This window comes from Paenibacillus sp. FSL H7-0940, assembly GCF_037979415.1.
Lineage (GTDB): Bacteria > Bacillota > Bacilli > Paenibacillales > Paenibacillaceae > Paenibacillus > Paenibacillus amylolyticus.
The window spans coordinates 5,709,188-5,766,858 of record NZ_CP150280.1 but is presented as its reverse complement, the minus strand read 5'-3'; the positions used below and the strand labels follow the sequence as shown (position 1 = coordinate 5,766,858).

The following is a 57,671-nucleotide window of genomic DNA, read 5'->3' as shown; positions in this document are numbered from 1 at the left end:
GCGCTGATAGGATCATCTCCTTGAACCCATGCTCGGATAACACCTTTCTAAGCTGATAGACAATCGTATTCAAGTACACTTCCGCCTGCTTGAGAGGCCTCCCTGGGAAGAGATCCTCCAGGATTCGGGATTTGGCTACACTTCGACCCTGATGAACAAGCAGATAGGCAAATAGCTCCATGCTTTTTTTGGATTTCCATTTTACTGCACCCGCTTGTTTGCTGCTAGCCTCGAAGCAACTCAGTCCATAAACCGTCAGCCGATTAGGCGCAATGTCGTCAGCAAGATTAGAAGAAGATCTGCGTCTGCTGGCCGCCCTAGTGAGCGTCTGAGCCAGTCGCATTCTGGAAATCGGCTTAACCATGTAGTCCAACGGATAAACATCGTAAGCGTGAATCGCATATTCTGCATGCGAAGTGGTAAACACAATGTCAAGATCATTACAAACTGAGATCAAGCTGCGTGCAAGCTCTAATCCATTGTCCGTAGCAATCTGGATGTCCAGGAATGCGAGATCCACTTCCCTGTTCTTAACGAAATCGAGTGCCTCTGCCGCATTCTGAAAGCTTCCGACAATCTCCACATCTTGCATACTCGACAGCATCCGCTTCATTGCCAACAGCATGGCAGGCTCATCATCAACGATGAGTACTTTCATCTCTCTGTTCCGCCTCTCAAAGTGAAGTGAAATACGCTTCCTTGTTGCACCGTGCTTTCTGCCCACATATCTCCACCACTTAGTTGTACGAACTGCCGACTTACGAGCAGTCCAAGCCCTGCCCCTTTTTCACCTAATGTACCCGCCATGGAGTTGAGTTGCTTCTCGTTAAATAGCTGACGAACTCGCCCCTCTTCCATACCTACTCCGTTATCACGAACGGACACGATCACCATGTCTCCTGACAACTGAGCGTACACTTCGATTAAACCACCCAATTCGGAAAATTTGATGGCGTTGGTTAATAAGTTACGAATAATTAAACCAACTGTTTCCCGGTCTGCATATACATGGGTGCCTATAGCAATCTTATTCATCACGCTGATATGTTTACTCTCACTTTTAATGTGTAACATATGACAACAGTCCTCAACAACCTCCGAAAGCTCCAGTAACTCTGGACGAAGTGTCATGTCTTCAACCTGACTGCGAAACCACTCCAACAAGTTATTAGCCATTCCAAGTGTATTACGAATCTGGTCACCCAGCTGCTCAATGATCTCCTGATGATCCGCAGCGAAGGATTGCCTGTCCGCCTCCAGTAACTCCACGAGTTGAAACTGCAGCGCTAGCGGACTGCGAATATCATGCGATATAATTGTAAACAGTTGATCCTTCAACTGGTTCAACTGTGCCATCTGCTCCAGATGCCGTTGTTTCTCTGTAATATCAAAAATAAGAGAAATATTACCCTGTGCCTTACCCAGTGTATATAATGGATATACGTTTACACTATATATTTTTCTTTCTCCATCCAGCCACTTATCAATCTCTACACTGCCCGGTTGCATAGACTTGCTCAGCTTATACCATTCTGGCCAGGAAGCTAGGATTTCCGATATATTCCGACCCGAAATATTGGTATAGCCCAACTCTGAGAACCATTGTGAAGCTCGATTATTGTTATCGATGACCTTTCCCGAACCATTCACAATCACAATACTCTCCTGCAACGTATCGAGCACAATATTCCTGGCAATCGGAACGGTAGAGAAGAACTTAATCCTCAGAATAATCACCAGCATAATTGTCCCTGTAGATCCGCAGTAAACTGTTAATGGAAGTAACCATGATGACCACTCAGGCTTCACAAATTTGATAATCTCCAGGACAAACGGTAATGTAGCCAGAAGGAGAACCCACATTCCCGGCTTACGATAATCACTCCTAATATTCCTTACATACTGAAATAAATAGTAGAGGCATATAACCACTGCACTATAGCAAATGAGGCTGAATGCTCTAGAATAGAGGGTTTTTGTTGTGACTAGGTGGCCATTATAAAGCTCAATCGTCAGATATATAATATGAAAGTTTGGGTCAAGCCACATAAGCAACGACCACGATACAAATACGGCAAACAATAGGATCTTCCATTGGTTCTTCAGCAGCTTGTCTCGACCGACTAAGTGATAAACGAATAAGATCAAGAAAGGGACCATTACATTTTGGGTCGTATTCTGAATATTGCGAAAAATTAATTTAGTCATAAATACATCGCTATGTCTCTCCAGAATGATACTGCTTGAGTACATCATTCGGCATACGATCAAACCTACGAGGTAGATTACTCCGCGCTCTCGTCTAAACCCGTACACAGTGAGTAAGATGATACCCGTCATGATCAATGAAACAATCATCAGGATAAGTTCTACAGTGGAATTCATACATCAGGTCCCTTTATATTTAAATTAAGAAAATAGACACCTTATGCCTTTTCTATCCATAATAGTAGAGGGAATTATGGATTACAAGCATATCTCCTATCAGGCTTCAACAAAAACTGACCCCTGTTGTCATCTAATGACATCAGGGGTCAGTCCTTTATTGCTTAATGTATAGATTTCCAAAGTCGCAAGAGTACAACCGCTGCTTCGGCTCTTGTTGTTCGTCCCTCCGGAACAAATCGATTACCCGCTTGCCCTTTCAGAAGTCCGTGCTCCTGAGCAGCTTCGACATATGCCTTGGCCCATGTTGGAATGCTTGTATTATCAGAGAAATAAGAGTTAGCCGTACGATCAGCATTCCACTTCATGGCCTTGGAGACCATCGTAGCCATCTCTGCACGGCTTACCGTTTTCTTCGGCCGTAATGTTCCATCGGGATATCCTTGCATAATTCCCTCGGCTACGGCTGTCTGGATCGTCAGGTGTGCCCATGCCGGGATGCTCTCTGCATCGCTGAAAGACACCTCACTTGATTCGTTACGTATCGGGATCTGAATTGTCCGCATCAGCATAACGGCGAACTCCGTTCTTGTTACGTTGCCTCTTGGTACAAAGGTGTAGGCATCTATCCCCTCCACAATACCCAATTCTGCTGCCTCGCAAATTTCGGATGTTGCCCAGTGATTCTCGATATCCGTGAGCCGGCATACCGGAGCTGATGACGCATTATCCTCATCATCGGTAATACGGGTAACCGTTACGGTATACGTGTTGATCGTTCCATCCTCGGCTTGAACCGTAAGTGTCAGCACATTGGCACCCATCGCCAAAGGAACGGTCGCCATCTCACTTATGCGTTCTCCCCTTAGCTTAACAACCGCCTTGGAATGGACTGAAGTTACTTCCAACTCCACCTGCTCAGCATCTGTCTCTACTGTATAATCCATAGTCCTGGATGTAAAATTAGGAGATAATTCCAAAGCCTTTCCGGAATTATAAACATTTATTTTAGCTAAAGCTGCCTGGTTAGATGGAGATGAGGTTACTGCAGGCGGAGCAGACGAATTACCCCCTTGATCTATTGGATTCGGTGCTGGTACCGGCATTGTGTTATCCAGTAGAAAAGGATTGGAAATCGCATCCTTAACATTCCCTACGTTGTCTGTTGCGCGAATGTGTAAGTACCAGTTGCCATTTCCGCTAGTCTGACTCAAGTTATCACTGTTGCTGAAGGGCAACCAGCCACCTGTCGGAACGACGGTACTTTGCGTCCACACATATTGCAGTGAAGCAGTATCTATTCCGCTTTGTATGTCGCTGACCTTCACTTGGCTTACTGCGGTTTTCGCCGCGGCAACACGACCATTCGTACCGAACTGCACTTCTGGAGACGTTGAATCGATTGCTACAGTAATGGTATACGTTTGACCCGGAAGCAAATAGGGCTTCACGTGAACAGGAATGACCGTATCCGTGGTTGCTCCCGAGATATCTATCGTCTTGGTGTTGCCGTCCGGCAGCAGCTCATTGTTTACGTACATAACTGTCTGGTCCGTGCTTGCCATTGTCGGCGTTACATCTACACTGGACAGCGATTGACCGTCGTAATAATACGTGTAGTCCATGACTGCAGGATCAAAGGATTCCGTGAAATTCCCTTCCTCTAGCTTAAGATCTCTCAGATTGGCATTCCCAGGTACATTCATTTGTCCATCCTGATTATATCCCCAAGTAACTAGGGTACCATCTGACTTTAAGGCAAGCGAATGTAAATGACCTGCAGCGACCGCCACTACTCCTTCTAAGTCGGTTGGTACATCGGTTTCACCACTAATATTTTCCCCCCAGGCGACCACCGTGCCATCTGACTTTAGCGCTAGTGAATGAGCTTCTCCTGCAGCGATCGCCACTACTCCTTCTAAGCCTACGGGCACATTGGTTTGACCACCATTATTACCTCCCCAGGCAACCACCGTGCCATCTGACTTTAGCGCTAGTGAGTGAGATGCTCCTGCAGCAACCGCCACTACTCCGTCTAGGCCTACAGGCACATTAGTTTGACCAACATTATCGCCTCCCAAGGCGACCACCGTGCCATCTGACTTCAGTGCAAGCGAATGGAGGTTACCAGCAGCAATCGCCACTACTCCGTCTACAACCACGGGTACATTGGTTTGACCGTTGGCATTGTTCCCCCAGCCGATCAACGTGTTGTCTGACTTCAGTGCAAGTGAATGGTTGCTTCCTGTGGCGATAGCCACCACATCATTCAAGCCCGCTGGCACGTTTAGTTGACCAACGCTATTGTTACCCCAGCCGACAACAGTACCGTCCGATTTCAATGCAAGTGTATGGAAATACCCAACATCGATTGCTACAACTTCACTTAAACCTAAGGGAACGTTTAGTTGACCAAAGTCGTTTCTCCCCCAGGCCACCAACGTCCCATCTGACTTTAACGCCATTGAAGCAAGACCGCCTGCGTCTATTTTCTCTACTTTAACAGGTGAAGCAGGACCTGCAGCATAAGCCGATCGAACATCAAATGGAACGATTGTGCTGAACAACAATACGAAGCATATAACAAGATAATCCATCTTTCTCCAATTAAACGATAACAATATGTATTCTCTCCTTCATCCCTTTGATTCAGGCAACGCCAGAGCATACTTTTTGATCAGATCCGAGAGTCATCACCCTCTATGGATATTAACAGAGCGCTATGAAAGAATAATGAAAGAAATAGAGTGGTGTTCTTACTGTTTTTTATATTAGACTAATACTTAACATATAGAGGATGTGATTGTTTGACAGGTATCATAGGTGTTTTAGTCTTATTAACAGGATTAATTATGGCAATTTGGCCTTACTTTGCTTGGTATATTCGACTGGGATGGAAGTTTAAAGATGCGGAGCCAAGTGATTTAGCACTAAGTACTGGACGGATCTCAGGCATTGTCTTGGTGATTGTCGGTTTTATACTGATCGTTTCAAGTTGCTCCACGGGAAGCGGAGCGGACAGCAAATGGGCAGAACAATTTAAAGAGAAACTTGATGCAGGGCAAGTAAAAGAAATCAGTATCGGCATGATTAATCCCGAAATATTAAGCGAAGAAGAAAAAAATACGGTTATCCAAATGATAAAAGATGCAGAACTTAGACCTTTTGATGCAGGTGATGCTTTTGGATCGAACAATGCTGGAAAAATTACATTTACAGATGAAACGAGCCTGGACATCGTTATTTTCGGACCATCTGGAGGAATCGAATTGCATCCAAAGACTACCGAGACGGAATTTGAGATAATGAGCGAAGAGTTAAAAAATTGGTTTCACACCAATTATAGTGATTAGTAGTGTCATAAAACTTTTAAAATTGCCCTCCAAGCAAAAAAGGATCTGGAAGCTTACTTCCAGATCCTTTTTCCATATTAAGGCTTCCAGTTCTTATTTCGTTTGTTAACTTCAATTGCAATGAACTCTGGCAAATAATTAGGAGTACAGCCCTTTGATACCATTTCATCTTTATAAAGACCTGTATTCTCACCAAGTTTTATACAACGTGCACGATACTTTTGATCATAAATGCCTATCCAGCCTGCAATGAAATTCATAGCCCACTGAACTGCCGGCTCTTCCTGCGTAATATTAGCTTCAATTGCAGATAGTAAGTCCTCGGTGTTATCAGGAGGCGTTTGTCCGGTCCATCTCAATCGCGCTTGATAATACCAAAAAGCTCGCCTTTGAAGAGCAGAAGGGCTTTTTTCCCATGACTCCATCAATGCAATGGTCTTCTTGTCTTTGGTGAGCTGATTAGCCATTAACCAATCCATTAAGTTATTTCGCTCATCAAAAGTGTGAGTCTGCATATCCTTATCAAACTTATTAAGCACTTCTTGTGAAAGAAGTTTTTTGTCCATAATTAAAATAGCTAATAGTCTGGGCAAAAACGCTTCGGTCGACCAAAGTTCCATAGCTAGTTCGTGATCTTTTTTAATATCCTTTGCGATTTTTCGTAATTCGCCTAGCTTAGTTTTACTATTGATCTGCTGTAGAATGTCCCCTGCTTTTGAAGAGTATTTCATTTCTATACTTTTATCCTTATTCATTTGATACCACAGCTCCTTTATGGTGAAAATCTTTGAAGAGCGAAAGGCTATTTCCCATGACTCCATCAACCGCAGTAAGATAAGCTTATTTTCATATATTGACAAATAAATGTGTTAGACTACTAAAAGAAGAATTGCCGATCTATACTAAAGAATGCTACACAACTGGATACGGGTAGTTCTTACGATAAACGTAGTTAGAAAGGAAACCCCATGAATAGTTCCTTGAAGCAACGAATGAAATCATTATTAGCACCAGTGTTTCCCGGTGGAATCATAACCATTCTGATATTTTCACTTGATTACTTCCAATTCGAACTTGTTGAAAAATTTCTGCTTTTTGCGGCTTTTGTCATTGTACCTCTTGTGATTTTACTTTTGAACCATGATGAAAAGAATAAACATCAACAAATGATTTATGTTGCTATGAAATGGCTTCAATTTCCCGCTGCGCTTCTTACCCTGGCCTCGGTAATGAGTAATAAGATGTGGGTGTTAGAAAGTACGGAAATCCCAGGGATTCTGTCTCTTGGATGGCTACTGTTCACACTGCTGCTTGGCATCTATGGCTTGACCACGATTGTAATCTCTAAAGGAAAAGCAGCTGAAATAGCGATTGGTGCAGGGCTCGTTTATTTTTTTATCGGGGGCATTTGGTTTACCTTATATCAATATCAATTGAACCTGTTCCAAGCTAATCCTTCAACGCACGCGTTAAGCTCGCTCCACTTCCATTTCTCATCTGCGATCGTTCCGATTTTTATTGGTGCACTGGGACGCATCATGACGAAGAAAAGCTGGTATCCTTGGATCGTTGCCCTCGATATCATCGGACCAATCTTGATTGCTATTGGTATGATTTTCTCCAAGCCAATTGAATACGTCGGTGTCACTTTGTTCGCCTGTAATATTGTGGTTTACACCGCTTATCTCCTTACTTACTTGAGGAAAAATGCTTTGGATAATAAGGCAGCCTTCTTTTTAGGCCTTTCTTGTCTAGCCTTTTACACGGTTGTTGTCATTTCCATCTTCTATCCGTTACTGAAAAATATGTACTCCTTAACCATACTCAATTTTATTCCCATTTATGGATCTTTGCATGCGTTTGGTTTTGTTTTATGCGGACTGATTGGTTGGGTGTATATGGTGGACTTCATTAAGGAAAAGGCTAACCAATCGGCTTCATAGGAGTAGTTTAGTCAGGTTCGTGCTATAATAGTGATCACATAAATAACATTCATCATTCTGCCGAGATGGCGATGATTAAGGAGATTGAATTTTGACGAACAACCATGATATTGGAGCAGTTAACGAACTACCGGAGAACTTTGAAGAGCTCAAACGAGCGGCTAACCGGACGTCAAGCTGGAGAGAAAGACTGAATGCGGTGAACGAATTGGGGAACTGGAATACAGCCCCTACCATTAAATTGCTGCAGCATGTTTTGAAAAATGATCAAGTGTTTCAAGTGCGCGAAGCCGCATATCACAAGCTCAAGCAGTTGGATGAAGATGTACAAATGCCTGCCAAAAACAAAGGTGAGCTGTTTAAAGGTACTAACAAAATTTTGCTGCGGATTAAAAAAAGCCTTCCTGAAGGTCACACGTTCGAGCAATTCAAGGAAAAATTGCAAAAGACACGTCTGGATATCTATGATACTTACGAGGGCGACAAAGATGCTGATTTCGATTCCTGGCTCCATGGAATTTGGGAGACACTAGGTAGAAAATAGCCGCCGTTCACCGTATAATAGCTGAGTATCAAGCCACTCCATCAATGGAGTGGCTTCTTTATTTTTTCAGCGTCACCTCCATCAGATGTGGGGGTATTTTCTCTCTAAAAAAGTCACCACTGTCAAACTGATCTGACAAAAAAACGCCCTGTCTACTGATTCTTAAAAATCAGTAAACAAAGCGCAAAGTTAGAGCCTTTTTGTACAACCTCTATAAGATTTATTCGGGTATATAAGGAAGATCCAGTGTCTTTGGAACGTTGATGACATGCTTTTCTGTATACGTGCGGATACCTTCCACGCCGTATTCACGGCCAATACCAGATTGCTTAACCCCACCGAAAGGGAACCGAACATCGAGCCCCTGCACAGCAGCTGTATTGATCATAGTCGTTCCAGCTTCGAGTTGACGTGCAACGGAGATGGCATCCTCTTCTTTCCCCCACACAGAACTCGTCAATCCATATACACTTTCATTGTGTAGATGAATAACCTGCTCTTCATCGTCAAATGGAAGAATCGGAACCGTAGGACCAAACTGTTCCTCCACTACAATCGGATCATGAACATCGCAACCCAAGACAAGCGTAGGTTGTAGGTAGTAACCTTGTTCAAACAGCTTCTGATCAAGAATTTGACCGAGAGGGATGATCTTAGCCCCACGCTTTTGCGCATCTTCAACCAAACCAAGCACATAATTTTTCTGCTTCAGGTTATTAACCGGACCTACTGTCGTATTTGAATCAAATGGGTCACCAATTCGAATCCAGCGATTAGCCGCCTCTATATATTTTTCCACAAACTCATCATATATAGAACGGTGCACATACACACGTTTGGCGATCATACAGATCTGACCTGCTGTCAAGAAATTAGAAATGACAATCCGGCGCATTGCTCGCTCATCATGAACATCAAAGCTTTCCAAGAAGATAGCCGCATCATTACCACCAAGCTCAAGCGTCATATCCTTAATCGTTTCCGAAGCCGCTTTAATAATATGCTTAGCTGTTGCGGTTCCACCTGTAAAGGCGATTTTAGTAACAAGAGGATTACTAGTCAGTTCAACGCCCACATCCGCATCACCATGAACGACATTGATTACCCCAGCCGGGAACTCACTCGCAATAATCTCTGCCACTTTCGCTGCCGCCAGTGGCGCATATGGACTTGGTTTAAGCACAATGGTGTTACCCGCAAGTAAGGCAGGGGCGATCTTAATCGTAGATAACGCAATGGGATAGTTCCATGGACTAATCGCAGCCACCACACCAATTGGATCATAGGAAAGAATCGTTTTACCATTCTCATGCTCTTTGATCTCTTCCTGTAGAGCCGATTTAGCTTCATTACAAGCAAACTCCATCCACATTAACGAAACATAAATTTCACCGTGTGCATCATACAGGGGCTTGCCATGCTCTCTAGACAGCAAATGTACAATTTCATTCTCAGCTGCTCTAATCTTCTCGATCGCCTTGCGCATCATCATAATGCGTTCATCAATGGAGGTATGCTTCCATGTTTTAAAAGCTCCTGCCGCTGCTTCAATCGCTTCAACCGCTTGTTCTTTCGTAGTGACAGGGAAATAACCTACGATCTCAGTTGGGTTTGTCGGATTCTCTTTTGCTACCTGCGAAAGGGATTTTACATTTTGACCATTAATGAACGCTTCAACTATAATTGTCTCTTGGTCTGCTTGGATCGTCATTTTGGATCCCCTCCGTTATTTAGATGGATTAATTCCAAACTTCTTCTGCAATTTCCTTCACATAACGAAGTTTACGCCATTGTTGTTCTTCCGTTAAAATATTGCCTTCTTCTGTAGACGAAAAACCACATTGTGGGCTCAAACAAAGTTGCTCAAGTGGTACATAGGTTGCCGCCTCTGCAATCCGAGCTTTAATGTGTTCTTTATCCTCTAACTCGCCTGTTTTTGATGTGAGTAAACCAAGCACGATTTTCAAATCTTTTCGATTCACATATTTTAATGGCTCGAAACCACCTGAACGCTCATCATCAAATTCTAAGAATAATCCGTCTACGTTTAAGCCTCCAAAGATAACTTCAGAAGCGTAGTCATAACCACCCGTTGAGAAATAGTTCGATTTATAGTTACCACGACAAATATGCATCGTCACAACTAAATCTGCCGGTTTATGAGCCAAAGTTTCGTTAATCATTCGCTGCATCGTTTTCAACTCTTCTGCCGGTTCCAGACCTTTAGCACGTAACTTATCGTGACCAGCGTCTGAGAATAGGTCTGCCCAAGCTGTATCATCTAATTGCAGGTATCGACATCCTGCATCATAGAAGGCTTGAATGGCTTTTTGATACGCCGCAATCGTATCCTGAAGGAATTGCTCCCGGTCCGTATATATATTGGCGTCATTCTCCAATCGATATAGAAGCATGTTTGGACTTGGAATGGTCTGTTTCGCCACTGTGTCACCTGCATGCTTTTTCAAAAACTCAAAATCCTGAACAAATGGATGACTCGAGAAATCAACTTTACCAACAACACGAATCCCACCCTTACGCGTTTGCATATTATGGAATTTTGGTCCGTCTATTTGCTCATACAACTCTACGCCATCCAAGCCGCCCAGAAAATCAAAATGCCACCAGCTTCTGCGGAATTCACCATCCGTAACTGCCAATACGCCATTTTCCTTTTGCTTTTCAATAATTCGAATAATCTCTTTATCCTCCACAGCTCTTAATTCCTCATATGTGATGTTGCCTGATTTATATTGTTCACGTGCCTGACTTAAATCTGCAGGACGTAGAAAGCTACCTACATGATCATTACGAAATGGTATCATAACTATTTCTCCTTCTAACTTTTTAGTCTAATGAGTATAGCATGATGGAAAGGGATGCTTGTTATATGAAAAAAGCATGGCTAGTCATAGCTTTTAACAATAGCTAGAAGACTTTAATACGCAAAAATCCACAACTTCATAGGGTAGTGGATGTGGTTTAGCTTTTATCAATATCAATTCAGGCTAACATACACCTTCCTATCTCTGCCATTATAATTATTTTCTAGTATAATAACGGGATACAACAAACATTTTAAAATAGAAGGAGAGTTGTTATGGAATATCATGTATCCATACATGGGAATGATCAAGGAAAAGGAACAGCGGATCAACCCCTTCGTACCATATCACGCGCTGCCGCTCATGCCATGGCCGGTGATACAGTTATTGTTCATGCGGGAGTATACAGAGAGTGGGTTAACCCGGCTAATGGGGGAACAGCGGAGCATAGAATCGTATATCGATCCGCAGGAGACGGAGAAGTAGTGATTACAGGAGCTGAGCGGATTACCAACTGGAATTCTGAAGGAGACCATGTTTGGAGCACAGAAGTGCTCAATTCCCTCTTTTCCATTCGCAATCCCTATGAGGTAGAGCTCAGTGGAGACTGGTTGTTTGACGGGCCTTTCCCGGTTCATCTCGGCGATGTCTATTTGGATGGCAAATCATTATATGAGTGCAATAGTGTTGAAAGCGTTCACAACCCTGAAGTTTGGCCCGAAGCCAAGTATCCCAAGAATTCATTGTTAAAATGGTATGCCGAGGTTGGTTCTACGACAACCAAAATCTGGGCCAACTTTGGTGGAAAAGATCCTCGTAAGGAAAATGTAGAAATTAATGTACGTCCTTATTGCTTCTGGCCTGAGAAACCGGGAATTAACTACATCACCGTAAGCGGTTTTACTCTTCGTCAGGCCTCCCCCCAATGGGCACCACCTACAGAATACCAGGAAGGTTTGATTGGACCTCACTGGAGCAAGGGCTGGATTATTGAAAACAATATAATCAGCGAATCCAAATGCGTTGGTATTAGCCTGGGTACCGAAATCGGCACAGGGCACACCAAGTCTTTGGAGAAGCATAGTAAAGGTGGTACTCAACGCGAGCAGGAGGTTATTTTACATGCATTACGCTCCGGCTGGCATAAAGATAACATCGGCAGTCACATTGTTCGAGGTAATGTAATTCATGACTGTGAACAGGCAGGTATTGTGGGTCATATGGGAGCAGCCTTCAGCCGCATATATCAGAACCGTATTTATAATATTCACCACAAACGACTCAGACATGGTGCCGAAGTTGCGGGAATTAAGCTTCATGCTTCCCTGGATACTCAAATTAGCGAAAATATAATGTACAGCTGTTACCGTGCGCTTTGGCTGGACTGGCAGGCACAGGGCACTCGCATCAGCCGTAATGTATTTTTTGACAATCTTTCGGAGGACCTCTTCGTTGAGGTTTGCCATGGTCCATATATGGTCGATCATAACCTATTTCTCTCTCCAATGAATTTCAGAAATATGGCCCAGGGCGGGGCATTTGCTCATAATTTGTTTGCAGGCCGATTTGTGGTTCGTTCCGAAATTACTCGTATTACGCCATATCACTTCCCTCACGAAACGGCTATGGCCGGATACTCTAATATCACTGGAGGCGATGACAGGTACTACAACAATATCTTTATAGGTGACAATGATCCTAATAAGGAGCCTGTGCCCATCACCTTTTTTGAGCATCTTCCGCTTAAACCAAGAGATGAAGTTGGAGAGGACGGGAAGACGGTCATGGATGGTGTTCCGGACAATTCCATATGTTATCTGCATGCTGTGGGACTTGGCGGCTACGATCAACATCCTGATGTGAAAGATAAAAAATGGTGGGAATACACTAAAGAGGAGCTTCTTGAGCTTGGCGATGCGGCGAAGGATATCTTTATAGGCAATGCCGTTCTTCCGGTGGCTATGGGTGGAAATTTATATCTTAACGATGCGGTTCCAAGTCGTCACGAATCGGATGCGAAGATCTATTCACAGAAGGGTATAAACGTTGAAATTGATCCTGCGCAAGGTAAAGTGCACATTCAGATCCATGATCCCGAATTGCTTCGGAGAACCTCTGCAATGTTAGTTACCACGGATCTGCTTGGAAAGACTTATCACGCCAACATGAAGTTTGAGGAGCCGGACAGCAGTCCATATCATTTTGACTCCGATTTCTTCGGAACAAAGAGACTCGATGCAGATGTTACACCTGGGCCGTTTGAGTTAACCGAAAAGGGTACTCTTGATTTTGAAATTTAAGTTTATGATTGAGGGTCCAGTCATTTTAGGTGATTGGATCAAAATATAAACAAAGCCATTCCGGACTAAAGTGTACCCTTTGTAAAGGACATTTTGAAAAAAACTAGGCAACTTGTTGAAGCTGCTGTCTGTATTTTACAGGCGGCAGCTTTTTCAAATTCCATTGCCCTCGATAATGATTGTAGTACGTCATATAACTCTTAATTTCTCGTTTTACTTCTTCTAATGTTTCGCATTCTTTGATATTCGTTTCATTCTTAAAATGCCCAAAGAACGATTCTTGGGGAGCATTATCCCAACAATTGCCTCGACGTGACATGGATTGTCTTAATCCCATTTTCTTCACTACGGATTGGAATTGTGGATTCGTATAATGAAAGCCTTGATCGGAATGGATCAAGGCTTCTTTGGTTAAATGGCGATGCTTCTGTAATTTACGAAGCGTGTTTAGCGCAATTCCTATACTTAACGAAGAAGAAACTTCATACGCCAAAATTTCATTCGTCTGTGCGTCTTTAATCGTCGATAAATACGCACGTTTATTGCCTTTGTACGTTAAATATGTGATATCGGTTAATAACACCTTTCCCGCCTCGCCTGGCTTAAAATTGCGCTGTAATTCGTTTGGACATGTGCGATGTTCTTTCGTTGCTTTTGCCATTCTACGGGCTGGATTAGCCTTTCGAATGGGACAGATGATCTCAAATTTCTTCATAATACGGCGAATCCGTTTCAAGTTGTACGCCATTTTGTACTGATTTTCTAACGTCATTTTGATTTGGCGTGCTCCTTTTTTTCGTCCACGAAAATGATACGCCTTTAAAATAATTCCCTTTACAATCTCATCTGTTTTGGCTTTAGCTACACACTTCTGCATTGATTTTTCAGAGAAGTAATTGTAGTATCCAGAACGTGATACTTCCATAACATCGCATAGATAGCTGATTAACCGTTTCATTTTATACGTTCTGATCGTCCGATAAATGAGTTCAAACTTCAGCTCTGGTGCCACTTTTATTTCTTTTTCAACATCTGCCTTTCGAGTAGATCGAGCTTTTTTAGCAGTTCATTTTCTGCTCGTAACAATTGATTTTTTGCTTCTAATCGTTCAATCTTTTGTTCTAATGTTAATTCACGTTCCGATGGGCGACCTGAATTTGTTTTACGTGTATCCTGTAAGCCTTCTACACCCGCTTCACGATACGAAGCACGCCAACGTTTTCCGGAAGAACGAACACGCTCCAAACCAATACATTCAACATCTAAGCCTGCTTCTTCAAAAATGTCTCGTGGCAGTTTCCCCATTTCATTTTGTGCAATGAAATGGCGCTTAAATTCATCGGTGTACGTAATCGCCTTTTCGCTAACAGCGATTACATTTGGATTCCGTTTTAGCAGTTCTTGTTCTTTCTTTGTCAGTAATCTTTTCGTCATAACAATTCCGCTCCAACCTCTTTTTTTTCATTATAAACAAAACACCCTATAAGATGGGCTTTTTTCAAAGTGTCCATCTTATAGGGTGCATTTTACATACCGAATAGGGCTTCATGTAATCTATTTATGGTTTAATAGATTCAAATTATAGTACTGGCGATGCTCAGATTGTATAGGCAAGTATCTATTGCTTAATAAATCGTAGTGTATGTCATTCCTCTAAATCACTTGGACCTTCTAGAAAAAGGTCCATGTTCGGGCATAATTCAAAACCATCTCTCCCTATTCCTAATATGCGATCAAATGTTACCTGTGATATCGCCGTTTGGGGTAAATCATAGTTACGTTTGAATGAATTTATTGTCCAGTTAGACGATACCGAACGTTCACCCATTCTTTGCAAGCTTGAAATGACAATATTTGCAGCATGTTGTTTGGTGATTTTATTTTCCTGAAAATAACGCGTCGCATCCCCAACAGCACGATAAATTAAACTTTGAACTTGTCCGGTTGAGAAATGGTTTAACAAATCATCCAACACCGCCGTTGTCTTCTCTCCAATGGTAAAAGGAAACCCAACTTTCTCTAGACGATATAATAAATATTGCTTAATTTCCTCAAGCGAAATCCCCCTCCAGATTGCATAACAAAACTCGGTATCTTGTTTGAAAGATGAAGGGGTAGGATTCATCAGTGATTCAATTGCAGCATCAACATTCACGTAATAATAGACTTTATAAACATAATAAACGTTAGGAAAATCAGAATCGTCCTTAAATGCTGAAATGGGTGACTTCGGATGGACACAAATGATGTTTTTATTTGCTAAGCTGAGCACTATTTCTTTGGTCAAATCCAGTGTTGGAGACAATTGATCCAAATAAGAATCCACAGGAAGTATTATTGATAAATTTTCATCAACTCCAGCACGAAGTAGCGCGGCTAAGTATACTTGGTCGCGGAGAGATATTTCCCCAAGTAACTTAGGCTTCTGTCGGTCTAATTTGTAGTATTGATTTATCTTGTCTCGTTTTTCTTGCTCTTGTTGAAGTTTGGTCAGCGATCTCCTTTTCGCACAGTTGTTACAATTACAATCAACTTTATCTTGATGTCCACAATTCGGACATTTTGAAGCTGTTTTTAGATATGAAGACCTAGATTGCCATACAGTTATAAGTGGGACTTGGCAATAAAAACAAATTGTCTTTTCTTGCTGTGGTGGAAATAATTTATATAGCTCATTAGGTCTAGCATTAATTTCATATTCATTAATTAACAATGTAGTTTTTTCGCCTTCATAATAACGAGTAATTAATCGTTGAATTTGTTTTTCGTTTAAATGTGAGAGCATGTAGGGTCGCTCCTTCAAACTTTTATATTAAATGTACCCCTCTTCAACGAATTTCGTCAATAAATTACAATGCTTTACTTTTGTAGTGGAGAATTTCACAATATACACTAAGTCGATTGAAGATTCGAAAATAAAGAAAAAATATTACTCAAGCAATCGCCTAGTCACTTCAGCCCTGTCATCTTCCCAATTCGCATCACACTCGTGAATTGACCATTTGTTTATGAATCTCAGCTAAATATGGATAGCTGAACTCTAAATGCATAAGCCCAATTTAATTAGTTCTCAACTAGTTCCCTCTCTGCGTCACCACCCTCACCATTCTAATGTACACTACGACTGTTCTAGAATCCGTGCATAAACCTCTCGCAAACTTTCCAATAAATCTTTCTATTTAAATTCAATGCGCATTATTTATGCTCTTTTTATCGACCAATAAAATTGACACGCACTTTTTATGCGCATTATAATGTTAGTAATAAAATATACGATATAAGGAAAGTGATTCTATGAAAAAGCAAAATATTTGTACTTTCTGGGGCATTGTCAGCATGAATTCCGTTAATTTTCCTGACCTTCCTAACTGTGAAATCAGCTTCCCTGACGTGGGGGATCTAACTCCGGTTGTTCAACATGCTTTATCAGAAAGATTGCTTGAAATTGAATTAAATGGAGAACAAATACCACCCGCAACAGATTTCAAAGTGTTGCTAGATCAATATCCGGGCTCATCCCTGGTATCTTTCACTGTTTATTTAGCTACTCTGCGGGATGCAAAAGAACATAAGTCGATCCGGAAAAATGTTACCATAGACAAATGGTTGGCTGATGCTGCTGACGAACAAGGAATAAACTTTTCGCAAGTACTTCAGGAAGGAATTCGTCGTGTACTTGGCTTAGAGGAGTCTCAGCCTTTTAAAGTACTAGACCTCGGGAACATGCGTAGGAAAACTGGTAAAACAGTAAACGAGGTTTCGCTCGAAACAGGAATTCCCGTTAGACAACTAGAAGGACTAGAAGATGGACGCCGTCGAATAAACGAAAAGGAAATTGCGCTAATTGCAAAGGCATTTGGTTGCTCGGAGAGTGAGTTGATCGGCGCTCCATCTCCATATCATCCTCTTGATGTGGAGTCTATGACGGATGCAATTCGAAAACACGGTTCTTTTGACGGGGCTTACGGAAGTTCGAATTTCCGATTGGAGGTCTTTATCTCTTTAATGAATGACATTTGGAAATGGTTTTGCCAAAGCGAAGAAGGAAAGCATTACTTAGGACATGGAAAATCACTAGATCCACAAGAGTATGTCACTCGTTTTAAAAAGCACATGCTTCGTTCGATCATGTATGATATTAGACATGGTGCATGGTATAATACGAATAATTTTCCCTTTACTATTTTTGGTTTCAATTCCCCTTCCACTTGTTGGGTAGAACTGTACGATCAGGACGAGGTAACAGATGATCTGTTTACGGTTGTACTTGAGAACGTATCCGGCACTAGCGTTACAAATGCTTGTGAGTATTACATTCCAGCTATCGTAAAGCAAATTTTGGAACATAAACAAATTAGCGTATTGGAACAGGATAAGGGAAAAAGAGGGTTTAAATATCCAAACATCAGGTTTTTAGAGCGAAATTGGAATTTTGGGAAAGAGGAATATACTCAAATACGCATTCGGAAGGACGGAAGTCCAGAATGGTCTTCAGGTTCACTGCCACTAGCTGAGATTAGAAGTCGTGAAGAGTCTCGGTCTTATCGGCGGCTTATAAAGGCACAGGACCTTCCTAAGCCATTTAGTAAGGGCAAGGGTGATGATCGCTGTCAAAATGATAAAACAGGAAGTTGTTCTATTGTTGATAATGTCGTTCCAGACTATATAAATGGATGCAAAAAATGTAGAGATATTGCTTGTACCTGGAAGGCTCGGGAATGGTTACTAACCAAATTATCGGATAACGAAATAGGGAAGATGGTTCCACACAATTTTGCAAAAGAGTACCCAGATCTGTATCGATATATAAAACAAAATTTTGCTGAAGATAACGAGGAACAGGCAGAGGGTTTAGTTTATTGGATTCAAGAATATGGAGCCTATCGATCACGCCAAGCTTCCCCTATTCATGTTTCCGAGGAAGGCTATCAAGATGGACGACATCGAACAAAAATTGCTCAAATTTTGGATATAACTATACCAGTTATCTGGCATACCACTGATCAGATGAATTTAGAATTGATTGAGTAGATTTATCAACGGAAAATCATATGAAAAGGACACTCAATCGCAGTGTCCTTTTCATAAACCAAATTATTTTCTTCTCACACTCAAACCTGAGTTTGGCTTCGGTATCGCCTTAAACTTGCTTTCTGGATCTCTGAGAGTTGAAAGAAGTTTCGCGGCATCTACAGGTTGTCCCAGCAATGCTTGTGATTCTGGCCTAGGATCGTTAACTTCTTTAGCACGATAAATCTCTAATTGACCTTCTTTTTCTTCAATCACACGTGCACAAAGACCTCTAATATAGTATGTGTTAAACTCGCCTTCAGCCAGGGTCTCATTCGCCGAGTGAGGAACATCCTTTTCAATATATCCTACTCCACGTGGCTTCTTTGCTAATTCTTTTGCAGCCATGTACTCTTTTAACTTCCGAGCGAAATCCTCATCATCTCCGTTTTGAGCATATTCCTTTAATAATTCTGGATAAACTGTCTTACCTGTTTCTGTAAGCCTTCCACTAAGATATAATTCACCTTTTTGCAAGTCATAATCAATTTCCTTTATCATGTACTCTCTTGTAATTGGGTCTAAATTCTCAAGGTATAATGCCATGGTATCCTCTCCTTCAATTAATAACTAACCTAGAACACTCACCACAACAAATCTTCTAGCACTGACAATTATCCTGTTGAACGAGGAAAATCAGTACACTTTGTAGGAGAAATGTCTAACCGAGAAGCAATACCATCCAACAAAGAGGATACTTTGGACTCAATCTCTATTGTCATACGCAACCCATCTCTCTATGATTTTTTTGAAAATAAGAAGGATATCCGTCATTCATGATGTATACATAGGTATAGCCACCACAGCTTTACATATGAGGTATGGAAATACTCCATACTGATATCTTCTTCATGCTCAGAAAAACTCCAAGCATACTTCATTCTGAATTGAAGAACACCAACCCTTAAAGACAAACCAAGTGTACCACCACTTAGGTTTGTCTTTTTATTTCCCTCTCAATACGCATCAACTCACCTTAAGAAATTAGCACTCATAATAAAAGAGTGCTAATTTCTTCTATTATACTTCATTCTTAGATTTATCCACAAGTATTATAGGAGCATAAGTTCCCCTAAAATCGAGAACATGGATTGTATTATTTCGAGTCGGAAGACTAAATTTCATGAATTGATTAATGCCTTCAGTTTTACCCTGGATGTAGATCATCATTTGTATCAAAAAAAGCTTGTAGAAGCCTGTTACATATCGTTACGACTATAAGTGGGGCATCCCCTATCATATAGTCGTAATAATGGTGTAATTACAGGCTCCTACGAGCTCTTATCAAGAAATTCAGGTTTTTGAAGTATCTTATCCTGTTAATGTCCAATTTTGTAGCAGTATCTTATTTGCTAACATCTTTAACTCATTGAGATGGTGGAGGAGATGATCCCTGACTAATCCAGTTAGTTGGAATGACTCACAAAATCCTGATGTTTACACACTGCTCCGACTGTACGATAGCTAACGATAATCTGCATAAAGTAGTCTGAGAATAATACATAAATCCAAAAAAATTTTCTTAGGACTTTTAATTAGAACTAATAAATTCAACAAATCTCTTGTATTTGCTTTTTTTGTTCAGATTAAATTCAATTCCCATGTGTCTGAGTTCATTCATTATATAATCACATTCTCTCTCAGTATTAACACCTTCCACTTCAATTTCAAATGATTCATTTCCACCTGGAAAAAGAGAATGATCTAGCTCAATAGTATATTCATTAAATAGCTTTATTTTCTTACGTTCATTTCGAATAGAACCTAAAAGAGATATTTCTTCTGCATTAATAATACTATTTATGTTTACTGGGTTTTCAGTAATTCCCTCTAATATTTCAGATGGGTTTTCCTTATAGTATTCAAAATCCCTCTCGGAGATAGATCTTTCAATTTCTGTGGATGAAACAAACTGGCTTTCAGTGTTAGATTTTGTTTTCATACATAGCAGCCAATTTTTTTCCTCATTTCTTATTCGTAATGTAATACCTGCCTTCTCTAGTTTAAAATCACAAGTATCAAAATAATAATTAGTCTGTCGTATTACATCGGGTTGTTGATTTACTCGATTGAGTATTTTTTTGTAAGAATCTTGTTCTAGCAAAAGTTTTAGTTCCTTCTCTACAGTTGCCACGATATCATCTCCTTAGTTTATTACGACCAGATTTTAAAAATTCATTCAAGTATCTAATATAATTATATCTAAATCTAGTTCTCACTGTTCTTTATTTTTGTTAAAATGGGTAAAACATTCAGTGCAGCGTATTCCTTAAATTCCCCTGCATTCTCTCTATCTAAGCTGTATACTCTTAAAATTCGCAGTCCGTTATTTAAAGATTTAATTATTTGTGAACCTTCTTTGATTTTTTGAGAAGAGACAACATAAAATCCCTTGCTGGATTTTTCCAACAACTGAGCACCAGAATCCACGTCTTTTAGTGGGAATCTTTCATCCCTATACTCCTTAAATTTAGGTTCACCGAATTTTCTCTTCATTTCTTCAAAACTTTTAGAGAATTGTTCGCTTAGAGAAGTGACTTTATTTTTCTCATCGATAAATTCTTCGAATTCATATACTCTTTTCCATAGATTTCTATCTTTAATATCTTGAAGAGCAGTTTTTCTTTCTTCTCCTAGTTCTCCAAGTAAGTGGTTAACAAACTGTTCGTCACTTAGTGATATATATAGATCTTCAAAATCTCGAGACGTTAGCTCCCTTTTAGACCAAGTTTTATAATTCAAGTCTTTTTCCTCAGTTACAAAATTAAGCATAGCTCGGCATGCTTCATTGGTTTTATGACCGTAGACTTGTATATACATTTCATATCTTGCTTGCAAAAAATTTTCAATTGCATGTAGTCCACTTTGTTTGAGTCCCATCCTTATCTTCCCTTGACTATTTGCATAAGCTAGCATAGATTTTAACACTCTTGACTCTGAGTAATCACCGTAAGGAACTCCTGCAAAATAACTATCACGTTTAAGATAATCCATACGATCACAATCAATTGGTGCACTCGCTACAATGTCATTTAATAAAGGAAGGACATCAAATTCTTTATCAAAAATAGTAATTAACCGCTCTCCTAATTGTAACTCTGGCTTGAGTATAGTAAGAATATTGTAAATTTGATTTTTTGTAATTCCCTCAATTGTATTCAATACCTTATATGTAAAGTAAGACGATACATGCTCATGTTCAATTCTAATATCAGTTTTTCCTTTTTCACTCTGCTTTTTATAATATTCGCCCAATAGAATCTCAATCCGGTTAACAAAATCCTCATCAATACCAATACACTCATCGCTACGTAGAATTATCATAAACTCATCTACATTTGGAGCAAAAGCATCAAATAAGTGCGATAAAGGGCCATGTCCAATATCATGTAAAAGTGCAGCTAAACGTAATTCTATAAAAGTTTGTTTTAATGAATCCTCGCTTTCAAGAAGTAGGTTACATAAATCAATCCCAACCCCGATTTCAAGAGTTTCGTCAAAATTTTCTTGACTCTTCACGATATCCGAACGATATTGTGCAATATATCCATTTTCCAGTATTGAAACTAGCATCTTATGAGCATAGTTCATTACTCCAATAGAATGCTCAAATCTTGTATGTTTAGCTGAGGGAAATACCTTATATAAAAATGAATTTTGTCTAATATGATGCAACCTTTTAAATAATGGGTTCTCAATCACCCTCATCTCATTCATAGTTAAACGTATCACTCCATGTATTGGATCGTTTATACTCCTTACCAAATCAAGTTCTCTAAAAATCTCCATATAAATAACCTCCCATTCAAGATAAACTATTGTAAACATTACAATATTTACAATGGTTATTATTATTCTATTACATCTTTGAGTTCTTTTAAATCTATATTTGTCCGATTATCTATTCAGTTAAAATATTGAATTGATTTAGTTTCCCATATCGCATACCTTGTAGTACAAATAAACTCGCAGAAGCCTGTTTACACATCATTCCGACCGGAGTGTAACCTACCCTGCTCCTACGGTCGACATGCTGTTAATACAGGCTCCTGCGAGTTATTCCTCAAAAAACTTGCCCCTACTTATGATATGGTTCCCCCCGATTTATCTTAACCGCACGATAAATCTGCTCCACCAGCACCAGCCGCATAAGCTGATGCGGCAGGGTCATGCGCCCGAAGCTCAAGCGTTGCTTCGCGCGGCGCAATACCTCATCTGAGAGCCCATGGCTTCCTCCGATGACAAACACGACATGGCTCGTCCCATACGTGCCGAGCTTGTCGATCTCCAATGCCAGCTCCTCGGAACTCCAGAGCTGGCCATCCAACGCGAGCGCGACAACATGCGCCTCGCTCTTCACATGCGCGAGGATGCGTTCGCCCTCGCGCTCTTTTACCGCCCGAACCTCAGCTTCGCTCAGGGTATCGGGCGCCTTTTCGTCTGCGACCTCGATCATCTGAAACTTGATGTACGGGGAGAGCCGCTTGGCATATTCCTGAATGCCCAGCGTCAAATATTTTTCCTTTAATTTGCCTACGCCAATAATCTGAATAAACATGAAAACTCATTCCTCCTGAATTGTCTTGCGAGATATTCTATAAGTAAGATGCTTCATTGCATCGTTCGTTCCAACTGTATTATACCTATACTACACATTTCTCCAAATTCTAACGAACCCCTCACACCTTAATCAGCCACATTTCGGCTCCTTTAAAATCTAACGAATCTGAAACACGCTATCTCAGTCAAAACGAGCGTTCTCCACCTCTTTCGAGGCCTTTTCAGTAATGTAACGTGTCTACGATTCGTTAGATTTCAACCAGGCGGTGTTTGCCTCAAATAAGGCGTCTCCGGTTCGTTAGAGCTACTCGGCCCAACCAAACCTCCATCCTTAACCACATCGCTGTCACCCAAATTTACTTTCCCCACGCCCCAGCGGCTTCCATTTCTATTACCACAACTTGCACCTTTACTACAACTGAGCTCCCTCCCAAATCGGAACTCGGCACCTACACCTACCTTAATCTTCCCCTACCCTCGCCTACTCCCACGTTAACCCCTACGTCCCCACCCAGCTCCACGCTGCCTAACAACCACCACCAATCTCCCCCAAAAAGACAAAAAGAGCGCTCATCACGCTCTCCTTGGCTTCTTGCTGTGATGTTCATACCGGATGGAAAGTCAGCCCGAAGCGCAACCTTAAGTCACGCCTCCGGCCATCTAAGTCCTACAGTACGCTAAACGACGAGAAATTCCGCATGCTGTTCGCACTCGGCGCATTTCGCAGGCGGGTCCCAGTCGGCAAATTCCGTCTCCTTCAGATCAACGATATCTGGAGCGTCCTCATACTCATCGACAAACATGTCGATGGCAATGTCCACGTGTTCTTTGCATACAACGTACATCCGTTAAGCATCCTTTCTGTAACCAGCTATGTTCCCGATTCACAACCGCGTATCCCATTACAGGATAGCCACTTCTCAGTTCTATCACACCTGCCACCGAAAAGAAACCCCTAGCCCTAATTTATCGTGCCCAACCTCCACAAACCTCTCCATACGCCGTAAAAGAACACAAAAAGCATCCTTCCCGATACCTCTACGGTACCTGAAAAGAATGCTCCTGTAACAGTAACAATCCCATTTCACATAGCAAATGAATCTTGCCCCTGCGCATGAATTACGAAAACGGAGTTACTTATTCCCTGTTCCATTCCATGAATTGTCTCTAATCCACGTTCTTTAATTCAATCCCGACTGCGCCTTCGTCAACAGCTTCCCGCCTTGAAAAGCAATAACAGCATTGGCACCATTGCCGGCTGTGCCTTTATAGTTGTAAACCACCATATTCTCCGCTTCACTCAGCGCTTCACCTTCGCCGCCAAGGATCTCGATGACATCTCCCACCGACATGCCAACCTCAAGCTTCTCATACTGGGCAAAGGTAATCAGCACCCCATCGCCTTTCCCCGCCGATCCGTTGTTTCCCGATGTTACAGGCGTTTGGCCACCAGCCTCACCTACCGCAATCACATTTGTACTCAACTCATTCAACTTGGTCTCAAGTGCTGCGATCTTTTGCTCCTGCTCAACGCTCTTGGCTCCTTGCTCCACCAGTTTCTTCTCAAGCCCTGTAATCTTCTCTTGCAGAGCACTCGTATCTACAGATGCTCCTGTCGTAGCTACCTCAGACCCACAGGCGGACAACATAAATAGGGACAGAGCCAAACTCGTTCCCCCAAGCATCTTTTTCTTCAAATGTTTCATCAAAAATACCCCTTCCATTCTGAAATAAAAATATGATCGACAAACAGATGTTATTGCATCAGCGACCGTCTCCAACATATTGACAACAGTTTACCACAGCACAAGTATTATGTATCTGCTCCTTTGGCTCCGGGTCTAACTGATCATGAGAATATAAAAATGGTTGATCTACTCATTTACTGTCGAACGAGCACATCCACCCATAATAACTAAAAAAGAGTGGTCAGTTGATCTGATCACTCTTCTAGCTTTCCCTATTTCAATCAACGCAACAGTATAGGTTTCGTTGAACTTCCCTTACTCCGGTTTATCCGTCAGCTTCACTGATACTTTCTCCGCTTTGCCATCCCGGTAGAAGGTCACTTCAATGGTATCTCCAATCTTCTTCTCATCGTACAGATACTTCCGTAGATCCAGCGTGGAGGTGATTTTTTGCCCGTCAAATTCCGTAATGACATCATTCAGCTTCATACCTGCTTCAGATGCCGGACCGGATGCTTCCAATACAACCACGCCGCTGTCCACATGAGATGGCAGCTTCAGATCCTTACGCTGCTCGTCATCCAGTGGTGCATAAGGGTTGCTCAGGTCGACCGTGTACACGCCGAGGTATGGACGAGATACTTTACCGTTCAGTAGCAGGGAATCTACCGTTTTCATCACTTCGTTCATCGGAATTGCGAAGCCAAGACCTTCAACGCCCGTATCCGAGATCTTCATCGTGTTGATGCCGACCACTTTGCCGTTCAAATCGACCAATGCACCGCCGCTATTACCTTCATTAATCGCCGCATCCGTCTGGATTACGTTTTGCTCCCAGTCGTACACTCCGTCCTGATTAATCGATACAGGTAGAATACGATCCGTGTAACTGACAATTCCGGATGTCAGCGTGCCGCCCAGACCGAGCGGGTTCCCGATCGCCAGCACCGTTTGACCGCGTTGAAGTTTGCTGGAATCACCGATCTCCGCGACTGCACCCAGCCCTTTATCTTCTGCGGATAATACAGCAATGTCACTTACACGGTCTTTACCGACCAGCTTCGCTTTATGTGTCTCCCCATCTACGGTCACAATCTCCAGATCACTCGCACCCTCCACGACATGGTGGTTGGTCATAATGTAGGCCTTGCCATCTTCCTTCTTGAAAATGACCCCTGAGCCCAGCGCCGAATCTTCCATCGATAGACTGCTACCCGTTTTATGGTTCACAATGCTCACCACGGAAGGACGAACATGGGCTGCTGCCTGGATAATCCGGTCGTATGGATCAGCTGCCTGCGCTGTCTGTGCACTGCCTCCACCACCATTACCTGTAGCATTAGCCAGCGGTAACGATGTGGGCTGTGTGATGAAGCTAAACAGCATGACGGTCACGATGGAGCTGATCACCGAGCTAATCACAGCTACCTTCACTGTGGAACTGATTCCCGTACGCGATCTGCGCGGATTGCTCCAGCGGTCACGTCCACGTGCTCTGCCTCCAGGGCGGATGATCTGAAGTTTGCCTTTCTGTTCAGGTTCGGCGCGTCTTGATACTTTGGTTGAATAAAAATCGTCTCCAAACAATCCCATCGTGATCCTCTCCCCTTCGTTGTCACGCATCAAGACCCTGACTGCCGCCTAAGTTGTCGCATGGATCAACGATGGAGTTCTCACATACACCACTCCGCCAACAGACGAACCTTCCGATCGCTGTTACTCACAAATTTTTTTGATCCCCTCTTCCAAGGTGAAAATTTGTTCCTAAAGGCGAACACTCTGTTTCTTCAGGTTTCTTCTGTCGTCTTCGTTACGTGAAGACTCCAACGGTTTCCCATGCTTTTTTGCAATTTTATAAAATGGTCTTGCATATCGCCGCATCCCGGCATCAAATCAAGATACAGCGTCTATGTACAACAGAACGGACACGCCATTCTGTCAGTGACTCTATCAATCATGCTCTCGCATTCTATGACATGCCATTTCACACGCAAAACAGCCAAAATCACAATGCTCCTCATATACTAAACACGTCAAATCACAAAAAGTTGCATATTTACGAAAATTAAAGCAAATTTCCGCTATAACGCGCTTAACAATAAAGGTCCATAGTATCTATCACCACAAAATCCGGTCCGCTAAGCGCCATTTTGGCAAATTTGAAGAACTTTTTCACCCCTGCATAGTCACAGGTTCAGCATACACGTCTCATCACATAAATGTTAGCGGCAAAAAGAGGAATGTTTTCCATCAAGCCTGACTACAATAATAGTAAAAGACAATTCGAAGCTTCATAGAGGAGGATATATATGGATCGCACGCGTACACTCACAGCCATGGATGAAGTTCATATGGCGGCCAAGCTGGCCGATCTCAAGGAAGAACACTATCGCAATACCCTTGCACTCAGCACCATCATTGAACTGCTTATTGATAAAGGCATCCTAACCCGTGAGGAAGTCGAGCGCAAAGCCGCCGAACTGGACAGCTTTATGGCTCACCCACCCTATCCCATGGCGTAGGACGGTCGTAATACGTATCACAGAGTTTGAACTCATGGTCCCGATAAAAGCATCCACGGCTCTCCATCGCGTCGCGCACCGACATTTTTGCCAAGTCCATCATATTATGATCTCGGCTAAGATGTGCCAAATACGTGCGCTTGATGCGTCCGTTCATCAGTTCACTAAGCGCTGCCCCTGCCGCTTCGTTCGACAAATGCCCAATGTCGCTCAAAATCCGGCGCTTGGTGTTCCATGGATAACGCCCCATACGCAGCAATTCGACATCATGATTCGCCTCCAGCACCAGCACGTCAGAATCAGAGATGGCATCGCGAGCCTTGTCGCTCATGTACCCAAGATCGGTTGCAACAGACAGCTTCTCCGTACCATCATCGAATGTGTACCCTACCGGCTCAGCCGCATCATGCGAGATCCCGAAGGATTCCACGCGCAGTGACCCAAAATCATGCTTTTCACCCGTCTCAAATACCCTCCGGTTTTCCTCTGGAATCGCCCCAACCGACTTCTCCAGTGCCGCCCACGTATTCAGATTCGCGTAGATTGGTAAATTATATTTCCGAGACATCGCGCCTAGTCCTTTAATGTGATCGGAATGTTCATGTGTAACCAGAATCCCGTCCAATTCTGCCCCAGAAATCTCCCTTTCCTGAAACAGTGCATCCAATCGCTTCGCACTAAGACCCGCGTCAATCATGAGAGAGGTACCCCCATGTTGTATGACTGTGGCATTACCTGTCGAACCGCTGGATAACACGGTAAAATATATCCCCATAACGCATTACTCCCCTGGTTTGTCTGTCTTGGGACTGAATACATCCCCACTGATGCCCTGCACGTACAACACTTCGCCACTTTCCAGCACGAACCGCCATGCCGGCATCGCTACCTGTATATCTGAATTGAACAACTGGCCGTAATAGCCCAGCTGAATATCTTTGACAATTGCATCATTTGGCAAAAAGTTCTCGATCAGCGTTCCCAGCGCCTTCGACGCCGGAAGCACCTGCTGATCGCTCTCCTCTGCGGTTGTAATCCGCACTGGAGTCTGACGGTAACCCGTTATTTTCTGGTCGCTGTAAAATAGCTCCAGACTCACATTGAAGAGCGGCCATTTACCATCGACCAGTGGGTGAAGCACAAAAGCCCCATCCTCGGCCATCAGCTGATCCAGCCGGTATGTCCCGATCTGTGGAATCTCACGCTCTAATGCATCTTCCAGCTCACTTTGCGAGAAGATCAACTTGCTATCTACAGGCTGTTCCAGTTCCATATCCACGCCAGCCCTGTCCTCTTCAATGAACTCATAGGACAACTTTGGCAGCTTTGGCGTTTCATTTGGAATCGGAGCCAGCACCTGAATGCCCTTCTCTTCCATCGCCTGCTGTGTATTATCTGCCAGTGAGGTGAAGTCCAGATTGGCTCCGGCCGTCTCTCGCGCATCCATCCAGATCTGGTATCCCAGCACCAGATTGAGCAGCAGAAAGGCATAGATCAACACATTTTTCGCCCGTCCCCAATCCAAAACATTCACCTCCGTCCAATTTGATAAAAGCAACTAATATCACACTGGCCCACTCCGCGGTCAGAACAACCTTCCGATCGCTGTTATCTCCAGATTTCTTGATTCCCTTTTCCTAAGGGAGAAATCCGGCGATAAAGGCGAACGCTTCGCTTCTACAGCTTTTTTCTGCCCTCTCCGTTATCGTGTGACCTTACACCTCGCTCGGATATCGAATGACTCCATTACCCTACAACCCATCAAGAAACGGTGGTTTCCTCCCCGTTTCCAAAGCGGATCACCCATACCGGGATCAGCTTTAGTCCGTCCTCAATCGAAGATGGACGATATGCCGGGTATACGTCCACGACCTGGCGATTCTCACCTGCGACCTTTTTAATAAGAGCCTTCAGCTTGTCTCCACCAGGCAATTTGACCGATTTCTTCGTCTCTGCACCTTCGTTCAGGTATTCCAGTGATCGTTCATAGCTGGATACCGTCTCCTGTTGCATCTCCATGCTGATTGTGCCAAAGCGGAACTGCATGGAATCCATAATCGGATAGCTGCCGTAATACTGCTGGAATTCAAGCCGTGTCTTGCTGTCGGCGGTCCCCAGCATCATGCGCGAACGGCCTTTCCAGCCACCATGCTGATTCACAAAGTCAACCGCAGACAACGCATCCTTCGCGGGATCAATCTGTCCCGCAGGCGGTGCCGCCGGATCGGTGTAGCTGATCCAGCGTTGTTCCTGTTTTACCTGTAAGCTACGTTTACTGTCCGTGTAGATCTCCGACCCGTCTTTTTCCCGTATGTTCCGGGTCATGCTTGGATCGAAGAACAGACTACGCTGCATCTGCTCAACCGTGAACTGACCTGTTGGCACATCCGCCTCAATCGTCTCCAGAGCTTCCGCCGGGATATAATACCCGCCATCCATCAACGTATATGGCGTCCAGTTTGTACCGAAGTCGACATGCTGCTGCACGTCCTGTACTGTCAGGTCTGCCTGCGTTGCTTCGTATACCACGTCTCCCTTGGCACTGAAGAACAGCGCATGGGCCTTCGTTTCTTTTTTGGACGTATAGATCGAGATTCGGTTAATCGTCTCCCCTTGGAATAAGGAATCCGTCCCAAGCCTCATCACCCGCTGTAACAATGCTACGGGAATACCTTCTTTGAACGATAGCTCAAACCCAGGGTTCTCCTTGCGAATCTGATCCCAGTTCACCGATTGCACACTGCGGCGCTGAAAATCATCGAACGCCCGCCCCTGTAACCGCGAATAGATTAACTGATAGAACGTATTGCCAGGGTAAAACACCGTATGTTTATCCTCACCCAGATGAATAATCATCTGATCAGGGAAGATCAATTCTTCAATATTGCGTTCCTGACCCATATTTTCCGTCTTCACATAGTTCGTTTCTGACGTCACAATGGAATCCCCGCCTCCGGGCAAACGGTAGATCAGAAAATAACTCTGAACCAGACTGGCTACAACAAGGGCAGCAAGCACCAAGGATTTAATCCGTTCCTTCACGGTGCTCACCCCCTTTCTCACGCATCGGCAGTGTGAACGTTACTGTCGTTCCCACATCTACTTCAGACTCCAAAGAGATGCTTCCATCATGTGCCTTCACAATTTCCCGGGCAATGGACAGTCCTAGCCCTGTGCCTCCCATACTGCGGGAACGAGCCTTGTCCACCCGATAAAACCGCTCAAAAATGCGATCCAAATCACGCTGTGGGATACCCATTCCCGTATCCGATACCGAGATGGCAAGTGTGTGTTCATCACTGCGTCTAGCCGCAATCGTAATGGTGCCGCCTTCCAATGTATATTTCAGCGCATTGGATACGACATTATCCAGCACCTGATCAATCTGGTCACGATCCAGCGGAACAGCCGGAATATCATTCTCTACAGACAGCACAGGCTGAATATCCTTCTGATGCATCTGAAACGAGAATCGATCCGTCACTTCCTCCAGCATTTCCAGGATGTCTGTTGGCTGTTTACGTAGCAAAGCCTCTTTGGAATCCAGCCGCGATAGATGCAGCAGATCCGTAACCAGTCGTATCATTCGTTCCGTCTCGTTCTGAATAACACCAACGAAACGACCGGCAAGCTGCGGATCTTCCAATGCCCCGTCATCCAGCGCTTCCGCGTAACTCTTGATCGTCGTCAGTGGTGTACGCAGTTCATGGGATACATTGGCCACAAATTCACGCCGGGATGCTTCAAGTTCTTCCTGCTCGGTAACATCCTGAAGTACGGCAATGGTTCCCGTGATTCCCCGTTCACGTCGATGAACCGGTGTGAACGTCATCCGAATGACCACAGGCTCTTCTTGTCCTGCGGGTGCAATCTGCAGCAAAGTTGAACCTGTGAAACCACTCGCGAGGGCTTCCGCATCCTCCGGATCAATGCCGAGTAATATGGCAAAGTGTCTTCCTTCAATATCCGCAGGATGCATACCCAGAATGCTGCTGGCACGACGGTTTACGAGAATGACTTTACCGTACTCATCCGTAGCCACCACACCATCACTCATATTCGTCAGAATGGAGGTCAACTTCTCCTTCTCCTCTTCATTCAGTGAAAGTGCATCCCGAAGCCGGCTGGTCATATAGTTAAAAGCCCGACTGAGCTGACCAATCTCATCCGTGCCAAATACAGGTGTCTGCTGATCAAAGTTACCTTCTGCGACCGCTGTCGCTCTCCGAGTCACTTCCTTAATCGGCTGCGTTATCGTATGGGACAAGATCACGCCAAGCACCGCCGTTAACACCAAGGCAATCAGAATGCCGGAGATAAAGATTTTGTTGATTCCCTCCATCGTGGAATACAGCTCGTTCATGGATGCCGCGATGTAGACCGCGCCAATGATCTTGCCGCCGGACAGCACCGGCTTGGCGACGACCTTTTTGCGAACATTATCCTCGTCCACGATATATTCCTCATTGTCCCGAATGCCTTGAAGCGCACGGCTGACGACGGTCTGGGTGTTTTTGCGACCCACATAGTCCGAATGTGAACTTAGCGAGGTCGTGAGTACCTTGCCGCTGGCATCCAGCACCTGAATCTCGGCACCGTTAATGTTGAACAGATTGTTCACCAGCACACGCAGATTTTCCGTTTTGTCCTCGCCAGCCTCTGCTTCTCCACCCGCCATCGTCTCGCCCACGAGAACCGACAGCATCTCCGCACGCGCCTGCAGGTCTTCCGTAAAGTTGCTCGTTAGTGAGTTCTTCATCGCGCTCACAAAATAAACCCCGATCAATTGCATCGCAATCAGAATCAGCAGTACATAGATAATTATCAATTTCGCCTGAATCGTTCGGAAGAACGAGAATCGCGCGAATCGGCCCATTATATCCCCACGCTTTTGGCACTGCGCACGAGATAACCGAGCCCGCGGCGTGTCAGAATCGTTTCCGGTTTGCTTGGATTCTCCTCAATCTTCTCACGCAGACGACGAATCGTAACATCCACGGTGCGTACATCGCCGAAATATTCATATCCCCACACCGCTTGCAGCAGATGTTCCCGTGTCATAACCTTGCCGGAATGCTTCGCCATATAATAGAGAAGTTCGTATTCACGGTGGGTCAGATCAAGCGGTTCTCCGCCTTTATAAGCCGTATACATGTCCATATCAAACGCCAGATCAAACAGTCGCATGACCTGCTTCTCTTCGTCTTCGTGAGCTTCTGCCGTAATCGCAAGCTTTTGCCGTCTGCGCATCTGTGCCTTCACCCGTGCAAGCAGCTCACGCGTACTGAATGGCTTCGTCACGTAATCATCCGCACCCAGTTCCAATCCGAGCACCTTGTCGATCTCGCCATCTTTGGCGGTAAGCATGATGATTGGCATCTCCAGATGAGCGCGCACTTCGCGACAGACATCCATACCGTCCTTGCCCGGGAGCATCAGATCCAGCAGCATCAGGTCCGGTTTCTCGGATAACGCCAATTCAACCGCACGAATGCCATCAAATGCACAGATGACCTCGTAACCCTCTTTTTCCAAATTAAACTTCAGAATGTCCGCGATGGGCTGTTCATCGTCCACCACCAAAATCTTCCCCTGCATCGGCTAAGTTCACCCCTATATCCTGCTTAATCCGCGTTAGCGTTTATATCTCTCTTCTATGTTTAGCTTGTACCAAGCCTACTTGATTGGTTTCTCTAGTTTGTTGTTTATACTCTCTAGTTTAACATACCTGAAGCACCGTCACATCCTGATCGGAGGGTTGGAAGGTCTTTCATCTGAAAATTTTTTACAGCAACAAAAAACAAGGCCAGCATTATAGCCAACCTTGCTCTACTTAAGCTCTATATTAGTTCAGATACGTTAACGGATTTTCTACCGTTCCATTCTTAATAATCTCAAAATGCAGATGTGTTCCAGTCGAACGACCCGTGTTGCCCATAACGCCGATACTCTCGCCTTTTTCAACCACTTGTCCAACCTTAACGCCAATGCTGTTCAAATGTCCATACAGTGTTTCGTATCCGTTACGGTGGTTAATAATGATGACATTACCATAACCGCTTTTCTGTCCTGCAAAAGTAATTACACCCTCATCAGACGCTTTCACATCGCGGTTACCTACCAGATCGACACCTTTGTGCTGGCGACCCCAACGTTGTCCAAAGCTGCTACTCATCGTTGCATTTGATACCGGCCAAGCAAATTCACCTGTGCCCTCACCAACAACTTTTGTTCCGCTAAGGACTACTTCAGTTACAGCTGCTTTAATCACTTCCTGACCAAGCCACTCTTCCTGAACCACTTCACCATTTTCTTTGGTTATACGGTACTGCATGCTTTTCAAGCCGCTTTGTCCTGGACGCACGACTTTTGTTGTACCTGCTTTCAACTCGTCACTTTTGCGCACTTCCACTTGCGGTTTGATCTCAATCTGTTCAACAACCTGCTCAACCGATTTAACGGTTACCGCCGGTTTTGGAACGGTCAAGGTCAGTTCGTCTCCGATTTGAAGCGACGTTTCCTTGATGCCCGGATTATGCTTACGAATCTCGCTTTGTGTAATTTCATACTTGGCAGCGATCGAAGAGATTGTATCTCCTTCACGAACCACATAAGTTACAGGCGCGTCTTTACCAACGGTTAATGCTTTAACCGCCTCGGACACATCCCATATTTTGTTTGGATCAGCCTTCACCACATCTGTCGCTACATCTTCCTTGATGCCTACAGACTTCAGGGTTGTGCTAGGTCCCTCGTCTTTCTTCGAGGAATTAGCCGATACCGACTTCGTCTTCAGCGAACTTCGCACAGCCGATGCCGATATGTATTTGCTCTGCACTTGTTCCAGGATTGCATCAGCTGTTGCCTGATCCTTCACAATACCAATGACTTCACCATCTACCTTAAGCTCCACACCTTTGGCGTAGGCTGTCAGCATGTCACCCAGTTTGTCCAGCGTTTCGTCACTGTTCACTTCAGGTTTGTACGCTCTTACCGTTTCGGTTGTGATGCCATCCGTGTTCAGCACCATCTCTGCATCCGGATATTTATGTTGATATTCCTCAGTTTTGTCTGTAAATAGTTGTTGTAATTGTGCCTCATCTGCAATGGTACCAATCTCGCTACCTTTAACCATTACTTTATAGTACGGTACGGTGTTTGCAGTAACATATTGTTTGCCTGCGAACCCGAGCGATGCTGCGATGAATACACCACATGCTGCTGTAATGATCCATTTGCGCGAGGCCAGAACGCGCTTCTTATTCACACTGAAGGTGGACATGCTCATGTTGTTTTTGTCTTCGGCCGTCCGGTGTTCCCCGGATTGTTCGTGTACCCGGTCTTTGCCCGGTTGGCGTATGCCTCTGAAACCTTTCATGATTCTCTCCTTTTCAGCACTTCTCAGTTCGCATTTCTGTCAAGACATCACCCATCGTGTCTGTCCCATGCTCGTTGATACTTGTATTGGGTGTCCGCAAAATCAGGACTTTAGCTGCGCTCGTAAAAGTGTCAAAATTTTAACCTTTTATCACACCCGTATACTTTAACACAGGTTTTACACTCATTTCAACTCTATACGTCACACCACAAAGCCACGCCCCGCTTGGTTTCCCTGAATTATCCATAAGATAGCACGACTGGTCCATCACCCATTATGCCTCAACATCCGCTGTACTATGTGCTTTTGTTCCCAAATTAAGACTAGGTTCTAAGACCCAGTGAAATATGCTTTATTTTTCATAAAAATACAAATAAAATCCCTCACCAGATCAACTCTGATAAGGGATTACGTAAACAACCTGTTTGTGGTTTATCTTAAACTGGATTTCAGCTCATGCCACAATAGAAATTTAACTTTTATGTCTCTATTCTTTGACTGCAAGAATTACAAATCGCTTTTGCTGTACTTCCCAGAATCCATTGTGCTCCATCTCCATATGAATATCCAATAACGGCTGACGGAACTGTTCCACTTTGAAATTAGGTACTTGCCACGGGATAGTCTTTAGATAATATACCAGTGCGCCTATATCATAGAAACGTTGTGCAGGGGTTGCTTCCCGTTGCTCCAGAATACGGAATCCAGACTGTTCCAGCTGAAGAACAGCACGATCCAGTTCCCATTCAGCGTAATCCGCTGGCATAGGAATGCCGAGCCGATCATTGATCTCCCTGCAATCTGACCAACCTACCTGTTGAGTTAGAAACATTCCCCCTACCGATAGAATCCGCCTAACTTCCCGCTCATCATACGACTCATGCCGATTAAGAATCAGATCGAATTCCCCATCTGTGAAAGGAAGTTGCGAATCATCAGTCACTGGAAGCACCTTCACACCGAGCGGCTGTAAACGTTCCTCTGCAATAGGTATATTGGGGAGATAGCCCTCGGTCGCACATGTGTATGGAGGAAGGGGACGGAGTCTGGACAACATCTCTCCTCCACCAGTCCCCATGTCGAGCATTCGTTCTGTTTGATTCAATAATCGGCGCGCCATCGTTCCATATGACCAAGGCAATATTCCGCTCTGGAGCCTCCCACTCCCTGTTACATAGCTAAAATCCCAGCCACTAAACGGCTGGTCCGCCTCTTGCAGCCCTTGCTCGTATCGCTCTTTCGCCGCCTCGGCAAACTCTTTTACTGATGGTTCTGAATTAGAATGATATAAGTTCATGGTCAATACAACCTCCAATTAGTGTATTCGTAAACACAAGTCCATCGTTTCTCTTGAAAGCACCTATGAACGGAGGTCCACGAATTGGACTGGAGGTTTCTGCAATGTTGCCTGAACGTTTTTATATGTTGTGTTCTTTACCTTTATATTTCATACACTTTTCCCTCCTACAGGCATTTCCAGAATTTATTTAAATAAATTATATTCAATCATCCTCGACAAGTCCATTACATTATGAATCAGGCGATACGTCTATTAGCACGCTGTCTTCCCTGCCTGCCTATCATCCTATTCTGTTTGCAGTACTTCCATCAGGTTGTCGTACTCTTCACTGGTCAGGTACTTCGAGATCACCTGTTCAATCTCACGTAATTCCTGTTCCGTTAGGCCACCTTCCATGGCACCTGAGATCTGCTGCATCTCTTTCTGCGGCAGCTTGTTCATGAGCAGGCTAAAGATTTTTTCTTTCTCCTCTGCTGGCAGCTTGTCCTTCGCTCCTGTAATGTCATCCGGTGATACGACAATAGCATCATTGCCTGAAGAAGCACCTCCGCTGGCTGCTCCGGTTCCATTACCTGAAGCTGTACCATTACCCTGATCTGTTCCTGAGTCATTACCCGTGCCCGTATCCGTCCCATTGCCTGCACTTGTGCCTGAATTTGATCCGCCAGTCGTATCTGTACCTGAGCCTACACCTGCGCCCTCGCCTGAGCCGCTCCCTTGGGACGCATTATTGCCTGCATCTACGCCAGATTGACCGCTCTCCGTCCCATTCCCCATAACTGAAACAGCATCTTCCGGAACCTTCTCTTCGTCCGCTCCTGTCGGCTGATCTGTCGTCCCATTTCCCGATTTATTCCCCTCGCTGGTTTTACCGCCCAAAGCACCTTGGAACATGGCGGTTAACCCCATGGGTTGACCTTCCCACTGAATATTGAAACTCGCGAGTAGCGACTTCGCATATGACTGTACAATTAATCCGGTCGTGAGCAGTGTCAGTGAACTGACCAGCAACACGGTTAGCACGATTTTGACAAACCACACAAGCAACTTCATTCCGTTCTCTCCCTCCGATTATCCCACCCGTCTAGCATGCGCATGCTGGGGTCTGTGACTCTACTGTTAACCAGTATTGACGGAAATCTCGGGATTATATCCGAAAAACATACAAAAAACCTCCAGTCATCGCTATAAAAGCAACAACTGGAGGCTCAACATGCCTAAGTCGGCAGAGGATTCTATTTTATAATTCAAGAAACAATCTCTCTATTTCTTCGATTACTCGTAGATTGGAAGAACTTGATTTGTTTGCTCACGGTTACGACCAACGGAGAAGATGGCAATTGGAATGCCTGTCAGTTCGGAAACACGTTTTACATAATTCTGTGTGTTCACTGGCAGGTCTTCGAGTTTCTTAGCTCCAGTGATATCTTCGCTCCAGCCTGGCATCTCTTCGTATACCGCTTCACATTCTGCCAGCATTTTGAGGCTTGCCGGATAGTGTGTGATGACCTCGCCGCGGAATTTGTATCCTGTGCAGATTTTTACGGTTTCCAGACCTGTCATTACGTCCAGAGAGTTCAGGGACAGACCTGTGATTCCACTGACACGACGCGCGTGGCGAACAACAACACTATCGAACCAACCTACACGACGTGGACGTCCAGTTACCGTACCGTACTCATGTCCAGTCTCACGGATTTGGTCACCGATTGCATCATGCAATTCCGTAGGGAATGGGCCATCTCCTACACGGGTTGTGTAAGCTTTCGCTACCCCAATGACTTGTTGAATACGAGCCGGGCCTACGCCAGAACCGATACATACGCCACCTGCGGACGGATTGGATGATGTAACAAATGGATAAGTTCCTTGATCAAGGTCCAACATAACGCCTTGTGCACCTTCAAACAATACTTTTTTGTCCTCATCAATATATTCGTTCAGTACAACGGATGTATCACGTACGTAAGGACGCAGAATTTCAGCATATCCGAGGTAATCTTGCAGAATCTCTTCCACATCAACAGGCTGGCCGCCATAGACTTGCTCGATGACACGGTTCTTTTCTTTGACCAGATGACGCAGTTTCAGTTCGAAATCTTCAGCATCCAGCAGGTCAACCATCCGAATACCAATACGGGCTGATTTGTCCATGTAACATGGGCCAATTCCTTTGCCAGTTGTACCGATTTTGTTCGGACCTTTGCTCTCTTCTTCGAGTGCATCCAGTACCATGTGATATGGCAAGATGATATGTGCGCGCTCACTGATGGACAGGTTCTTCGTTGTAAAATCATTGTCATGAATATAGTTAATTTCTTCGATGAGTGCCTTCGGGTTGATAACCATTCCGTTACCAATAACACACGCTTTATCTGTGTAGAAAATCCCTGATGGAATCATCGTCAGTTTATATTTTTTGTTATCAATCAGAATTGTATGACCCGCATTGTTACCACCTTGATAACGAGCCACCACATCAGCGCTCTCCGCCAAATAATCCGTGATTTTACCTTTTCCTTCGTCTCCCCATTGCGTTCCCACTACAACTACCGTTGACATAGTTAACATTCCTCCGTGGGTGCCTTGCGCACCTTTGTATTGGTCTGTCCGTCCTCTATCCCGGCAGGCGTGTTACGCAATAAACCGACTGAGAAGCGTGCTAACGGACAGTAAAAATGTCCTTCCGTTACATTCAAGGGAAGGTTTGCGCTGCTTTAACGCAGCAGTATTAGTGTACCAGTACCCTTTTTCAAAGTCAAATCAAATGGCGAACAATTAGATATAGTACAACCGTAATGTTCGGGATTTACCCATTATTTCAACACAAAAAACCGGAGACTTCAGTCCAAGCTTGCTTGACTGCTATCACCGGTTCAAGGATACCCATTTCAATGTGAATCTATATCTGGTATTTATAACACATGTTTGAGTTCAGTTGCTCTAATGGTTGATCTTCGGGACAGACGATTCTGGCTTCTTGATCGAAGTCGTCAGCACCTGCCCGTTACATCGCGAAGGCGTCATTGTGCGCCCTCTCGTAATTGACGAATTTATTAAAGTTTTTCAGGAAGACCAGTTCCACCGTACCTACCGGACCGTTACGCTGTTTAGCGATAATGATCTCGATAATATTTTTCTTCTCGGTCTCTTGGTTATAGTAGTCATCCCGGTACAGGAACGCTACGATGTCGGCATCTTGCTCGATTGAACCCGATTCCCGCAAGTCACTCATCATCGGACGTTTGTCCTGACGTTGCTCTACACCCCGGCTCAGCTGGGACAAGGCAATAACCGGAACTTCCAGTTCCCGGCCAATCTGTTTCAGTGTACGTGAGATCTCGGATACCTCTTGTTGACGGTTCTCCCCTGCTTTACCACGTCCACTAATCAGTTGAAGATAGTCGATCAGGATCATGCCAAGGCCTTTCTCTTTCTTCAGACGACGGCATTTGGCACGAATATCCGCTACGGTAATCCCTGGCGTATCATCTATGAAGATGTTGGCTTCTGACAAAGCTGCAATACCCATCGTCAGCTTCTGCCAGTCTTCATCTCCCTTGAAATCACCCATACGCATTACGCTGGCATCCAGGTTGGCTTCCGCACAGATCATACGTTGCACCAGCTGGGCAGCTGACATCTCCAGACTGAAGATGGCTACCGTCTCCTGGGCCCGAATGGCTACGTTCTGAGCGATATTCAGGGCGAAGGCCGTCTTACCTACGGAAGGACGGGCCGCTACAATGATCAAGTCACTGCGCTGGAATCCGGCAGTCATCTTGTCCAGATCGATAAACCCGGACGGAATACCTGTCGTTGTACCCTTATTCTGATGAAGTGTTTCCACACGATCGAATACTTCCATCAGTACGTCCTGAATGGCTATAAAACCACTACTGGAGCGACGGTTGGATATCTCCAGAATGCGACGTTCAGCTTCTCCAAGCATCGCTGCAACATCTTCACCGCCTGTATATCCTTCGCTCACGATCTGTGTTGCCGTACGAATCAGACGACGCAGCATCGATTTCTCTTCGATAATCTGAGCGTAATAGTCTACGTTCGCGGCTGTAGGTACACCATGGGCTAGCTTAGCCAGATAACTAACGCCCCCGATGTCCTCCAGCTCACCTTTATCCTTCAGAAGCGAAGTCAGTGTCACGAGGTCAATCGGTTGATTTCCCTCACCAAGCTGGATCATCGCTTCAAAGATTAATTGATGGGGTTTATCATAGAAATCCTCGGTTTGCACCCGTTCCATCGCTGTAATCAGGGCCTCGCCCTGCAACAGGATTGCACCCAGCACGGCCTGTTCGGCTTCCAGGTTCTGCGGGGGAATCCGGTCGAATAACATTTCTCCGCCCATCTTACTCTTCCGTTACCTGTACCTTCAAGGTTGCCTTCACTTCAGGGTGAACCTTGACAGTTACTTGTGTTACGCCGAGTGTACGAATAGGCTCGTCCAGCTCAATTTTACGTTTGTCTACTTTCAGACCCTTTTTAGACAAAGCTTCTGCAATTTGTTTGCTGGTAATGGCGCCGAACAGACGACCACCTTCGCCGGACTTCGCTTTCAGTTCAGTCACTTCTGCTTCCAGCTTTTTCGCAAGTGCTTCCGCTTCCGCTTTCTCTTCCTGTTTGAGTCTTTCCTCAGCCGCCTTCTGGTTGTCCAGTGTCTTCATGTTGCCGTCCGTTGCCAGACGTGCGATTCCCCGTGGCAATAAGAAGTTCTGTGCGTAACCCTCAGATACTTCTTTCACTTGCCCTTTCTTGCCTTGACCCTTCATATCTTTTATAAAAATGACTTTCATTCGAACAGCCCCTCTTCCTTTTCGATTTCAGCCAGTACGTTCGTCAGCCGTTTTTCTGCCTCTCCAAGCGTTCCTTCAAGCTGCACGGCAGCATTTGTCAAATGTCCGCCACCGCCCAGTCGTTCCATGACAACTTGAACATTCATGCGCCCCAGCGATCTCGCGCTGATGCCAATCAGTCCATCCGGACGCTCACTAATCACAAATGAAGCGACCACGTCAGTCATGTTCAGCAATGTGTCCGCCACCTGGGCGATCATCATCTGTGAAATCTTGCTGCCAGGGTCTGTGACCGCCAGCGCAATGTTTCCATATACCATTTTAGCATGCTTTATGATTTCTGCCTTAGCAATATATTCTGACAGATCCTCTTTCATCAACCGCTGGATCATAATGGTGTCCGCACCGCTACGGCGCAAGAAACCTGCCGCTTCGAACGTTCTGGACCCGGTGTGCAGTGCAAAATGCTTCGTATCCACCGTAATCCCGGCAAGTAGAGCCGTAGCTTCTAGCGGAGTGAATTGTACCTTATCATGAATGTATTGCAAGAGTTCGGTTACCAATTCGGCAGCAGAAGACGCATAAGGTTCCAGATAGATCAACACTGCATCATTGATGAACTCTTCACCCCGGCGATGGTGATCCACAACTACGACACGGGTAGCAGACTGTACCAGTTTCGGTTCCATGGTCATGGAGGCCTTATGCGTATCCACCACCACCAGCAACGTGTGCTCGGTCATCATCTGGGTTGCCTGTTCCGGTGATACAAATGCTTTGGACAACTTCTCGTCCTTGTTCACTTGCTCCATCATGCGTTCAATCGATGGATTCATTCCATCCAGAACAATCCGTGCTTCCACATTGTACAGACTGGCCGCTTTCCACACTCCGATGGATGCGCCGATCGCGTCCATATCCGGAATTTTGTGCCCCATGATGAGCACCCGATCGCTCTCCTGCATCAGATCACGCAACGCGTGCGCAATAACGCGGGCTCTTACCCGTGTCCGTTTCTCCACTGCATTAGACTTACCGCCATAGAAAGACAGGCGTTGTCCGGACTTCACGGCAGCCTGATCACCACCACGTCCAAGTGCCATGTCCAGACTGGACTGTGCCAATTCTCCCATCTCGCTGATGCTATCCGATCCAAACGCCAGTCCAACACTGAGTGTCATTGGCACTTTGAGGTCAGCAGTCATCTCCCGAACTTCATCCAAAATGACAAATCGGCTCTGCTCCAGTTCCTGCAAAGACTTATGATTCAGCATCAACAGATAACGATCAGAAGACAGACGGCGCAGGTACACTTCGTACCGCTTGGCCCATGACGTAATTTCGCTGGTCACACGGGCAATCAACGCTGTACGCTGTTGATCGTCCATGCCTTGGGCAGCCTCGTCCAGATTATCCAGAACGAGAATTCCCAATGCAAGGCGTTCATTTTCATATTTATCACGAAGAATGGCTAGCTCCGTAATCTCGTATACATATACATACCGCTCCTGCGGGTTATGAATAACTCCATAATGCCGATCATCCAACTGGAATTCGTCATGCAACTCCTTGGATGAATGTTCCTTCGTCCCATCCTTCTTCTCTTTAGGCTGAGGAAGTTTGGGAAACATATTAAGTAGCGGATTACCCACCATTGTCTTCTCCTGGAACATCTCCGCGACAAAGCGGTTATGCCACTCTACCGTACGATCTTCGCTGTACAGCACAATTCCGAATGGAAGCATGCTGACCGCTTCCCCCTCCATCCGTTTGATCCGAATAGATAGGCCATTAATGTAGTCGTTAAGCTCACGGCGGAACGCGAGCTCCGCCTTAATCATGACGATTCCCAGCGCCGAAGCCAGTATCAGACTAATCAAACCAAGCGTCCAGTTATAAATGGTAACGAACATAACGAGCAACAGCAGCAGTATGAACGCCCATACGGTATAGTAGCCGTGCCAGCGTTTCTTCAGAAATTTAGGCATGACTCATCACCCTATCGTTTTGATTTCGATATTGCCTCACGAAGCGGGAACGCCAGATCGATAATTCCGATAATCCGAAGCGGACCAATGAAGAAGACCGCTGCCGCCAGGAAATATGGTATAACCGGATTCCATTTCTTTGCATGTGAGAGAAAGAAGAAGAAACCGATCGCTTGAATCATAAAGCCCAGATTAATTAACGGCGACAGATTCATGGCAATCATGGTCCAGTATGTTCCATCACTTTGTCTGGAGATCACTTCGATCAAGAGAGCAAGGAAATAATACCAGATCAATGCACGCGGCATACGCCATTCTCTCGCTGGTGGAAGCTTCGATACCACCACACCCATCACGTTCAGAATTGGACGAGCTATGGCGTGTGTAATAAAGGCCATTACCATCGATGTGACAACGAGAGCAAACGGAATCATAAGCTGTGTTTGTTTGGCAACATCCTCGGTCATCTCAGGTGTCCATGCAAAACCGTTGATCATCTGATTCGATGTATTGGTTAACGGTTCAATGGTCAATTTGACCACATCTTCAATATAACTGGACAGGTCGAATTGGAAAATGACACTGCCGACTAAGAGCAACAACAAGTATTCTGCCAACATCATGCCACTTCCCGCCATCAGAGCGAACAGGGCCGATTTGCGTGTTTTATACGCGTGACCCATAACGATTGCAGGCAGGGTAAAGATGAGCAATAGTAACAGATAGATGGGGTGGAATACGACCAAAATAACGGCTACGGGCACGAGATGCCATATAAATGATTTTAAAGATAATGAAGCATACAAAATAACTCCCGGAATCATCATAAAAAATATGGCAAGTACCGATAAAGGAGTTAACAGCGAAAGTAGCAAGAGCAGATAGACTGCGCTCCAAACAGCTGATTTAAAGCTAAATTTCAACAAATTCACCTCTTACGCATATGATCTTCTAGCGCGGAAATATCCTGGTACCAGTCTTCAAGCTGGTGACCTTCCTGTTTATGCTTTTTCAACTTCTCAACTAGCAGTGCATCCAGATCCTTGAAAGGAATACCGAGCCTGCGGCCCAATATGTAACTACTCATAATCAAACTGGCAAGACTGTCCCCGATTCGAGTTGTACTGCCTTCCCATAACGCCTTGAATAATCGGGATACCTGATCAAGCACTTCGGTTTTCAGCCATTCAATCACTTTAGCGCGTTTGGCTACATCCAGTTCTTTAGGCATATTGGCGAAAGTCACTCTCCCCCGAAAAAGCTTTATTCTCGATTATAGCATAAAAAGAGGGCCCGCAAAATTACCCCAAAAAACGGAGAAGTTCTCCGAAACTGATGTCAGGTACTTATGCGGAGTCCTCCGTACATCCTATCGACCTATATATTTGTAAAAAACTTCGAATGCGGCCCTGATTCAGGACTTCTTAAGTTTAACATGATACCGGACGGCTGTGATTATCCATCATGACACAATAATGTTTAAATTCGTAACAGCCTTACTTAGCCTTGATCGATTCTTTGGCTACAATGCCCTCGCAGTACTCAATTATCTGACTCCGTCTGACAATACCAATGAACCGATCCATATCATCGACCACAGGAACAAAGTTCTGAACTTTAGCCAGATTAATCAGGTCCTCCATGTTGGCGTTAATGGATACAGGTTTAATATCCAAGCGAAGGGGAACATCCTTGAGCAAGAACTTTGAAGCGTTTTCAAATGAAATCTTTCCCTCGGCATTCTTCATATACCACAGTAAGTCGCCTTCGGTAACCGTACCAATATATTTGCCCTCTTTATTCAAAATGGGTACCGCCGTAAAACGATGATATTCCATCCGTTCCAACGTTTGCCGCAGTGTAGAATCCGACGTCACGCACGTAACCTCTTGTTTGGGTAGCAAAAAAAATGCGATGTTCATACCCTTGTGTATCCTCCTTGTGAATTTCTTCGTTCAACTTATCTCGCTCAACTTATATTATACGGATCAGAACGCAGGATGTTCCAAAAGGATAATAGTTCTCAATACAAAGAAAAAAAACAGCAGCCCGCGAATAAACGTACTGCTGATTGTGGTCTACAACACATCATTGGTATGGAATTGGTTATTCAATCTTTTGCCGGTCAGGGATCATGACTTCACCGGCTGGGGTCGATTGATCCATCCAGTTGTTAATCAGCTCTTTGGCATATTGAACATCTTTCTCGTCAGCCTGACCATAATAGATACCGTCTTTTTTCATTCCCTCACCCAGGATGGTGAAGCTTGAAATCTGCGGTTTCTCTTGAGTAAGCACTTGTTTGGCCAGATCAATAATGAAAGAAGCTCGCATATCCGTCTGGAAGCTGTCTCCCATGATCTGAATCAGTTCCGGAATTTTGGCGATTTGATTCAAATTCAGCATCTCATTCGCCATCGCGTTCAGGAAAATCTGCTGCCGCTTGGTACGATTAAAATCGCTATCCTCACGGTATCTTACATAATACAGTGCTTCCTGCCCGTCATAGATCGGCTTACCGCCTTCAATCGTGAATTGCACATGATCCGGATTCTTGTTCACAATGTCCTCATCGATTGGCAGTTTTACACCACCAAGCGCATCAACCACTTTTTTGATTCCGTCGAAGTTGATCGTTGCATAATAACCCACATCAGCATCAAGAAATTTCTCCACGGTATTGATGGACATATTCTCCCCACCAAAAGCATAGGCATGCGCCAGCTTATCATAATCATCTTCGCCGTCCTTGTTGGCATCCCGTCCTACAATCTGCACATACGTATCACGTGGAATCGATACCAGAAGCACACGGGATTCCTTCGGACGTACTACAGCATAGATGACGGTGTCGGAACGACCACGCGTTTTCTCATAGGCGCGTTTATCCGAACCGAGCAGTAATACGGAGAAAGGTTCCTTACGGTATACCGTTGGATCAGGCGTGTTGTTGCCTTCCTGCGGTACATAAGAGCGGGATAACTGATCTTCTACCGAACCGGCGAGAAACAGATCAAATGCCGCTACAGCCAGTTGCTGACGGAACAAATACCCTCCGATTAACAAAACAACAAGTGAAACGAGCGTTATATATAGGCCTTTTCTTCTTTTCTTCTTCTTATCTTTAGTTCTGCTTTTCATCCATCGATTCCTTCTTCACTATCAAAATGAGAATCCATACTACCAATTAAACGTCTGGGATGCCTTGTGACTCGGTGTTCTCTGAAGTTTTCTCTCTCTGGAATCAAGACACCGCTTACGCTCGTTCTATTGTAATCATTGCGAGAGCAAGAAAAGTTACAATCCGGTTAAATTGAAAAGAACAGCGACTCCTTTTTAGCTACAAAAGGTACACTGTTCTCTTCATTTCTAACGTTATCGAATCAGTTTGTGGATATACTTTCCACGTGTTGGCTCTTCTCTTTTTGACGCAGACGTCCCGTTATAAGCGCAGCTACCAGCGTAAGCACACTGAATACCACCGCAGACCAGAAAAGGCCATTATAACCCTGCCCTGTCGTTTGATGCACTGCCTGGAGCAACACATCACGGATGCCTTCATCAGGAATCTGGGACAGGCCCTCTGTCAGACTGGAGACATCACTCCCTGCTGCTCCACCCGATGCATATTGCTCCAGCATCTCCGGAGGCACCTGAATTCCTTTGTCAGCGAATCCTGCCTGAATGTTGGACCCCAGATTAATGAACGAACGTGCCAGGAATCCAGCGAAAATCGTAGGTGCAATAGCCATCGCCATCTGGCGGAATAACGAACTGGTCGCTACCGCGATGCCTTTGTTGTTCTCTCCCGCCTGTTCTGTGACAAGTACATTAACTGGCGCACCAAGCATCATGCCGAAGCCGATACCTACGAGTGTACTCGCGATGACAAATTGCCAGATATGCTCCACCCATAGCGGGAACAGCAGGAATCCAATCGCAGATAATAGCCCCGCAACCGATAACGTCCAGATTGGACCTTTGCGGTCAACGAGGTACCCACCTCCACCTGCCCCGATGCCAGATGCCAGCGCAAGCGGAGTAAACCAGTACCCGGAAGCCGTATTGGATACGCCGAGATATTGCTCAACAAATCCGGGAATAAAGATCACTGAGGCCAGAATGGCTCCCGAGAAAAAGGCAATTAGCAACGTCCAGCGAAAGGACGCAATGCCCAGAAGCTGTGTCGATACAACAGGTTCACGTTCAGATCCTTCCAGCCTTTTTTCCATGAAGTAAAAGAGCACCAGAATGATCACACCTGCCAAGAAGAAACCGTAGAACATCGGTGATCCCAGGCTTTGAAGCATGTTCACACCGTCCAGATTGCTGAAGCTGTACATTAAACTGAGTACACCCAACGTCAGGACAGCAATACCGCTCCAGTCCACTGCTGCACGATTCAGTTCCTGCTCTTCCTGAATAAATCGAATACCTGCAATGAACAGCAGTATGGCGATAGGCACGTTGATCAGGAATAACCAATGCCAGTTGCCCGTAAGGTCCAGTATAAAAGCACCGACATTGGGTCCCAAGATAGCGGCAACACCATTCATCCCTCCCAGCAGACCCAAGGCTGTACCTTGTCGCTCCGCCGGGAACTTGCTTAATACGTATGAGCTGGCAATGATAAAAATCCCACCACCGCCCAAAGCTTGAATGACACGAGCAATCAGGAAAAAGGTAAATGATGTGCTCAGCGCAACGAGCAGGGACCCGATCCCAAACAACGCCACTTCAATCAAAAATAGCTTCTTGCGACCATAACGGTCCGACAGTTTGCCTGCAATAGGTACACTCACCGCAAGCCCAAGCGTGTAAAGCGTAATCGTCCATGCTCCCCATGTTGGCGACACACCAAATGATGCATTTAAGGTGGTCAGTGAAGAGGTGATGATCCCGTTGTCCAGCGCAGCCATAAATACCCCTATGGCGAACAGGATTAGCGGCCATTTCATTTGTTTTTTCATCACAAGTTACCTCCCGATCAGATCGTAAATTCAGTATCGTACAGTTGGTTTGGTACATATATATTAAACCGAGTTGAATAATAATGACTCACTGGTCATTTTAAAACAAAAGAAAACCATATGTCAATTTAATAATATGGTTATATGGATCAATTTACCTCAGATTCGATAAAATAGAGCTACCACATGTTCAGTCGAACCTGCGGACAGCCCTCATATCTTATCTAACGTACTAACGCTTGCGTAATGCTTCAATAATCTGGTCTGACTCGGTTTCCCGAAAACCCATAGTTGAATAACTTCCGAGTCTCCACAAAACGCCCTTCACGAGTATCTGTTCCAAATACAACTGATATCAGTCTTTTGCCATCACGTTCAGCTGTCCCCACAAAATGATATCCGGAATCTTCATCATACCCGGTCTTTAATCCGTCATTCCCATCGTAAGCATACGGCCCACCAATGGAGGACAACATCCAGTTCGTGTTACTCATGTACATCCCTTTTTGGTGCATTGATACTTGCATTTGACTGGAGATTCTTAAAATCTCGGGATGGTTATTCAGCAGATATCGCGCAAGCTTGCATGCATCTATAGCCGTCATTAAGGTCTGCCCTTGTATATCCATCGGACGGTTAGGACCAAGCAGCTTTTCACTGAGGCCCGTTGAATTCGTGAATTGTGTATCCTCAGACAGCCCAATCTGAGTTGCTTTCTGATTCATCTGTTGCACAAACTTCTGCTCTGTACCACTGATATGTTCAGCCAGAGCAACCGCTGCATCATTGGCTGAATAGACAGCTATGATCTCGAACAACTCCTGAACGGTGAATTGCTCTCCTTGTTTCAGGGTCAGTTGACTGCCCCCCACGGAGCTGGCATACAGACTCACATTAACAAGATCATTCCAGCCTATATCACCATTGATCACGGCTTCCATTACTAACAGTTCTGTCATCAACTTACTGACGCCTGCCGGAGCAATCTCTTCGGAGCCGTTAAAATCCATTAAGATCTGTTCAGAGTTCATATCCATTAATACCGCAGATTCAGCTTTAATTCCCGGTTTGCCTACCAGCATGTCCGGTTTCACACCCAAATATATAATAAGCAAGAGAGCCAGCAGCATACCTGCCCGTTTCCACCATTTTTTCATAAGATGATCACCTCTTACCTATATAGACGAAGTAAAGAGGCATTTTGTCTGCACTTTTTTGAAAAAAAGTTAAATTTTTTTTATTTTTTGGTTACAAAAAAAACATGAACCCCATACACCCATGCCAGAGTGTACAGAATCCATGTTTTTAAAGACACTTTTTATTCATTTTCCCAGGAGAATTCTTCATTAATAATCTAGCAACCGGCTTCTTAAAGGACCCCAATCCTTACAGCTGCTAATTTAAGAATGTTTTACTGAGCTACAACTGCTTTGTCTGCATTAACTTGCAGGTCGCTCAGGTAAACGCCTGTTCCATCACCAATCGCATAGTTCATTACACGTTTGTTAACGGGTGCTACAACTGCACGATACAGTGTAGGGAATACAGGAACTTCATCTACCATGTATTGTTGCCATTGATTGTAGATCTCTTTACGCTTGTCTACATCAAATGCTTCAGCTGAGATACCTTGTGCCAGCAATTTGTCATTCTCTTCGCTGGAGAATCTGGAGAAGTTGTAGAGTGCATCACGGCCATACAGACCAGATGGATCTACGTCAATACCAACGCCCCATGCTGCTTGATACACATCAATGTTCGGATCATCTTTACCTGTGTTACCTACACGGTCATAGAAGCTGTTGAACTCAACCATTTCCAGATTTACTTTCAAACCAATAGCTGCCCATGATTGAACATAATAACGAGCCAATGGTTCAGCTGTGTCTCCACCAGTCATGGATACAAAGTTGATTTCGAGTGGTGTTCCATCCGGATTCGTACGGAATTCACCATCCAGTTTATAACCAGCTTCGTCGAGCAATGCTTTCGCTGCTTCTGGATCATATGTTACACCCTTATTGTTGGAATCATGGAATTCTGGGTGAGATGGTGGAATCAAGGTTGTTGCATTCCAACGCAGGCCATTATAGAAACGTTTACCTACTTGATCGTTATCTACAGCCATCCACATGGCTTTACGCAAGTTTTTGTCGCCCATTTTTGCTTCGGCATTGCTTACAACTTTTCCGTTCTCTTCATCCCACGTACCCAGTTTGAAACCGATGTACGTATAAGCACGATCGATTGCGCCCAGGAATTCTACGTTGGACAGGTTAGCATTGTCTTTGTATTGATCTGTCGGGAATGCATCCACAAGATCTACCCCGCCAGATTTCAGTTCTTGAACAACCGTTGTCGGGTTGATAACTTTCAGAGTTACACCATCCAGTTTTGGAGCTCCACGCCAGTAGTCATCGTTTTTAACAAAAGTTACAGACTCACCTGGAGTGATAACATCCACTTTAAATGGACCAAAACCAATTGGTTTTTCACGTACTTCTTTGGAAGAAGACATTTTGGCTACATCCATATCGCCGAAGATATGTTTAGCCAGTGGATACGTCCATACGCCACCTGTCAGCAGGGACGGAGTAGATTCTTTATACGTAATGCTGATTTGTTTGTCGCTCAGCACTTTAATACCAGAGATTGTTTTTGCTTTTCCAGCATGATACTCGTCCATACCTACTATGCTAGTGAAGTTGGAGTCATAACGTGGACCATCATACGCTTTGTTACCAATCACTTCATAAGCAAACTGCAGATCTTCAGCCGTTACCGGTTTGCCATCATGCCAGTTCACATTATCACGAATGGTCAGTGTGAACGTTTTGCCATCTTCGGAAGTCTCATATGTTGCAGCACCATCATTGGTGTACACATAGTCTTTATCCCAAGTCAGCAAACCTTCATCAAACCATTGAAGAACCTGTGCATCCGGGTTACCGGAATAGAAGTTAAAGTTCAGTGTACCTTCAAAAGCAGTATCCGATACAAGTCCGAATGTAACTGATCCACCCTCAATCGCAGTACCCTCATTCGTTTTGACATTGTTGAAGTCATCAATGGAGTAAACGCCCTCTTCATTAGCAGGTTTTTCCTCCGTTTTCCCCTCTTCTGTGTTGGAAGCTGGAGCTGGAGTAGCTGCTTCTTTCTCAGAGCAAGCTGCGAGCACCAATACAAAGACCAACATCATCGTGAAAAATAGTCCCCGTGAAAATAATCCCTTTTTCATGAACCTTTCCTCCCTTTTTTTAACCTCTTCTTTGTCTTGCATCAGTCGCACGCTTTAGGGCTTGACCGACATTATTTATACTCAACATCAATACCAGAATCAGTACCGATGCGGGTAGCCATATCCACCATCTGGACTCCAGGGTTTGCGGATTACGTGCATAACTTACGAGTGTTCCAAGACTAGGCGTACTTTCGGGAAAACCAAACCCTAGGAAAGACAGCCCGGATTCGAGGCCAATGTTGGCAGCGAGATTCAATGTCATCGTTACGATGATAATGGAACTCAGATTCGGAAGAACCTGTGAGAGCATAATCTTCAGATGAGATGAGCCCAATGTTTTTGAAGCTTTTACATAATCCAGTTCCCGTTCCTGTAATGCTTTGGAGCGAATCAACCTGGCGATACCCATCCAGAGAAATGCCGTCATGATTAGAGAGAACGAGATGATATTGTATTTCGGTACTGCCGTAACAAACGCGATAACAATCATCAACATCGGAAGGATCATGAAGAAATCAACAACACGCATAAACAGGTTGTCTATCATTCCACCGAAATAACCGGATAAAAGGCCAATTAAGATACCTATGAAGCCAGTCATTAACGTTACGATAATTCCAATGGTCAGGGAGTTACGTGTACCGATGACCAATTGGCCAAATACATCACGACCTCCATAGTCCGTTCCAAGCCAATATTTCGCGGATGGTGGTTCATATAAGGCAAACAGATCCACGCGTACGATATCATCCTGATTCAGAATGAGAGACGTGCCATATACCAGCAACATGACCAAGCCCAAGAAAATGAGCGAGATTAGTGCCACCTTATCTCTGACAAGCTCCCTCCATAAAATACTCAAGCTGGAGGGGCTTTTATCAACCTTTTGTGAAGTTACAACTACCTCGTTGGCCTTGCTCATCTTGTTTTCACCCCGAAATCTTCAAGTTCTTACTTGATCCGTATACGTGGATCTACAATTCCCAGAATTATGTCAGACAGCAATGCCCCGAGAATGGAAGCTACGCCATACAACAATACGAGTGCAGTCACAACGCTGAAGTCACGCAATGAGATGGAACTCAGGAACAACTGCCCCATACCTGGATAACTGAATATACTTTCGATAAATACCGTGCCTCCGATAAGTCCTGTGATCTCATATCCAAAGAACGCGGCGATAGGTAATAGTGAATTCCTCAAGATATGCCTGTTGTAGATTCGAGATTCCGAGGCACCTTTGGCTCTGGCAGTAATAACGAATTCCTTATGCTTGATATCAATGATTTCACTACGTAAATATTGAACCGTAGATACCGTTGTAATTAGTGCCATCGATAATGCCGGCAATAATAGATGATAGAACTTACTCATTACGTAGCTGAATGTGCCTGGTGTAAGACCCGGCGCAACGCTACCTCCTGTCGGGAACCAGCCGAAGTGGAATCCGAAGATCCATACCATCACCAGTGCGAAGATGAACAATGGTGCGGCAAACCCCAGGTAAGTGTATCCCGTGATCAACCGATCAGACCAGGTATCGTTGTAACGACCACTGATGATACCCAGTGGAATAGCGATCAGGTAAGTCAGTACAAGTGTCGCCAGTGCGAGCCAGAATGTATTTGCTACACGCTGACCGATCAAGTCGGTAACCGGCATTTTGAAACGGAAGGATTGCCCAAAATCACCTTGGATGGCGTTTTTGATCCAGTCCCAATATTGCACATACCAAGGATTATTCAATCCCAATCTCTCTCGCTGGGCTTCCAATGCTTTGGGATCAACGCTTGGATCAAGCAATCCGGTTAGTGCATCGCCCGGCATGGCCTTGGCCATCAGAAAGACCAAAAGACTAAGTAAAAAGATCTGAGGGATCATTATGATAATTCTGCGTACTATCGTTTTCCACATATGGCCTTCAACCTTTCTGAGGTAGAGCTACTCGGTGAGTATCGGAAATGGATTTGAGCGAGTATGCAAGTCCTTCCTCATCAAAGAAATTTCGGTATGAATGTTCATACTCGGATTTGACCTGTTGACGGAAGGCTACCATTTCCTCTCGTTTGGTTGGGTCCATATCCGGAATGGCTGCAATGAGACGTTTGGTATAGATGTGTTGCGGATTCTCAAAAATATCATTTGTTGTGCCCTGTTCCACATATCGACCTTTATACATAATTCCAATCTCATCACACATATGACGGATGATACCCAGATCGTGACTGATGAACAGATAGGTCAGATTTAATTCTTTTTGAATTTCCTGCATGAAGTTGAGTACCTGAGCCTGTACCGATACATCGAGTGCAGATACAGGTTCATCAGCGATAATTAACTTCGGCTTCAGGGCAATAGCCCGTGCGATGCCTATCCGTTGACGCTGTCCGCCGGAGAATTCATGAGGATATTTGTAGATTGATTCCGGACTCAGGCCAACCTTTTCAAGTAATTCTCTTACTTGTCTTTTCTCCTCGGTAGCTGTCAGACGCTCATAGTTACGAAACGGCTCAGCGATAATATCGATAACCCGCTTCTTTGGATTCAGTGATGAATATGGGTCTTGAAAAATCATTTGTACATCCCGCTGGAGCTGCCTGTTCTTACGTCGCTCCGTAGCCAGATTTTTGCCGTTAAACAGGATCTTTCCGTCAGTGACATGGTTTAGCCCAATAATGGCTCTGCCTGTTGTTGTTTTTCCTGAACCTGATTCGCCAACCAGACCATAAGTCTGTCCTTCTTCAATGGAGAAGCTAACATCATCAACAGCCTTTACACTGCCAATTTCCCGTTTAAGCAATCCACCGCGAATCGGAAAGTGTATCTTAAGCCCTTCTACTTCGAGTAATGCCATTATGTTATTCCTCCTCAGCTTTGGTCAGGGAAATGAAAGTGCTGGTAACAGGTACACCGTACAAAGTGACCTGGTGCAATTTCATGCATCTGTGGGTTCTCTTCATGAGCCGATTCACTAATCCATGGAATTCGGGCTTTGAATCTGCACCCTTTGCGAGGAAGATTTTTGAGTGATGGTACAATACCTTGGATGACATGCAATTTGGATCCTTCTTCAGACAGGGTGGGAATAGAGTTCAACAGTGAGCGGGTATATGGATGCTTCGCATCGTTCATCAATGTGAAGATATCTGCGATTTCAACAATTTCGCCTGCATACATAACTGCAACGCGATCAGCCATCTCAGCTACGACACCCAGATCATGTGTAATCAGAATAATGCCTGCGTTAATTTCACTCTTCAGATCACGGATCAGCTCCAGAATCTGTAGTTGAATCGTAACGTCAAGCGCCGTCGTTGGTTCATCGGCTATGAGTAGTTCCGGTTTGTTGGCAATCGCAATGGCAATAACAATTCTCTGTCTCATACCACCAGATAGTTCGTGGGGATACTGCTTGTATATTTGTTCGGGACGTGGAATCCCTACCTGATTCAATAAGTGAATGACCTTTTCTCTCTTCTCTCTGGAAGACAGCTTGGACTGATGAAGTGTGAGAATCTCTTCAATCTGTTCACCAATAATCATTAGAGGATTTAGTGCGGACAATGGGTCCTGAAAAATCATGCCCATTTCTTTACCGCGTAGCTTGTTTAACTTGCTTGGGGAGATGTTGGCAATATCTTGTCCTTTATAGAGAATCTGGCCTTCGATTTTTGCTTTGTTATGCAAACCCATAAGAGAGAATGCAAAAGCACTTTTACCTGACCCGGATTCACCTACAATCGCCAACACTTCATTTTTCTTCACCGTAAGGTTAACGTGATCCACTGCTGCATAATAGTCATCTTCAATTCTGAATGATGTTGTTAGATTTCTGACTTCCAATAGCTCTGTATTCAAATCAATCACCCTAACCCCATAATTTCCGTAGATTGTATTCGTGTGTAGAGAAATGCATCCACTGTATATTTCCAAGTTCTTGAAGATAACGAACAATAGCTTATACAAAATACCAAATTGTTAGGAGAAACAAGTATAAGAGACTTATATTTAGACCATTGGTCAATTAATGTTGATAATTCCTAGCGGAATTATATAGCAAAATAATTAATGTAATCATACGTGTAATTTTAGCTAACGTCAATGCTTATTTTGAGATTTTTGGTATAAATGTTTTTTATACTACAGATTTGGATATTAGTAATACTATAAAGGCTTATGGCAGGGAATTTGAGAGGTGTTATCTTGTTTTTGGCTGTGAGGCGAACATAGGCAATCAGTCAAAATAACATATACATAACATAATAGTTACATCTAGTGTATGTGTATGCTTTAATTTAAGTAGACAATCTTAATTTCGCGTGAGGTAAATGTTACATATATGAGTGATGATTATATCTCGATCTATAGCTGAATTTTATTGAACCGGAGCCGTTATGCTTGTAATTGAAATAATATATGCGATCAAAGTAAAAAATCTAGTTAATCTAGTATAGTTTTATTTATTTGCTAATGTAAAGACCAAATTGTCATCTTTTATCATTTATTTTACAAAAGAAAGAAAAAAGCCCTGCAAAATGCAGAGCTTATCTAATAATTATTCATTTAAGTGTATATATAACACCTTTTACTGAGAGTCAGGAGGTCTTTTACCACGTTTTAACTCATTAATACTCAAACCAAAATCCATCTGCAAGTGAGGATAGTCCGGGAAGTTTGCCCAGTCTCCACCCCATGTGAAACCTAACTCTTTGGCGAGATCCACAACTTCCATCCAGTCTGCCTCGCCATTGCCGTTATCATCACGTTCCATATCCCACACCACATCACCCCCAGGCGTCCTCAGTGCAAAATCAATTGCCAATCCGTAGTTATGATATGACTCACCACCACGTGCATTAGTAACGATATTGCCTGCGCTTGAGCGTCCTTGGTTGAATAGTGCATCTTGCTCCTCGGAACTTCGGTAACCGTGGGTGATAACAATCTCTATTCCACGTCTCGCTGCCTTACGTACCAATAATTTCTCATTCTCTGCAACCACAGGATGTAGGCCGGTGATTGGCAGAGCTTCTTGGATTGTTGTCCCAGGCCACATATTATCTATATCATCTTTTTGCTGTAACCATACATATATAATGGAAAGTAAAAGAGTAGCTATAATCCAGGTTTTTAGACTTCTCTTTTTTCTCTGTTTGCCTTTACGTTTTGATGTATTCATATCCACTCCTGGTGTTTATTCTGAAATAAACAGCTATTCCTGCTGCCTGAACCTTTTCAGTAGATTAGACTCTATTATAATTCATTTGAGCCTTGAATGCTTCTATCACCACAGTATTGAATTCTTCCATTTGTTAGAGTGGATCTGTTATTTCTAATAATTCTATTGATATATACAAAAAAGCAGCCGGCTATAAGCCGACTGCTTCGTATGCAAGCTGAGTAAAAACTACTCAGTTGTGTATGGCAATAATGCGATTTGACGGGAGCGTTTGATTGCAATCGTCAGCATGCGTTGATATTTAGCGCTAGTACCTGTTACACGGCGTGGCAAAATTTTTCCACGTTCGCTGATAAATTTACGAAGCAAGTCCGTATCTTTATAATCGATGTGAGTAATTTTGTTAGCTGTGAAGAAGCACACTTTACGACGTTTATTACGGCCGCCACGACGTGCCGGTCTTTTATCGTTGTCTCCGCCTTCTCTTTGCTTGAAGCCCATGCTTTTCAGTCCTTTCCTATCATGTAACCCATATCTCCTAAGAGTATCAGCTCATGTTAAAATGGCAAATCATCATCCGATATATCAATCGGTTTTCCGTCATCGGAAAAAGGATCCTGATTGTTGCTACGCGAATTATTGTTATTGTTCGCGCGTCCGCCGCCTCCATAAGAAGGCTCTTCACGCATTGGTTGCCCACCGCCGCCACCGCTATTATCACGGTTAGCTGACTCCAAGAAACGGACATTATCGGCAATGACTTCGGTCACGTATACACGTTTTCCTTCGTTATTCTCGTAGTTCCGTACTTGAATGCGTCCTTCGACTGCAGCCAGGCGTCCTTTGCGCAAGTAGTTCGCACAGGTCTCGGCAAGCTGTCTCCAGGTTACGACCGGAATGAAATCGGCTTCCTTTTCTCCCCCTTGGCTTGTAAACGGTCTGTCCACTGCCAAAGTAAATTGCGTAACTGCTACTCCTGCTGGAGTGTAACGCAACTCAGGATCCCGGGTTAACCGTCCGATCAGAATGACACGGTTCAACAATGTAATCCCCTCCTTCAGAGCGTATTGGTGCGTTAATCACGAGTAGTCTTAAGCAGACTTAACGTCGTTGGTAATGAGATAACGAATTACTTCGTCAGAAATCTTCATGAGACGCTCAAGTTCAGTTACAACTGCTGGTTCAGCAGTGAAATGTACCAGAACATAAAAACCATCACGGAATTTCTTGATCTCATACGCAAGACGGCGTTTACCCATAACGTCGTGAGCTGTAACTTCACCACCGCCGTTGGAGATGATGCCTTGGAATTTATCGACTGTAGCTTGAACAACTTCTTGCTCAATGTCAGGACGAATAATGTACATCACTTCATATTTGCGCATAATTTTCACCTCCTTATGGACTCTGGCCCTCAATCTAGGTTGAGAGCAAGGAACGAGCACAAACTCGAACTATATTAATATAACAAATACCGAGTCAAAGTGCAAGCAAACGTTCCCTGTACATATTGGCACATGATCAGCCCGGCTATGGAGCACACTACAGAAGCAACAAAGTAACATAATCTGCAGAGGAGGTTTTATCATGGGTGAAAAAACCGAGTTTGAA

49 protein-coding genes (2 of these 49 running past the window's edge) are annotated in these 57,671 nt (G+C 44.2%); 7 read left to right on the top strand and 42 right to left on the bottom strand.

All coding sequences use genetic code 11. The features are described from left to right. The 3 genes from MHB71_RS25525 to MHB71_RS25515 all read right to left on the bottom strand — a co-directional run. Positions 1 to 658: the 5' portion of a response regulator gene (locus MHB71_RS25525; RefSeq protein WP_340027985.1), read on the bottom strand. It extends 458 nt beyond the left edge of the window; 658 of the gene's 1,116 nt are visible here — the first part of the coding sequence; its start codon is at positions 656 to 658; the stop codon falls past the left edge of the window. Then, positions 655 to 2,358, bottom strand: coding sequence for an ATP-binding protein (locus MHB71_RS25520; RefSeq protein ID WP_256721356.1), 1,704 nt, complete (start codon positions 2,356 to 2,358; stop codon positions 655 to 657). The genes MHB71_RS25525 and MHB71_RS25520 overlap by 4 nt, the downstream gene beginning before the upstream one ends. A gap of 191 nt (positions 2,359 to 2,549) precedes the next feature. After that, a complete protein-coding gene (locus tag MHB71_RS25515) occupies positions 2,550 to 5,006 on the bottom strand; it encodes an S-layer homology domain-containing protein (RefSeq protein WP_340027984.1) in 2,457 nt (818 codons plus the stop codon). Between the two features lie 186 nt (positions 5,007 to 5,192). Here MHB71_RS25515 and MHB71_RS25510 point away from each other — a divergent pair, with 186 nt between their 5' ends. After that, the gene (locus tag MHB71_RS25510; RefSeq protein WP_340027983.1) at positions 5,193 to 5,738 is read left to right on the top strand and encodes a DUF6199 family natural product biosynthesis protein; all 546 of its coding nucleotides are present in this window, start codon (positions 5,193 to 5,195) and stop codon (positions 5,736 to 5,738) included. Between the two features lie 77 nt (positions 5,739 to 5,815). Here MHB71_RS25510 and MHB71_RS25505 read toward each other — a convergent pair whose 3' ends face one another. Further along, entirely contained in the window at positions 5,816 to 6,493 is a 678-nt protein-coding gene (locus tag MHB71_RS25505; RefSeq protein ID WP_340027982.1) for a DNA alkylation repair protein, read from the bottom strand. A gap of 213 nt (positions 6,494 to 6,706) precedes the next feature. Between MHB71_RS25505 and MHB71_RS25500 the strand changes: the two genes are divergently transcribed. Together MHB71_RS25500 and MHB71_RS25495 are read left to right on the top strand one after the other, a co-directional pair. Then, positions 6,707 to 7,681, top strand: a complete 975-nt coding sequence (locus MHB71_RS25500) for a YndJ family transporter (protein WP_340027981.1) — start codon at positions 6,707 to 6,709, stop codon at positions 7,679 to 7,681. Between the two features lie 91 nt (positions 7,682 to 7,772). Further along, entirely contained in the window at positions 7,773 to 8,225 is a 453-nt protein-coding gene (locus tag MHB71_RS25495) for a HEAT repeat domain-containing protein (RefSeq protein WP_340027980.1), read from the top strand. A gap of 220 nt (positions 8,226 to 8,445) precedes the next feature. Here MHB71_RS25495 and MHB71_RS25490 read toward each other — a convergent pair whose 3' ends face one another. Beyond that, complete coding sequence (locus MHB71_RS25490; protein ID WP_340027979.1) at positions 8,446 to 9,936, bottom strand: aldehyde dehydrogenase family protein; 1,491 nt, start codon at positions 9,934 to 9,936, stop codon at positions 8,446 to 8,448. 28 nt (positions 9,937 to 9,964) lie between these two features. Continuing rightward, positions 9,965 to 11,050, bottom strand: coding sequence for a 5-methyltetrahydropteroyltriglutamate--homocysteine S-methyltransferase (locus tag MHB71_RS25485; protein WP_340027978.1), 1,086 nt, complete (start codon positions 11,048 to 11,050; stop codon positions 9,965 to 9,967). 275 nt (positions 11,051 to 11,325) lie between these two features. On the opposite strand from MHB71_RS25485, the gene MHB71_RS25480 reads away from it, so the two are divergent. Then, complete coding sequence (locus MHB71_RS25480) at positions 11,326 to 13,350, top strand: right-handed parallel beta-helix repeat-containing protein (protein ID WP_340027977.1); 2,025 nt, start codon at positions 11,326 to 11,328, stop codon at positions 13,348 to 13,350. Positions 13,351 to 13,453: 103 nt separating this feature from the next. Here the strand turns inward: MHB71_RS25480 and MHB71_RS25475 are convergent. Together MHB71_RS25475 and MHB71_RS25470 are read right to left on the bottom strand one after the other, a co-directional pair. After that, positions 13,454 to 14,784 (bottom strand): IS3 family transposase gene (locus tag MHB71_RS25475; protein WP_340027976.1). Its coding sequence is split into 2 segments (ribosomal slippage): positions 13,454 to 14,403 and positions 14,403 to 14,784, totalling 1,332 coding nucleotides; the frame shifts between segments, so codons are not numbered across the junction. A gap of 211 nt (positions 14,785 to 14,995) precedes the next feature. Beyond that, entirely contained in the window at positions 14,996 to 16,135 is a 1,140-nt protein-coding gene (locus tag MHB71_RS25470) for a hypothetical protein (RefSeq protein ID WP_340027975.1), read from the bottom strand. 509 nt (positions 16,136 to 16,644) lie between these two features. On the opposite strand from MHB71_RS25470, the gene MHB71_RS25465 reads away from it, so the two are divergent. Continuing rightward, positions 16,645 to 18,381: a helix-turn-helix transcriptional regulator gene (locus MHB71_RS25465; RefSeq protein ID WP_340027974.1), complete on the top strand. Its 1,737-nt coding sequence runs from the start codon at positions 16,645 to 16,647 to the stop codon at positions 18,379 to 18,381. 63 nt (positions 18,382 to 18,444) lie between these two features. Here MHB71_RS25465 and MHB71_RS25460 read toward each other — a convergent pair whose 3' ends face one another. The 7 genes from MHB71_RS25460 to MHB71_RS25430 all read right to left on the bottom strand — a co-directional run bounded on the left by MHB71_RS25460 (position 18,445) and on the right by MHB71_RS25430 (position 26,261). After that, positions 18,445 to 18,966 carry a hypothetical protein gene (locus MHB71_RS25460; RefSeq protein WP_340027973.1) on the bottom strand — a complete coding sequence of 174 codons (522 nt, stop codon included), beginning with the start codon at positions 18,964 to 18,966 and terminating at the stop codon, positions 18,445 to 18,447. A 985-nt stretch (positions 18,967 to 19,951) separates the two neighbouring features. Further along, positions 19,952 to 20,554 (bottom strand): CYTH domain-containing protein, encoded by a 603-nt coding sequence (locus MHB71_RS25455; protein WP_340027972.1) that lies wholly within the window; start codon positions 20,552 to 20,554, stop codon positions 19,952 to 19,954. Between the two features lie 74 nt (positions 20,555 to 20,628). Beyond that, a complete protein-coding gene (locus MHB71_RS25450) occupies positions 20,629 to 22,209 on the bottom strand; it encodes a hypothetical protein (protein ID WP_340027971.1) in 1,581 nt (526 codons plus the stop codon). Positions 22,210 to 22,498: 289 nt separating this feature from the next. Then, a complete protein-coding gene (gene rlmH, locus MHB71_RS25445) occupies positions 22,499 to 22,978 on the bottom strand; it encodes a 23S rRNA (pseudouridine(1915)-N(3))-methyltransferase RlmH (RefSeq protein ID WP_076320177.1) in 480 nt (159 codons plus the stop codon). Between the two features lie 679 nt (positions 22,979 to 23,657). After that, the gene (locus MHB71_RS25440; protein WP_017691462.1) at positions 23,658 to 23,825 is read right to left on the bottom strand and encodes a CxxH/CxxC protein; all 168 of its coding nucleotides are present in this window, start codon (positions 23,823 to 23,825) and stop codon (positions 23,658 to 23,660) included. A 336-nt stretch (positions 23,826 to 24,161) separates the two neighbouring features. Continuing rightward, positions 24,162 to 24,686, bottom strand: coding sequence for a hypothetical protein (locus tag MHB71_RS25435; protein ID WP_340027970.1), 525 nt, complete (start codon positions 24,684 to 24,686; stop codon positions 24,162 to 24,164). A 297-nt stretch (positions 24,687 to 24,983) separates the two neighbouring features. Then, on the bottom strand, positions 24,984 to 26,261 hold the full coding sequence (locus MHB71_RS25430) for a trypsin-like peptidase domain-containing protein (protein ID WP_340027969.1): 1,278 nt from the start codon (positions 26,259 to 26,261) through the stop codon (positions 24,984 to 24,986). Positions 26,262 to 26,977: 716 nt separating this feature from the next. Between MHB71_RS25430 and MHB71_RS25425 the strand changes: the two genes are divergently transcribed. Then, the gene (locus tag MHB71_RS25425) at positions 26,978 to 27,190 is read left to right on the top strand and encodes a hypothetical protein (RefSeq protein WP_036611899.1); all 213 of its coding nucleotides are present in this window, start codon (positions 26,978 to 26,980) and stop codon (positions 27,188 to 27,190) included. On the opposite strand, the gene MHB71_RS25420 is transcribed toward MHB71_RS25425, so the two are convergent. The 27 genes from MHB71_RS25420 to rpsF all read right to left on the bottom strand — a co-directional run bounded on the left by MHB71_RS25420 (position 27,159) and on the right by rpsF (position 57,445). Then, positions 27,159 to 27,965: an MBL fold metallo-hydrolase gene (locus MHB71_RS25420; protein ID WP_340027968.1), complete on the bottom strand. Its 807-nt coding sequence runs from the start codon at positions 27,963 to 27,965 to the stop codon at positions 27,159 to 27,161. The genes MHB71_RS25425 and MHB71_RS25420 overlap by 32 nt on opposite strands. 6 nt (positions 27,966 to 27,971) lie before the next feature. Next, positions 27,972 to 28,715, bottom strand: a complete 744-nt coding sequence (yycI, locus tag MHB71_RS25415) for a two-component system regulatory protein YycI (RefSeq protein ID WP_047841111.1) — start codon at positions 28,713 to 28,715, stop codon at positions 27,972 to 27,974. 236 nt (positions 28,716 to 28,951) lie between these two features. Beyond that, positions 28,952 to 30,232, bottom strand: coding sequence for a two-component system activity regulator YycH (yycH, locus tag MHB71_RS25410; RefSeq protein WP_340027967.1), 1,281 nt, complete (start codon positions 30,230 to 30,232; stop codon positions 28,952 to 28,954). Next, positions 30,216 to 32,066 carry a cell wall metabolism sensor histidine kinase WalK gene (gene walK / locus MHB71_RS25405; RefSeq protein ID WP_076216658.1) on the bottom strand — a complete coding sequence of 617 codons (1,851 nt, stop codon included), beginning with the start codon at positions 32,064 to 32,066 and terminating at the stop codon, positions 30,216 to 30,218. Before walK ends, yycH begins: the two co-directional genes overlap by 17 nt. Then, complete coding sequence (yycF, locus tag MHB71_RS25400) at positions 32,066 to 32,788, bottom strand: response regulator YycF (RefSeq protein ID WP_017691453.1); 723 nt, start codon at positions 32,786 to 32,788, stop codon at positions 32,066 to 32,068. The genes walK and yycF overlap by 1 nt, the downstream gene beginning before the upstream one ends. Positions 32,789 to 33,035: 247 nt before the next feature. Continuing rightward, entirely contained in the window at positions 33,036 to 34,568 is a 1,533-nt protein-coding gene (locus tag MHB71_RS25395) for a peptidoglycan DD-metalloendopeptidase family protein (RefSeq protein ID WP_127547516.1), read from the bottom strand. A 487-nt stretch (positions 34,569 to 35,055) separates the two neighbouring features. Next, positions 35,056 to 35,865 (bottom strand): class I SAM-dependent methyltransferase, encoded by an 810-nt coding sequence (locus tag MHB71_RS25390; protein ID WP_340027966.1) that lies wholly within the window; start codon positions 35,863 to 35,865, stop codon positions 35,056 to 35,058. Between the two features lie 288 nt (positions 35,866 to 36,153). Further along, positions 36,154 to 36,921: a hypothetical protein gene (locus tag MHB71_RS25385; protein ID WP_076329300.1), complete on the bottom strand. Its 768-nt coding sequence runs from the start codon at positions 36,919 to 36,921 to the stop codon at positions 36,154 to 36,156. Positions 36,922 to 37,143: 222 nt separating this feature from the next. Then, on the bottom strand, positions 37,144 to 38,430 hold the full coding sequence (locus MHB71_RS25380; RefSeq protein WP_036671866.1) for an adenylosuccinate synthase: 1,287 nt from the start codon (positions 38,428 to 38,430) through the stop codon (positions 37,144 to 37,146). A 445-nt stretch (positions 38,431 to 38,875) separates the two neighbouring features. Beyond that, positions 38,876 to 40,237 carry a replicative DNA helicase gene (gene dnaB, locus MHB71_RS25375; RefSeq protein WP_036611922.1) on the bottom strand — a complete coding sequence of 454 codons (1,362 nt, stop codon included), beginning with the start codon at positions 40,235 to 40,237 and terminating at the stop codon, positions 38,876 to 38,878. Position 40,238: 1 nt separating this feature from the next. Then, the gene (gene rplI / locus MHB71_RS25370; RefSeq protein WP_036611925.1) at positions 40,239 to 40,682 is read right to left on the bottom strand and encodes a 50S ribosomal protein L9; all 444 of its coding nucleotides are present in this window, start codon (positions 40,680 to 40,682) and stop codon (positions 40,239 to 40,241) included. Continuing rightward, complete coding sequence (locus tag MHB71_RS25365) at positions 40,679 to 42,670, bottom strand: DHH family phosphoesterase (protein WP_253504618.1); 1,992 nt, start codon at positions 42,668 to 42,670, stop codon at positions 40,679 to 40,681. The genes rplI and MHB71_RS25365 overlap by 4 nt, the downstream gene beginning before the upstream one ends. An 11-nt stretch (positions 42,671 to 42,681) precedes the next feature. Continuing rightward, entirely contained in the window at positions 42,682 to 43,602 is a 921-nt protein-coding gene (locus MHB71_RS25360) for a DUF2232 domain-containing protein (RefSeq protein WP_340027965.1), read from the bottom strand. Then, positions 43,599 to 43,901, bottom strand: coding sequence for a MazG-like family protein (locus tag MHB71_RS25355; RefSeq protein WP_017691445.1), 303 nt, complete (start codon positions 43,899 to 43,901; stop codon positions 43,599 to 43,601). Before MHB71_RS25355 ends, MHB71_RS25360 begins: the two co-directional genes overlap by 4 nt. 265 nt (positions 43,902 to 44,166) lie before the next feature. After that, positions 44,167 to 44,592, bottom strand: coding sequence for a CBS domain-containing protein (locus tag MHB71_RS25350; protein WP_017691444.1), 426 nt, complete (start codon positions 44,590 to 44,592; stop codon positions 44,167 to 44,169). Positions 44,593 to 44,776: 184 nt separating this feature from the next. Continuing rightward, positions 44,777 to 45,811 carry an LCP family protein gene (locus MHB71_RS25345; protein ID WP_036671869.1) on the bottom strand — a complete coding sequence of 345 codons (1,035 nt, stop codon included), beginning with the start codon at positions 45,809 to 45,811 and terminating at the stop codon, positions 44,777 to 44,779. Between the two features lie 242 nt (positions 45,812 to 46,053). Continuing rightward, the gene (locus MHB71_RS25340) at positions 46,054 to 47,640 is read right to left on the bottom strand and encodes an MFS transporter (RefSeq protein ID WP_340027964.1); all 1,587 of its coding nucleotides are present in this window, start codon (positions 47,638 to 47,640) and stop codon (positions 46,054 to 46,056) included. A 251-nt stretch (positions 47,641 to 47,891) separates the two neighbouring features. Further along, entirely contained in the window at positions 47,892 to 48,797 is a 906-nt protein-coding gene (locus MHB71_RS25335) for a D-alanyl-D-alanine carboxypeptidase family protein (RefSeq protein ID WP_282319776.1), read from the bottom strand. Between the two features lie 254 nt (positions 48,798 to 49,051). Continuing rightward, entirely contained in the window at positions 49,052 to 50,878 is a 1,827-nt protein-coding gene (locus tag MHB71_RS25330; protein WP_338707432.1) for an oligopeptide ABC transporter substrate-binding protein, read from the bottom strand. A 19-nt stretch (positions 50,879 to 50,897) separates the two neighbouring features. Continuing rightward, positions 50,898 to 51,803 carry an ABC transporter permease gene (locus MHB71_RS25325; protein ID WP_036611941.1) on the bottom strand — a complete coding sequence of 302 codons (906 nt, stop codon included), beginning with the start codon at positions 51,801 to 51,803 and terminating at the stop codon, positions 50,898 to 50,900. 29 nt (positions 51,804 to 51,832) lie between these two features. Continuing rightward, complete coding sequence (opp4B, locus tag MHB71_RS25320) at positions 51,833 to 52,795, bottom strand: oligopeptide ABC transporter permease (protein ID WP_036611942.1); 963 nt, start codon at positions 52,793 to 52,795, stop codon at positions 51,833 to 51,835. A 7-nt stretch (positions 52,796 to 52,802) separates the two neighbouring features. Next, positions 52,803 to 53,735, bottom strand: coding sequence for an ATP-binding cassette domain-containing protein (locus MHB71_RS25315; RefSeq protein WP_017691436.1), 933 nt, complete (start codon positions 53,733 to 53,735; stop codon positions 52,803 to 52,805). A gap of 14 nt (positions 53,736 to 53,749) precedes the next feature. Then, positions 53,750 to 54,739: an ABC transporter ATP-binding protein gene (locus MHB71_RS25310; RefSeq protein WP_101313565.1), complete on the bottom strand. Its 990-nt coding sequence runs from the start codon at positions 54,737 to 54,739 to the stop codon at positions 53,750 to 53,752. 727 nt (positions 54,740 to 55,466) lie between these two features. Further along, positions 55,467 to 56,060 (bottom strand): M15 family metallopeptidase, encoded by a 594-nt coding sequence (locus MHB71_RS25305; RefSeq protein WP_340027963.1) that lies wholly within the window; start codon positions 56,058 to 56,060, stop codon positions 55,467 to 55,469. 228 nt (positions 56,061 to 56,288) lie between these two features. Next, on the bottom strand, positions 56,289 to 56,561 hold the full coding sequence (gene rpsR, locus MHB71_RS25300; RefSeq protein WP_017691433.1) for a 30S ribosomal protein S18: 273 nt from the start codon (positions 56,559 to 56,561) through the stop codon (positions 56,289 to 56,291). A gap of 56 nt (positions 56,562 to 56,617) precedes the next feature. Beyond that, the gene (gene ssb, locus MHB71_RS25295; RefSeq protein ID WP_017691432.1) at positions 56,618 to 57,103 is read right to left on the bottom strand and encodes a single-stranded DNA-binding protein; all 486 of its coding nucleotides are present in this window, start codon (positions 57,101 to 57,103) and stop codon (positions 56,618 to 56,620) included. Between the two features lie 48 nt (positions 57,104 to 57,151). After that, a complete protein-coding gene (gene rpsF, locus MHB71_RS25290) occupies positions 57,152 to 57,445 on the bottom strand; it encodes a 30S ribosomal protein S6 (protein WP_036611944.1) in 294 nt (97 codons plus the stop codon). A 202-nt stretch (positions 57,446 to 57,647) separates the two neighbouring features. On the opposite strand from rpsF, the gene MHB71_RS25285 reads away from it, so the two are divergent. Continuing rightward, a protein-coding gene (locus MHB71_RS25285; protein ID WP_036671877.1) for a YjzC family protein crosses the window boundary here: on the top strand, positions 57,648 to 57,671 show its 5' portion. The gene runs 171 nt beyond the window's last position; the window shows 24 of its 195 coding nt (coding positions 1-24); its start codon is at positions 57,648 to 57,650; its stop codon lies off the right edge, out of view.

Excerpts from the sequence above, each read along its gene's own strand:
- MHB71_RS25520 (WP_256721356.1), bottom strand. The coding sequence starts at position 2,358 with ATGATTGTTTCATTGATCATGACGGGTATCATCTTACTCACTGTGTAC.
- MHB71_RS25505 (WP_340027982.1), bottom strand. The coding sequence starts at position 6,493 with ATGAATAAGGATAAAAGTATAGAAATGAAATACTCTTCAAAAGCAGGG.
- MHB71_RS25500 (WP_340027981.1), top strand. The coding sequence starts at position 6,707 with ATGAATAGTTCCTTGAAGCAACGAATGAAATCATTATTAGCACCAGTG.
- MHB71_RS25490 (WP_340027979.1), bottom strand. The coding sequence starts at position 9,936 with ATGACGATCCAAGCAGACCAAGAGACAATTATAGTTGAAGCGTTCATT.
- MHB71_RS25485 (WP_340027978.1), bottom strand. The coding sequence starts at position 11,050 with ATGATACCATTTCGTAATGATCATGTAGGTAGCTTTCTACGTCCTGCA.
- MHB71_RS25480 (WP_340027977.1), top strand. The coding sequence starts at position 11,326 with ATGGAATATCATGTATCCATACATGGGAATGATCAAGGAAAAGGAACA.
- MHB71_RS25470 (WP_340027975.1), bottom strand. The coding sequence starts at position 16,135 with ATGCTCTCACATTTAAACGAAAAACAAATTCAACGATTAATTACTCGT.
- MHB71_RS25465 (WP_340027974.1), top strand. The coding sequence starts at position 16,645 with ATGAAAAAGCAAAATATTTGTACTTTCTGGGGCATTGTCAGCATGAAT.
- MHB71_RS25460 (WP_340027973.1), bottom strand. The coding sequence starts at position 18,966 with ATGGCATTATACCTTGAGAATTTAGACCCAATTACAAGAGAGTACATG.
- MHB71_RS25450 (WP_340027971.1), bottom strand. The coding sequence starts at position 22,209 with ATGGAGATTTTTAGAGAACTTGATTTGGTAAGGAGTATAAACGATCCA.
- rlmH (WP_076320177.1), bottom strand. The coding sequence starts at position 22,978 with ATGTTTATTCAGATTATTGGCGTAGGCAAATTAAAGGAAAAATATTTG.
- MHB71_RS25440 (WP_017691462.1), bottom strand. The coding sequence starts at position 23,825 with ATGTACGTTGTATGCAAAGAACACGTGGACATTGCCATCGACATGTTT.
- MHB71_RS25435 (WP_340027970.1), bottom strand. The coding sequence starts at position 24,686 with ATGAAACATTTGAAGAAAAAGATGCTTGGGGGAACGAGTTTGGCTCTG.
- MHB71_RS25430 (WP_340027969.1), bottom strand. The coding sequence starts at position 26,261 with ATGGGATTGTTTGGAGACGATTTTTATTCAACCAAAGTATCAAGACGC.
- MHB71_RS25425 (WP_036611899.1), top strand. The coding sequence starts at position 26,978 with ATGGATCGCACGCGTACACTCACAGCCATGGATGAAGTTCATATGGCG.
- MHB71_RS25420 (WP_340027968.1), bottom strand. The coding sequence starts at position 27,965 with ATGGGGATATATTTTACCGTGTTATCCAGCGGTTCGACAGGTAATGCC.
- walK (WP_076216658.1), bottom strand. The coding sequence starts at position 32,066 with ATGGGCCGATTCGCGCGATTCTCGTTCTTCCGAACGATTCAGGCGAAA.
- yycF (WP_017691453.1), bottom strand. The coding sequence starts at position 32,788 with ATGCAGGGGAAGATTTTGGTGGTGGACGATGAACAGCCCATCGCGGAC.
- MHB71_RS25395 (WP_127547516.1), bottom strand. The coding sequence starts at position 34,568 with ATGAAAGGTTTCAGAGGCATACGCCAACCGGGCAAAGACCGGGTACAC.
- MHB71_RS25390 (WP_340027966.1), bottom strand. The coding sequence starts at position 35,865 with ATGAACTTATATCATTCTAATTCAGAACCATCAGTAAAAGAGTTTGCC.
- MHB71_RS25385 (WP_076329300.1), bottom strand. The coding sequence starts at position 36,921 with ATGAAGTTGCTTGTGTGGTTTGTCAAAATCGTGCTAACCGTGTTGCTG.
- MHB71_RS25380 (WP_036671866.1), bottom strand. The coding sequence starts at position 38,430 with ATGTCAACGGTAGTTGTAGTGGGAACGCAATGGGGAGACGAAGGAAAA.
- dnaB (WP_036611922.1), bottom strand. The coding sequence starts at position 40,237 with ATGGGCGGAGAAATGTTATTCGACCGGATTCCCCCGCAGAACCTGGAA.
- rplI (WP_036611925.1), bottom strand. The coding sequence starts at position 40,682 with ATGAAAGTCATTTTTATAAAAGATATGAAGGGTCAAGGCAAGAAAGGG.
- MHB71_RS25365 (WP_253504618.1), bottom strand. The coding sequence starts at position 42,670 with ATGCCTAAATTTCTGAAGAAACGCTGGCACGGCTACTATACCGTATGG.
- MHB71_RS25355 (WP_017691445.1), bottom strand. The coding sequence starts at position 43,901 with ATGCCTAAAGAACTGGATGTAGCCAAACGCGCTAAAGTGATTGAATGG.
- MHB71_RS25350 (WP_017691444.1), bottom strand. The coding sequence starts at position 44,592 with ATGAACATCGCATTTTTTTTGCTACCCAAACAAGAGGTTACGTGCGTG.
- MHB71_RS25345 (WP_036671869.1), bottom strand. The coding sequence starts at position 45,811 with ATGAAAAGCAGAACTAAAGATAAGAAGAAGAAAAGAAGAAAAGGCCTA.
- MHB71_RS25340 (WP_340027964.1), bottom strand. The coding sequence starts at position 47,640 with ATGAAAAAACAAATGAAATGGCCGCTAATCCTGTTCGCCATAGGGGTA.
- MHB71_RS25335 (WP_282319776.1), bottom strand. The coding sequence starts at position 48,797 with ATGAAAAAATGGTGGAAACGGGCAGGTATGCTGCTGGCTCTCTTGCTT.
- MHB71_RS25330 (WP_338707432.1), bottom strand. The coding sequence starts at position 50,878 with ATGAAAAAGGGATTATTTTCACGGGGACTATTTTTCACGATGATGTTG.
- MHB71_RS25325 (WP_036611941.1), bottom strand. The coding sequence starts at position 51,803 with ATGAGCAAGGCCAACGAGGTAGTTGTAACTTCACAAAAGGTTGATAAA.
- opp4B (WP_036611942.1), bottom strand. The coding sequence starts at position 52,795 with ATGTGGAAAACGATAGTACGCAGAATTATCATAATGATCCCTCAGATC.
- MHB71_RS25315 (WP_017691436.1), bottom strand. The coding sequence starts at position 53,735 with ATGGCATTACTCGAAGTAGAAGGGCTTAAGATACACTTTCCGATTCGC.
- MHB71_RS25305 (WP_340027963.1), bottom strand. The coding sequence starts at position 56,060 with ATGAATACATCAAAACGTAAAGGCAAACAGAGAAAAAAGAGAAGTCTA.
- rpsR (WP_017691433.1), bottom strand. The coding sequence starts at position 56,561 with ATGGGCTTCAAGCAAAGAGAAGGCGGAGACAACGATAAAAGACCGGCA.
- rpsF (WP_036611944.1), bottom strand. The coding sequence starts at position 57,445 with ATGCGCAAATATGAAGTGATGTACATTATTCGTCCTGACATTGAGCAA.